This is a genomic window from Lederbergia sp. B243.17, assembly GCF_057657925.1.
This window is the reverse complement of the sequence record NZ_JBWBKF010000097.1, coordinates 114,058-171,136: the sequence shown is the minus strand read 5'-3', so window position 1 is coordinate 171,136 and position 57,079 is coordinate 114,058. Positions and strand designations below refer to the sequence as shown.

At 47.4% G+C, this 57,079-nt stretch carries 59 protein-coding genes, 1 tRNA gene, 1 pseudogene, 1 riboswitch and 1 other annotated feature (1 of these 63 cut by a window edge); of the genes and pseudogenes, 51 read left to right on the top strand and 10 right to left on the bottom strand.

Annotated elements, in window-relative coordinates; genetic code table 11:
* Nucleotides 1-81: 81 nt before the first annotated feature.
* On the bottom strand, nucleotides 82-474 hold the full coding sequence (locus AC0TWI_RS21030) for a sigma-w pathway protein ysdB (RefSeq protein WP_488128298.1): 393 nt from the start codon (nucleotides 472-474) through the stop codon (nucleotides 82-84).
* 95 nt (nucleotides 475-569) lie between these two features.
* On the opposite strand from AC0TWI_RS21030, the gene AC0TWI_RS21025 reads away from it, so the two are divergent.
* The 6 genes from AC0TWI_RS21025 to AC0TWI_RS21000 all read left to right on the top strand — a co-directional run bounded on the left by AC0TWI_RS21025 (nucleotide 570) and on the right by AC0TWI_RS21000 (nucleotide 4,964).
* A complete protein-coding gene (locus tag AC0TWI_RS21025; protein ID WP_488128297.1) occupies nucleotides 570-1,061 on the top strand; it encodes a dUTP diphosphatase in 492 nt (163 codons plus the stop codon).
* 131 nt (nucleotides 1,062-1,192) lie between these two features.
* The gene (locus tag AC0TWI_RS21020; RefSeq protein WP_488128296.1) at nucleotides 1,193-1,576 is read left to right on the top strand and encodes a hypothetical protein; all 384 of its coding nucleotides are present in this window, start codon (nucleotides 1,193-1,195) and stop codon (nucleotides 1,574-1,576) included.
* 14 nt (nucleotides 1,577-1,590) lie between these two features.
* A complete protein-coding gene (locus tag AC0TWI_RS21015) occupies nucleotides 1,591-2,250 on the top strand; it encodes a PspA/IM30 family protein (RefSeq protein ID WP_488128295.1) in 660 nt (219 codons plus the stop codon).
* A 59-nt stretch (nucleotides 2,251-2,309) separates the two neighbouring features.
* Nucleotides 2,310-2,918, top strand: a complete 609-nt coding sequence (locus AC0TWI_RS21010; protein ID WP_488128294.1) for a hypothetical protein — start codon at nucleotides 2,310-2,312, stop codon at nucleotides 2,916-2,918.
* 253 nt (nucleotides 2,919-3,171) lie between these two features.
* Nucleotides 3,172-4,257, top strand: coding sequence for a M42 family metallopeptidase (locus AC0TWI_RS21005; RefSeq protein ID WP_488128293.1), 1,086 nt, complete (start codon nucleotides 3,172-3,174; stop codon nucleotides 4,255-4,257).
* A 254-nt stretch (nucleotides 4,258-4,511) separates the two neighbouring features.
* Complete coding sequence (locus AC0TWI_RS21000) at nucleotides 4,512-4,964, top strand: small multi-drug export protein (RefSeq protein WP_488128292.1); 453 nt, start codon at nucleotides 4,512-4,514, stop codon at nucleotides 4,962-4,964.
* 185 nt (nucleotides 4,965-5,149) lie between these two features.
* On the opposite strand, the gene sspI is transcribed toward AC0TWI_RS21000, so the two are convergent.
* Complete coding sequence (gene sspI, locus AC0TWI_RS20995; RefSeq protein WP_488128291.1) at nucleotides 5,150-5,356, bottom strand: small acid-soluble spore protein SspI; 207 nt, start codon at nucleotides 5,354-5,356, stop codon at nucleotides 5,150-5,152.
* A 140-nt stretch (nucleotides 5,357-5,496) separates the two neighbouring features.
* On the opposite strand from sspI, the gene AC0TWI_RS20990 reads away from it, so the two are divergent.
* The 6 genes from AC0TWI_RS20990 to pheT all read left to right on the top strand — a co-directional run bounded on the left by AC0TWI_RS20990 (nucleotide 5,497) and on the right by pheT (nucleotide 11,769).
* Nucleotides 5,497-5,826: a PadR family transcriptional regulator gene (locus AC0TWI_RS20990; RefSeq protein ID WP_488128290.1), complete on the top strand. Its 330-nt coding sequence runs from the start codon at nucleotides 5,497-5,499 to the stop codon at nucleotides 5,824-5,826.
* Nucleotides 5,823-6,452, top strand: a complete 630-nt coding sequence (locus tag AC0TWI_RS20985; protein ID WP_488128289.1) for an HAAS signaling domain-containing protein — start codon at nucleotides 5,823-5,825, stop codon at nucleotides 6,450-6,452. The genes AC0TWI_RS20990 and AC0TWI_RS20985 overlap by 4 nt, the downstream gene beginning before the upstream one ends.
* Before the next feature lie 57 nt (nucleotides 6,453-6,509).
* Complete coding sequence (locus AC0TWI_RS20980) at nucleotides 6,510-7,034, top strand: hypothetical protein (RefSeq protein ID WP_488128288.1); 525 nt, start codon at nucleotides 6,510-6,512, stop codon at nucleotides 7,032-7,034.
* A gap of 125 nt (nucleotides 7,035-7,159) precedes the next feature.
* Nucleotides 7,160-7,915, top strand: a complete 756-nt coding sequence (locus AC0TWI_RS20975) for a TrmH family RNA methyltransferase (protein WP_488128287.1) — start codon at nucleotides 7,160-7,162, stop codon at nucleotides 7,913-7,915.
* A gap of 49 nt (nucleotides 7,916-7,964) precedes the next feature.
* Nucleotides 7,965-8,201 (top strand) — a binding site (T-box leader).
* 101 nt (nucleotides 8,202-8,302) lie between these two features.
* Nucleotides 8,303-9,340, top strand: a complete 1,038-nt coding sequence (gene pheS, locus AC0TWI_RS20970; RefSeq protein WP_488128429.1) for a phenylalanine--tRNA ligase subunit alpha — start codon at nucleotides 8,303-8,305, stop codon at nucleotides 9,338-9,340.
* A 14-nt stretch (nucleotides 9,341-9,354) separates the two neighbouring features.
* Entirely contained in the window at nucleotides 9,355-11,769 is a 2,415-nt protein-coding gene (gene pheT, locus AC0TWI_RS20965) for a phenylalanine--tRNA ligase subunit beta (protein ID WP_488128286.1), read from the top strand.
* 51 nt (nucleotides 11,770-11,820) lie between these two features.
* Here the strand turns inward: pheT and AC0TWI_RS20960 are convergent, their stop codons facing one another.
* Together AC0TWI_RS20960 and AC0TWI_RS20955 are read right to left on the bottom strand one after the other, a co-directional pair.
* Nucleotides 11,821-12,111 carry a DUF5316 family protein gene (locus AC0TWI_RS20960; RefSeq protein WP_488128285.1) on the bottom strand — a complete coding sequence of 97 codons (291 nt, stop codon included), beginning with the start codon at nucleotides 12,109-12,111 and terminating at the stop codon, nucleotides 11,821-11,823.
* A gap of 49 nt (nucleotides 12,112-12,160) precedes the next feature.
* Nucleotides 12,161-12,685, bottom strand: coding sequence for a GrpB family protein (locus tag AC0TWI_RS20955; protein WP_488128284.1), 525 nt, complete (start codon nucleotides 12,683-12,685; stop codon nucleotides 12,161-12,163).
* A gap of 131 nt (nucleotides 12,686-12,816) precedes the next feature.
* On the opposite strand from AC0TWI_RS20955, the gene AC0TWI_RS20950 reads away from it, so the two are divergent.
* On the top strand, nucleotides 12,817-13,356 hold the full coding sequence (locus AC0TWI_RS20950) for a hypothetical protein (protein ID WP_488128283.1): 540 nt from the start codon (nucleotides 12,817-12,819) through the stop codon (nucleotides 13,354-13,356).
* A 16-nt stretch (nucleotides 13,357-13,372) separates the two neighbouring features.
* Here AC0TWI_RS20950 and rnhC read toward each other — a convergent pair whose 3' ends face one another.
* Nucleotides 13,373-14,299, bottom strand: a complete 927-nt coding sequence (gene rnhC, locus AC0TWI_RS20945; protein ID WP_488128282.1) for a ribonuclease HIII — start codon at nucleotides 14,297-14,299, stop codon at nucleotides 13,373-13,375.
* 134 nt (nucleotides 14,300-14,433) lie between these two features.
* Between rnhC and zapA the strand changes: the two genes are divergently transcribed.
* The 13 genes from zapA (at nucleotide 14,434) to AC0TWI_RS20880 (ending at nucleotide 29,275) form a co-directional block, all read left to right on the top strand.
* Entirely contained in the window at nucleotides 14,434-14,694 is a 261-nt protein-coding gene (gene zapA / locus AC0TWI_RS20940; protein ID WP_488128281.1) for a cell division protein ZapA, read from the top strand.
* Nucleotides 14,695-14,700: 6 nt separating this feature from the next.
* Nucleotides 14,701-15,240 carry a CvpA family protein gene (locus AC0TWI_RS20935; protein WP_488128280.1) on the top strand — a complete coding sequence of 180 codons (540 nt, stop codon included), beginning with the start codon at nucleotides 14,701-14,703 and terminating at the stop codon, nucleotides 15,238-15,240.
* Between the two features lie 102 nt (nucleotides 15,241-15,342).
* Nucleotides 15,343-17,067 carry a DNA polymerase/3'-5' exonuclease PolX gene (gene polX, locus AC0TWI_RS20930; protein ID WP_488128428.1) on the top strand — a complete coding sequence of 575 codons (1,725 nt, stop codon included), beginning with the start codon at nucleotides 15,343-15,345 and terminating at the stop codon, nucleotides 17,065-17,067.
* 23 nt (nucleotides 17,068-17,090) lie between these two features.
* A complete protein-coding gene (locus AC0TWI_RS20925; RefSeq protein ID WP_488128279.1) occupies nucleotides 17,091-19,448 on the top strand; it encodes an endonuclease MutS2 in 2,358 nt (785 codons plus the stop codon).
* 36 nt (nucleotides 19,449-19,484) lie between these two features.
* On the top strand, nucleotides 19,485-19,892 hold the full coding sequence (locus AC0TWI_RS20920) for a DUF350 domain-containing protein (RefSeq protein WP_488128278.1): 408 nt from the start codon (nucleotides 19,485-19,487) through the stop codon (nucleotides 19,890-19,892).
* Between the two features lie 299 nt (nucleotides 19,893-20,191).
* Nucleotides 20,192-21,886, top strand: a complete 1,695-nt coding sequence (locus tag AC0TWI_RS20915) for a long-chain-fatty-acid--CoA ligase (RefSeq protein ID WP_488128277.1) — start codon at nucleotides 20,192-20,194, stop codon at nucleotides 21,884-21,886.
* Between the two features lie 139 nt (nucleotides 21,887-22,025).
* The gene (gene fadR / locus AC0TWI_RS20910; protein WP_488128276.1) at nucleotides 22,026-22,616 is read left to right on the top strand and encodes a fatty acid metabolism transcriptional regulator FadR; all 591 of its coding nucleotides are present in this window, start codon (nucleotides 22,026-22,028) and stop codon (nucleotides 22,614-22,616) included.
* A gap of 19 nt (nucleotides 22,617-22,635) precedes the next feature.
* Entirely contained in the window at nucleotides 22,636-23,409 is a 774-nt protein-coding gene (locus AC0TWI_RS20905; RefSeq protein ID WP_488128275.1) for an enoyl-CoA hydratase, read from the top strand.
* A 31-nt stretch (nucleotides 23,410-23,440) separates the two neighbouring features.
* Nucleotides 23,441-24,205: an electron transfer flavoprotein subunit beta/FixA family protein gene (locus AC0TWI_RS20900; protein WP_488128274.1), complete on the top strand. Its 765-nt coding sequence runs from the start codon at nucleotides 23,441-23,443 to the stop codon at nucleotides 24,203-24,205.
* A 37-nt stretch (nucleotides 24,206-24,242) separates the two neighbouring features.
* On the top strand, nucleotides 24,243-25,220 hold the full coding sequence (locus tag AC0TWI_RS20895) for an electron transfer flavoprotein subunit alpha/FixB family protein (protein WP_488128273.1): 978 nt from the start codon (nucleotides 24,243-24,245) through the stop codon (nucleotides 25,218-25,220).
* A gap of 151 nt (nucleotides 25,221-25,371) precedes the next feature.
* A complete protein-coding gene (trxA, locus tag AC0TWI_RS20890) occupies nucleotides 25,372-25,686 on the top strand; it encodes a thioredoxin (protein WP_488128272.1) in 315 nt (104 codons plus the stop codon).
* A gap of 146 nt (nucleotides 25,687-25,832) precedes the next feature.
* Nucleotides 25,833-27,605 carry an excinuclease ABC subunit UvrC gene (uvrC, locus tag AC0TWI_RS20885; RefSeq protein WP_488128271.1) on the top strand — a complete coding sequence of 591 codons (1,773 nt, stop codon included), beginning with the start codon at nucleotides 25,833-25,835 and terminating at the stop codon, nucleotides 27,603-27,605.
* 44 nt (nucleotides 27,606-27,649) lie between these two features.
* Nucleotides 27,650-27,835: riboswitch (Lysine riboswitch) on the top strand.
* Nucleotides 27,836-28,036: 201 nt separating this feature from the next.
* Nucleotides 28,037-29,275 carry an aspartate kinase gene (locus AC0TWI_RS20880; protein ID WP_488128427.1) on the top strand — a complete coding sequence of 413 codons (1,239 nt, stop codon included), beginning with the start codon at nucleotides 28,037-28,039 and terminating at the stop codon, nucleotides 29,273-29,275.
* Between the two features lie 62 nt (nucleotides 29,276-29,337).
* On the opposite strand, the gene AC0TWI_RS20875 is transcribed toward AC0TWI_RS20880, so the two are convergent.
* Entirely contained in the window at nucleotides 29,338-29,793 is a 456-nt protein-coding gene (locus AC0TWI_RS20875) for a YslB family protein (RefSeq protein WP_488128270.1), read from the bottom strand.
* Nucleotides 29,794-30,078: 285 nt separating this feature from the next.
* Between AC0TWI_RS20875 and AC0TWI_RS20870 the strand changes: the two genes are divergently transcribed.
* From AC0TWI_RS20870 to AC0TWI_RS20815, 12 genes are all read left to right on the top strand, one after another.
* Complete coding sequence (locus tag AC0TWI_RS20870; RefSeq protein ID WP_488128269.1) at nucleotides 30,079-30,711, top strand: succinate dehydrogenase cytochrome b558 subunit; 633 nt, start codon at nucleotides 30,079-30,081, stop codon at nucleotides 30,709-30,711.
* 61 nt (nucleotides 30,712-30,772) lie between these two features.
* Nucleotides 30,773-32,530: a succinate dehydrogenase flavoprotein subunit gene (sdhA, locus tag AC0TWI_RS20865; protein ID WP_488128268.1), complete on the top strand. Its 1,758-nt coding sequence runs from the start codon at nucleotides 30,773-30,775 to the stop codon at nucleotides 32,528-32,530.
* Between the two features lie 5 nt (nucleotides 32,531-32,535).
* Nucleotides 32,536-33,306 carry a succinate dehydrogenase iron-sulfur subunit gene (sdhB, locus tag AC0TWI_RS20860; RefSeq protein ID WP_488128267.1) on the top strand — a complete coding sequence of 257 codons (771 nt, stop codon included), beginning with the start codon at nucleotides 32,536-32,538 and terminating at the stop codon, nucleotides 33,304-33,306.
* Nucleotides 33,307-33,419: 113 nt separating this feature from the next.
* Nucleotides 33,420-33,914, top strand: a complete 495-nt coding sequence (locus AC0TWI_RS20855) for an acyl-CoA thioesterase (protein ID WP_488128266.1) — start codon at nucleotides 33,420-33,422, stop codon at nucleotides 33,912-33,914.
* 137 nt (nucleotides 33,915-34,051) lie between these two features.
* Entirely contained in the window at nucleotides 34,052-34,276 is a 225-nt protein-coding gene (locus tag AC0TWI_RS20850; protein ID WP_488128265.1) for a helix-turn-helix domain-containing protein, read from the top strand.
* Nucleotides 34,277-34,417: 141 nt separating this feature from the next.
* A complete protein-coding gene (locus tag AC0TWI_RS20845; protein WP_488128264.1) occupies nucleotides 34,418-34,822 on the top strand; it encodes a hypothetical protein in 405 nt (134 codons plus the stop codon).
* Between the two features lie 359 nt (nucleotides 34,823-35,181).
* Nucleotides 35,182-36,438: a CYP152 family fatty-acid peroxygenase CypC gene (cypC, locus tag AC0TWI_RS20840; RefSeq protein ID WP_488128263.1), complete on the top strand. Its 1,257-nt coding sequence runs from the start codon at nucleotides 35,182-35,184 to the stop codon at nucleotides 36,436-36,438.
* A gap of 359 nt (nucleotides 36,439-36,797) precedes the next feature.
* On the top strand, nucleotides 36,798-36,974 hold the full coding sequence (locus AC0TWI_RS20835) for a hypothetical protein (RefSeq protein ID WP_488128262.1): 177 nt from the start codon (nucleotides 36,798-36,800) through the stop codon (nucleotides 36,972-36,974).
* A gap of 498 nt (nucleotides 36,975-37,472) precedes the next feature.
* The gene (gene ltaS, locus AC0TWI_RS20830; protein WP_488128261.1) at nucleotides 37,473-39,410 is read left to right on the top strand and encodes a lipoteichoic acid synthase; all 1,938 of its coding nucleotides are present in this window, start codon (nucleotides 37,473-37,475) and stop codon (nucleotides 39,408-39,410) included.
* Nucleotides 39,411-39,564: 154 nt separating this feature from the next.
* Nucleotides 39,565-40,143 (top strand): RNA polymerase sigma factor, encoded by a 579-nt coding sequence (locus AC0TWI_RS20825; protein ID WP_488128260.1) that lies wholly within the window; start codon nucleotides 39,565-39,567, stop codon nucleotides 40,141-40,143.
* On the top strand, nucleotides 40,133-40,924 hold the full coding sequence (locus AC0TWI_RS20820; RefSeq protein WP_488128259.1) for a DUF4367 domain-containing protein: 792 nt from the start codon (nucleotides 40,133-40,135) through the stop codon (nucleotides 40,922-40,924). Before AC0TWI_RS20825 ends, AC0TWI_RS20820 begins: the two co-directional genes overlap by 11 nt.
* A 209-nt stretch (nucleotides 40,925-41,133) precedes the next feature.
* Entirely contained in the window at nucleotides 41,134-41,583 is a 450-nt protein-coding gene (locus tag AC0TWI_RS20815) for an NUDIX hydrolase (protein WP_488128258.1), read from the top strand.
* 190 nt (nucleotides 41,584-41,773) lie between these two features.
* Here AC0TWI_RS20815 and AC0TWI_RS20810 read toward each other — a convergent pair whose 3' ends face one another.
* Nucleotides 41,774-42,283, bottom strand: a complete 510-nt coding sequence (locus tag AC0TWI_RS20810) for a DUF6147 family protein (protein ID WP_488128257.1) — start codon at nucleotides 42,281-42,283, stop codon at nucleotides 41,774-41,776.
* A gap of 295 nt (nucleotides 42,284-42,578) precedes the next feature.
* On the opposite strand from AC0TWI_RS20810, the gene AC0TWI_RS20805 reads away from it, so the two are divergent.
* The 6 genes from AC0TWI_RS20805 (at nucleotide 42,579) to AC0TWI_RS20780 (ending at nucleotide 47,070) form a co-directional block, all read left to right on the top strand.
* Nucleotides 42,579-43,034 carry a MarR family winged helix-turn-helix transcriptional regulator gene (locus AC0TWI_RS20805; RefSeq protein WP_488128256.1) on the top strand — a complete coding sequence of 152 codons (456 nt, stop codon included), beginning with the start codon at nucleotides 42,579-42,581 and terminating at the stop codon, nucleotides 43,032-43,034.
* Between the two features lie 13 nt (nucleotides 43,035-43,047).
* The gene (gene racE / locus AC0TWI_RS20800) at nucleotides 43,048-43,866 is read left to right on the top strand and encodes a glutamate racemase (RefSeq protein WP_488128255.1); all 819 of its coding nucleotides are present in this window, start codon (nucleotides 43,048-43,050) and stop codon (nucleotides 43,864-43,866) included.
* A 104-nt stretch (nucleotides 43,867-43,970) separates the two neighbouring features.
* Complete coding sequence (locus AC0TWI_RS20795; RefSeq protein ID WP_488128254.1) at nucleotides 43,971-45,035, top strand: GerMN domain-containing protein; 1,065 nt, start codon at nucleotides 43,971-43,973, stop codon at nucleotides 45,033-45,035.
* A 162-nt stretch (nucleotides 45,036-45,197) separates the two neighbouring features.
* The gene (gene rph / locus AC0TWI_RS20790) at nucleotides 45,198-45,956 is read left to right on the top strand and encodes a ribonuclease PH (RefSeq protein WP_488128253.1); all 759 of its coding nucleotides are present in this window, start codon (nucleotides 45,198-45,200) and stop codon (nucleotides 45,954-45,956) included.
* Nucleotides 45,953-46,558: an XTP/dITP diphosphatase gene (locus AC0TWI_RS20785; protein WP_488128252.1), complete on the top strand. Its 606-nt coding sequence runs from the start codon at nucleotides 45,953-45,955 to the stop codon at nucleotides 46,556-46,558. The genes rph and AC0TWI_RS20785 overlap by 4 nt, the downstream gene beginning before the upstream one ends.
* A 5-nt stretch (nucleotides 46,559-46,563) precedes the next feature.
* On the top strand, nucleotides 46,564-47,070 hold the full coding sequence (locus tag AC0TWI_RS20780) for a metallophosphoesterase (RefSeq protein ID WP_488128251.1): 507 nt from the start codon (nucleotides 46,564-46,566) through the stop codon (nucleotides 47,068-47,070).
* Nucleotides 47,071-47,244: 174 nt separating this feature from the next.
* Here the strand turns inward: AC0TWI_RS20780 and AC0TWI_RS20775 are convergent.
* The 3 genes and pseudogenes from AC0TWI_RS20775 to AC0TWI_RS20765 form a co-directional block, all read right to left on the bottom strand.
* Nucleotides 47,245-47,318, bottom strand: a tRNA-Arg gene (locus AC0TWI_RS20775).
* A gap of 115 nt (nucleotides 47,319-47,433) precedes the next feature.
* Complete coding sequence (locus AC0TWI_RS20770) at nucleotides 47,434-47,769, bottom strand: L,D-transpeptidase (RefSeq protein ID WP_488128250.1); 336 nt, start codon at nucleotides 47,767-47,769, stop codon at nucleotides 47,434-47,436.
* A gap of 192 nt (nucleotides 47,770-47,961) precedes the next feature.
* Nucleotides 47,962-48,051, bottom strand: a pseudogene (locus AC0TWI_RS20765) (YjcZ family sporulation protein); the annotation flags it as partial.
* Nucleotides 48,052-48,234: 183 nt separating this feature from the next.
* On the opposite strand from AC0TWI_RS20765, the gene AC0TWI_RS20760 reads away from it, so the two are divergent.
* The 7 genes from AC0TWI_RS20760 to lon all read left to right on the top strand — a co-directional run.
* Nucleotides 48,235-48,450, top strand: coding sequence for a hypothetical protein (locus AC0TWI_RS20760; protein WP_488128249.1), 216 nt, complete (start codon nucleotides 48,235-48,237; stop codon nucleotides 48,448-48,450).
* Nucleotides 48,451-48,521: 71 nt separating this feature from the next.
* Entirely contained in the window at nucleotides 48,522-49,403 is an 882-nt protein-coding gene (locus AC0TWI_RS20755) for a thermonuclease family protein (RefSeq protein WP_488128248.1), read from the top strand.
* A gap of 149 nt (nucleotides 49,404-49,552) precedes the next feature.
* The gene (locus tag AC0TWI_RS20750) at nucleotides 49,553-50,554 is read left to right on the top strand and encodes a tetratricopeptide repeat protein (protein ID WP_488128247.1); all 1,002 of its coding nucleotides are present in this window, start codon (nucleotides 49,553-49,555) and stop codon (nucleotides 50,552-50,554) included.
* A gap of 155 nt (nucleotides 50,555-50,709) precedes the next feature.
* A complete protein-coding gene (gene tig / locus AC0TWI_RS20745) occupies nucleotides 50,710-51,999 on the top strand; it encodes a trigger factor (protein ID WP_488128246.1) in 1,290 nt (429 codons plus the stop codon).
* 344 nt (nucleotides 52,000-52,343) lie between these two features.
* Complete coding sequence (gene clpX / locus AC0TWI_RS20740; RefSeq protein ID WP_488128245.1) at nucleotides 52,344-53,597, top strand: ATP-dependent protease ATP-binding subunit ClpX; 1,254 nt, start codon at nucleotides 52,344-52,346, stop codon at nucleotides 53,595-53,597.
* A 189-nt stretch (nucleotides 53,598-53,786) separates the two neighbouring features.
* A complete protein-coding gene (gene lonB, locus AC0TWI_RS20735) occupies nucleotides 53,787-55,436 on the top strand; it encodes an ATP-dependent protease LonB (protein ID WP_488128244.1) in 1,650 nt (549 codons plus the stop codon).
* Between the two features lie 176 nt (nucleotides 55,437-55,612).
* On the top strand, nucleotides 55,613-57,079 hold the 5' portion of the coding sequence (gene lon, locus AC0TWI_RS20730) for an endopeptidase La (protein ID WP_488128426.1). 819 nt of this gene lie beyond the right edge of the window; only the first 1,467 of its 2,286 coding nucleotides appear in the window; its start codon is at nucleotides 55,613-55,615; its stop codon lies off the right edge, out of view.

Below are 57,079 nucleotides of genomic sequence, written 5' to 3'. Positions count from 1 at the left end.
TCGGTATTTATTATCGTAACAGCGTAATGACAGGCCGATAGGAAAGAAATGAGGGCAGCCGGCTTCCGCATTATATTTTAATCAGTTTTTTCGGTTTTTCTCCACCAATTCCTTGATCGGGCTTTTCCAGTCGATCGCTGCATTCGGATAGCGGAGTTTCACTTCGTTTTCGATAAAAAGGAAGTCGTCATAGGAAAGACCCTGCAGCAAATCATTGTTATGCGGCCAGATGAAGATGGAAACCACTTCAAAGGAACGATCGGTCGTCCCGAGATATTTTTCTCCTTCGAACATCACACCATTTAATGTCACCAAGAAATTTTTGCGGATGTTATCGCTTGCATCATAAAAGAAATATCTTTTTTGTTCATGTGCGGTCTCCAGCTTCCGCTTAGGATCCATAATGAATTTGACGATTTTATAGATAATGTAGATGATCAATGCCAAAATAAGAACTCTCAATAGTAAAATCACGGCTCATGCCTCCAAACCGAGTAATTTAACCTGCTATACGTTTAAAGGAGAAGAAAGGTTTCATTATTTGTTATAATTTTTTTGGAGGGATGAATATGACTTTGGCTGAATGGTTTGAAATGCAGAGAAAGCTTGATCAATATATTGAAGCGGAACACAATTTGGAAAACGAAAACCTTGTGGAAAGAAAGATTTTGGCACTGCTTGTGGAAGTAGGAGAGCTTGCGAACGAGACAAGATGTTTTAAGTTTTGGAGCGTTAAGCCTGCCTCTGACAGAGAGACCATACTTGAGGAGTTTGTCGATGGGGTTCATTTTATCCTGTCGATCGGTTGGGAGCTTGGTTTTGAAGACAGTGATGTTTCTTTGATTGCACATGAAGATAATGCTGACCTTGTCCAAGCGTTTTTAACCGTCTTTCATTTCATTGATGAATTGAGGCGGACTCTCGGGAAAGCGGAGTTTGAGCAGCTGCTGCGCCAATATTTCATTCTAGGACAGGCGCTCGGGTTCTCGGTCGCTGAAGTGCAGGAGGCCTATTTACAGAAGAATGAAGTGAATTACAAGCGGCAGCAGGAAGGCTACTGAGTGGCCAGCAGCTTGAATGAAGCGAAAAGAAGCGGAGAATTTTTTCTCCGCTTCTTTTTTTCTGCGTTTCACCAAGTTTTCACCATCCAGGTCTAAACTGCAATTATCAAGAACGAAAGGAGGGGTTCCGGATGAATGGAGGAAGGAAAAAATGGTTCGTTTGGGGAGGAGCAGCAGTTTTGGTGCTGCTTGCAGCCAATGTTCTCAATGGGATGTTCAGAGCAGCAGGAATGCATGGACATGGTCCAAGAGGGATGGAGATGCATGGCAGGTATATGCCGCATCATGGAATGCAAATGGCCCATCACTCAGGCGGAGTTTCCTTGTTCTGGCTAGTACTGTTCCTGATTTTGGGAGTCGCCATTCTCATTTTCGTGGTGAAGAAGCTTCGGCAGAAAAATGACGAATCAGCCATGCAGGAGTTTATCAGCACATCTATGCAAAGTCCAAATCGATCGTTTACGACCCGAAATGCGGATCTGCTGGATCAGTGGGAAAAAAATAACAAAGAGTAAAAGGAGAGATTCAAATGGGGATTTTTAAGAGAATGAAAACAATCGCAAAGGCCGATATGAATGGATGGCTAGACCGCGCTGAGAATCCAATCGCAATGCTGAATGAATATTCAAGAGAAATGGAGCAGGAAATCGGAAAAGCACAAAGCGCTTTGGCGAGGCAGCTGTTTGTCGAAAATAAGCAATCCGCATTGATTGTCGAAACGAAGGCAAATGTGGAAAAAAGGTCTCGCCAGGCGAAGCTTGCGATCGAAAAAGGAGAGGAAACGATTGCTGTGCTGGCTGTTCAGGAAAAGCTGGCCCAGGAAAAGCAGCTTCGTCTTTATGAGGAGCAATCCGCTGCTATTCAGGAACAGACGGAACACTTTCGAGAAAAATTACAGGAGTTTCAGCAAACGTATACTGAGCTCCAGCAGAAGAAAACCCTGCTCGCTTCAAGGGCAAATGTCGCCTTATCGATTAAAAGAATTCAAACGTCCGCTGGTGCCTATAGGATAGACAATATCCATGCGGGTGTCGCCCGGGCTGAAGACCGGATTTTATTAATGGAAGCTGAAGTCCAGGCGGGAAATCACCTTTCCGCTCCTTTGCGGATGCAGGAGACGGCCTATATCGGCACAGAAGAAGTGGACGCAGAAATTGAAAAGTTGAAAAATGAAAAAGCGCTTGTCTGACAGGAGGAAGCACTGGTGCTTGGCTGGTGCTTCTTTCTTTTTTAAAAAGGAGGGGGAAAATGAGTATATCTATGTCCGCGCTGCTCTGCCTGGCCATTGCCTTCATCCTGGAGAAGCTGCCATTTATCGGAACCGGCCTTTCCATTGCCTATGACATTCTTCTCGGCTTCGCAATGAGGCTTCTTTCCGGAAATGGAGACTCGGAAGGCGGCGAAGCAATCACATTAAAGCAGGAGCTGATTGCCTATCTTTGCCATACAATCGTATTGGCGATGTCCATTGGGCTTTACTCCCTTGTCCGTTCGGGCTTTGGCCATTTGGCTATGCTGATATTTATCGGAGCCGCTACCTTCTCGCTATTATTTTGGATTCGCGGTTTGATCAAGATGGTGCAAACGGTGTTCTTACTCCTGATCTTGTTCCTGCCTTTGCTGCTCGGGACTGCGTCGATAGTAGGGCAGCTTGCCCTGCTTCTCACTTCGCTTCTTCTCGTTCAGTCGGTCTCCCGAGCATGGGGATTTTTCCGCGCGAATTCCAGAAGCGGACGAATAGAGGGACAGGCATTATGGCTGCGACGAATTCCGCGGTTTTTTCTCGGAGCCGCCTTGCTTTCCCAGACATTGGCTGCTGTCTGTTTTACCCTCGTCGATTCCTCCATTGTTTTGTAAACTACGTTAAATAATGAACCGGCAGCATCCTCGTATACTCATAGCGGATGCTGCCGTTTTTGCGTTTTATGGCGTTTCCGGATATTTGCTGGTTTTTGTCCGCCTGCTCAACGTTTGTTTTTCATGAAAAAGATAATTATAATGAGGAGTAAGATTTGCCGCAGTTTTATTGCAATTTTGCAAGTGGGCGAAAGGTCCATGACAGCGCTTGCCTGACCCATTTGCGTTTACATGAATACTAGGGAGGCTAACCATGACAAAGCTTGATGAAACATTAACAATGCTAAAAGAACTGACAGATGCAAAAGGCATCCCGGGAAATGAGCGGGAGCCGCGCGAAGTAATGAAGAAATACATAACGCCGTATGCGGATGAAATCGAACAGGACGGCCTTGGCGGTCTTATCGCCAAAAAGACGGGGGATCAAAATGGCCCGAAAGTGATGATTGCCGGCCATCTTGACGAAGTTGGCTTCATGATTACTCAAATTGACGATAAGGGTTTCCTCAGGTTTCAGACAGTAGGAGGCTGGTGGTCACAAGTGATGCTGGCACAGCGGGTGACCATCGTTACTGAAAAAGGAGACGTTACGGGCGTGATTGGGTCTAAGCCGCCGCATGTATTGACAGCAGAGGCAAGAAAAAAGCCGGTCGATATCAAAGACATGTTCATTGACATCGGTGCTTCCAGCAAGGAGGAAGCGCAGGAATGGGGAGTCCGTCCGGGAGATATGGTGGTCCCTTACTTTGAATTCACGGTGATGAACAACGAAAAGCATTTGCTTGCGAAAGCATGGGATAACCGGATCGGCTGTGCGATTGCGATTGATGTGCTGAAAAACCTGAAAGGCGAAAATCATCCGAACACAGTCTATGGCGTCGGCAACGTCATGGAAGAGGTTGGCCTTCGAGGCGCAAAGACAGCTGCAAATAAAATCAATCCTGATATTTCCATCGCCGTCGATGTAGGGATTGCGGGTGATACACCAGGGACTTCGGATAAGGAAGCACAGGGCAAGATGGGTGACGGCCCGCAAATCATTCTTTATGATGCTTCCATGGTCTCGCATAAAGGGTTGCGCGATCTTGTGACGGGTGTGGCAGATGAATTGGGCATCCCCTATCAGTTTGATGCGATTCCAGGCGGAGGCACGGATGCCGGGTCGATTCATTTGACCGGTGAAGGGGTTCCTTCACTTGCCATTACGATTGCAACACGCTATATTCATACACATGCCGGAATTTTGCATCGTGATGATTATGAAAATGCCGTCAAGCTGATAACGGAAGTCGTTAAACGTTTGAACAGGGAGACGGTTGATAAGATAACTTTTGAATAAGGTGGTTTCTGCCGATTTTATCTCGGCTGATTCATCTTGTTGCTCATCCATGTTTGTAAGGCAAAGCCGAGGTTTGGGGTTTCCGGATCTCGGCTGTTTTTTTCTGCGCTGCGGCCAGAAAAGGACACCAGCAGCATATGGGCGGTTTGTGCGAAACCCTGATGTACGAGTGCCGGGATAATTTCGGGCTCGAAGCTGATATCATCCGGTTTGGCGCAAGCTGACCTTTTGTCCGCAAAAAAAGGAGGGGAAATATGGGTACGATTTGGGAATATGCTCTTGTTTTTTTGCTGGCGGCTACTCCCTGGTTCGAAATCGCCGCGGTGATTCCGCTTGGTATTTTGCGTGGTTTGCAGCCAGTGCTTGTCGTGATTTTGGCGTTTCTCGGCAATTTATCCACAATTGTTTTGCTCATCTACCTGTTTGATAAAGTCAAAGATTTTCTGAAAAAGAGAAAGGGCAAAGAAGGAAAAGGAGCCAAACGGGAAGAGCGGGCCCGCAGGATCTGGAACAAGTACGGGTTGCCGGGCCTTGTGCTGCTCGGACCGATACTGATCGGCATCCATATTGCTGTGTTTCTCGGCTTGACGCTTGGCGCGACAAAAAGATGGGCTTTGCTTTGGTCGATTGTAAGCCTGATCCTTTGGTCCGCCGTTTTCGGAATTGGTGCGTTTTACGGTATTGGAGTGTTTAAAACATATCTTTAGATTGAAAATGAAGCATCTTTTCTTCCGTCCCGTGTGGCGGTGCTCTTCCATTCATACTAAAAAGAATGGATTTTGACGGAGAAAGTTCGGTGAACAAAACAGCCCGGAAAGCGAGTTCAGCTTTCCGGGCTGTTTTTCTGAGAACACGGCTGCATGTATTATGTAACCGAAAATAGGGATCAGGCTTATTTCAGCCCGCTTTCCAGTGTTTCCAGCATCATGCTTTTTTCTTGTTCGTCTGCATGCTGCCAAATGACTTCAAATAACACACCGAGACCCGGCAGCATTTTTTCTTCTCCACGTTGGATAGCGTCAACAATCGTATCACGAAGCTGGGATTGATCATTTCCAGATACGTTGTGAATAATGGCATTACGCAAATTCAAATCCATTTGTCCTGTCCCCTTTCAGAGTGGTTTATAGTAGTTTGGCAAAAGGTTATTGGAATTATGCATTTGGCAGGATGGACATTGACAAAGGAAGAAGATGGAATCATAATGGATATACATAGAATTACTAGGTAGGTGAGAAGATGTTTGACCGTGAGCTGTTAAAAGGAAGTACGGCCTTGCTGATCATGCAGCTTTTGCAGGAACGGCCGATGTATGGGTATGAACTCGTTGACATTATGGAAAAAAGGAGCGGGAACACCCTGTCCGTAAAAGAAGGGACTCTGTATCCCGCACTGCATAAACTCGAACATCAAGGATTTATCGATTCCTACTGGGAACCACAGGAGAACGGGAAGCGAAGGAAATATTACCGTCTTACTGAAGAAGGGATCGAGAAGCTTCAAGATAAGACGAAGGAATGGACCTTGTTTTCTTCAATGATGAACCGGATGCTGGGGCATGGAAAATGAGGGATTGCAAAGGAAGATTTTTATACGAACTTAGCATTCACTTGGGCAGGCATCCGGATCGGGAAGAGATCCTGTGCGAATTCGAGGATCATTTAGCGCATATTGAAATAGAAGCAGAAGACGAAGCCCGAGGGATGGAACTGCTTTTAGAGAGGCTTGGCCCCCCGAAGCAAATTGCAAAAGAGTTTATGAATGCTTCAGGGGAGACGTCGTCGGCGGCAAAGTGGGTGTTTATCGGGTTGAACCATTTTTTCTTCCTCATCGGTTTCTGCCTCACGATTGGCGCACACTTTTTGGAAATCCCTACATTCCAAGAAATTTGGTCTTCTTTGGCGGATCAGCGTTGGCTATTGCTGTATGGCTATTTTGGATTATGGGTATGGTTCGGTTATTCCGTCGGCAAGGAATGGGGACATGGAGGAAAAGGATTGCTGCACAACACTTTGCTGCTCTCTCTAATTCCCAATCTCATGCTGATGTTGGCAGTGCTTTTCAGGATACTGCCATCGCAGTGGTTTGCGATGATTCTTACTCCGTCTTTTTTAGTCGGCTGTATGGTGGCGACAGGCCTGTTTTTGCCAGTGGGCAGCCTTTCCTACAAATGGGGCGTGCGCAGGGCAGTTTAGAGCGCACGCAGCTTTTTTCATTCATACATAGAATAACTAGGTAAGGAGAAATGCAAAATGTCCCTATTTTTACTCGCAGGAACCGCCTTGATGATTATGGTGCTAATGAATAAGAAACGAATCGCCGAATGGATTGGCGAACCGATTTTTCTCGCATTTTTAACGAAGAAGGAGTGGTATCAAAATAAATGGCTTAGCGGGCTTTGCTTGTTTTTGACGAATGCAATCCTTTTTGGTCTTGCTGCAGCCGTTCTGTATTTCACAAGCTTCTTGCTCATCCCCTATATTCATTTGGCGATCATGCTGGCGGCAGTCATTGCAAGCATTGTGCTCTGGTCGGCACTTGCGAATGGGTACCATCAAGGTGCTAAGAGCCGCTTGATCAGCGGGCTGCTAGGCAGCAGCTTCTATTTACTTCTTCTTGTTGTCTTCGGATACATGATAGCGAATCTTCCTCCGGACACACCGGAGAATGATCAATTTATGGCATTTATCGGCCTGGTTTTTGCAAGTTTCGTCTGTATCGTTGCGTTTTTATCTTGTCTGTGGATTACAGGTTTCAGGAAGGAAGCCTCCAATTAACCAACTTTTGATCAATTGCTGCCCTCATTTCCCGAGCTTGGCAGGAAACACGTATCGTTCATTGTGCCGCCCCGCCCCTTCCATGTATAATGAAAAGCAGAATGGCAGGGAAGGGATTGCATGGAATGGAATGGATTAAATCGACGAAGAACCCGCGGGTGAAAGAGTGGAAGAAGCTGTTGGCGAAAAAAGGCCGGGAGCAGTCAGGGATGTATCTGATCGAAGGTGAACATCTTGTCGAAGAGGCGATCAGGGAAGAAGGGACCGTTCTTGAGCTAATTGCGGTGGAAGGACTGGATCTGCCCCGGATTGCACAGGACCTGGATCTTCCGATGACTTGGGTGTCTGCCGAAGTGGCCGCCGTCATTTCTTCTACAGAAACGCCGCAGGGTTTTTTCGCAGTCTGCAAAAAAGAAGCCCGGATGGTTGACCCAGCCAAGCATCGAAAACTTTTATTTTTGGATGGTGTGCAGGACCCGGGGAATTTGGGGACGCTTATCCGCACGGCGGATGCAGCGGGAATCGACGGTATTGTACTCGGTGAGGGAACAGTCGATCTGTACAATCCGAAAGTGATCCGCTCTGCACAGGGAAGCCACTTCCATCTTCCGGTTGTCAGCGGCAATTTGTCCCTTTGGGTGGATCAGTGCAAGGAGTATGAAATCCCTGTGTACGGCACTGCGTTAAAAAATGCCGTTTCATATAAGGATGTAGAGGCATCGGATGCTTTTGCTTTGATTGTTGGAAATGAGGGAGCGGGCATGCAGCCGGAATTGCTTTCACGGACAGATCGGAATCTGTATATCCCGATTTACGGGAAGAGTGAATCGCTGAACGTCGCGATTGCAGCCGGGATTCTTCTATACCATTTGCGAAAATAGGTTTGAAATCCTGCCGGCAAACGACTATAATGTGAGTATCTTAATAAAGTTAATGATGATGACGGAGAAGAGTAGCCGGAACAAAGCTTTCAGAGAGAATATGCCTAGGCTGTGAGCATATTCAGCGGAAACCGATGAAGTTCACCTCCCGAGTCGGCATCAGGACCGTACTGTACGTAAAGATGCCCCGGCCCATGCCGTTATATCAATGAAGTGAACATGAACTGCAATTTTGCAATGCGCATGTTTATAAGGGTGGTACCGCGACCAAAGCCTCGTCCCTTTCTTGGGGGCAAGGCTTTTTTTATTGCCCAAAACAGGGGGAGACCCCGCAGTATGAATGCACGAACGAGATGGGGGCAGACCCCCGATAAGGAGGAATGTGAAGTGGAAGAGACGTTGAAAGGGCTGGAGAAGGAAGCGCTCGATAAGGTACAGGCGGCTTCCGATTTAAAGGCGTTGAATGAGGTGCGGGTTGCCTATCTTGGAAAGAAGGGCCCGATTACTGAAGTGCTGCGCGGGATGGGCAAGCTGTCCGCTGAGGAACGCCCGAAGATGGGTGCGCTTGTCAATGTGGTGCGAGAAACGATCACAGACGCAATCACAGGCAAACAGGAAGAACTGGAGAAAGAAGCGGTGAACAGGCAGCTTGCATCTGAAAAAATTGACATTACATTGCCAGGACGCCCGGTGAAAATTGGCAGCCATCATCCGCTGACAAAGATCGTCGAAGAAATCGAAGATCTGTTCATTGGAATGGGGTACAAAATCGCCGAAGGTCCGGAAGTAGAGCAGGATTACTATAATTTTGAGGCGCTCAACTTGCCGAAGGGACACCCTGCCCGCGATATGCAGGATTCCTTCTATATTACCGAGGAAATATTGCTGAGAACCCATACCTCTCCTGTTCAGGCGCGGACAATGGAAAAGCATGAGGGCAAAGGCCCGGTGAAAATTATTTGTCCGGGGAAAGTATACCGCCGGGACAACGACGACGCGACACATTCCCATCAATTCACACAAATTGAAGGGCTTGTTGTTGATGAAGGAATTACGATGGGTGACTTGAAAGGCACGCTCCAAGTATTCGCGAAGAAAATGTTCGGCGAAGACCGGGAAATCCGCCTGCGCCCAAGCTTTTTCCCATTCACAGAACCGTCGGTGGAAATGGACATTTCCTGCAAAATCTGCAGCGGTGAAGGTTGCCGGGTGTGCAAGCAAACAGGCTGGATCGAAATTCTTGGCGCCGGCATGGTCCATCCGAATGTTTTGGAGATGGCTGGATTCGATTCGAAGAAGTACACCGGATTCGCTTTCGGCATGGGACCAGAGCGGATTGCGATGCTGAAATACGGAATCGATGACATCCGTCATTTTTATACAAACGATCTGCGTTTCCTACAACAATTTGCGGTGCAAGAATAAGGAGGTAAAATACCATGCTCGTTTCCTATAAATGGCTTGCCGATTACGTTTCCCTGGACGGTGTTCCGGCAGATGAATTGGCAGAGAAAATCACAAGAAGCGGTATTGAAGTTGACGGGATTGAACAGAAAAGCAAAGAAGTGAAAGGTGTCGTCGTCGGCCATGTGCTTGAATGCGAAAAGCACCCGGAAGCCGATAAACTGAACATTTGCCAGGTCGACATCGGAGAAGAAGAACCCGTGCAGATCATTTGCGGTGCTCCAAATGTGGGGAAAGGGCAAAAGGTGGCCGTCGCTAAAGTCGGTGCTGTTCTTCCCGGCAATTTCAAAATCAAAAAAGCGAAGCTCCGAGGCGAAACGTCAAACGGCATGATCTGTTCACTCCAAGAGCTTGGCATTGAAGGCAAGCTCGTCGCAAAAGAATTCGCAGACGGCATTTACAACTTCCCTCAGGATACGGAAGTCGGCCAGGATGCGGTCAGCCTGCTTAACCTTGACGATGAAGTGCTGGAGCTCGGCTTGACGCCAAACCGTGCAGATGCCATGAGTATGCTCGGCGTTGCGTATGAAACAGCTGCCATCCTCGACCGTGAAATCAAGCTGCCCCAAACTGAAACGGCACAATCGGCCGAGAAAGCGGCGGATGCCATTTCTGTAAAAGTGGAAGCGCCTGAGGACAATCCGCTCTACACAGCGAAAATTATCAAAAATGTAAAGATCGGCCCTTCTCCGTTATGGCTGCAGACAAGGCTGATGGCATCCGGCATCCGTCCGCATAATAATGTCGTCGACATCACGAACTTTATTTTGCTTGAATACGGACAGCCGCTCCATGCTTTCGATTATGACCGTTTCGGTTCAAAAGAAGTTGTCGTCCGTCATGCCCGTGAAGGCGAGAAGCTGACAACATTGGATGACGTCGAGCGCACTCTTCAGGAAGGTGAGCTGGTCATCACAAATGGCGAGGTTCCGGTCGCACTTGCCGGTGTCATGGGAGGCGCCGATTCGGAAGTGAGCGCGGATACGACAACGATCCTGCTGGAGTCTGCTTATTTTGCAGGTCCTTCGATTCGCTCGACATCCAAGCGTCATGGATTAAGAAGCGAGGCAAGCAGCCGCTATGAAAAAGGCGTCGATCCGGAAAGAGTCCGTCCGGCTGCGGAACGTGCTGCCCAATTGATGGCAGAACTGGCCGGCGGAGACGTGTTCGAAGGCCGGGTAGAGGCGGATCATTTGCAAGTGGAGCCGGCTGTTGTCTCCATCTCTCTTGAAAAGATCAACCGTGTACTTGGAACAGATATTTCTGCAGAGCAAGTGCTGGATATCTTCCGCCGCCTCCGTTTTACAGCGACAGAGGAAGACCGCGTATTCACCGTTACGGTGCCAACACGCCGCGGCGACATTACCATTGAAGAAGACTTGGTAGAAGAAGTTGCCCGTCTCTATGGATATGATCATCTGCCGACCACACCGCCAAAAGGCGCACAAACGGCCGGCGGGTTGAGTCCTAACCAGGAACGCCGCCGGAATGCAAGACGATTCCTTGAAGGCGCAGGATTCTATCAAGCATTGACCTATTCCCTCACTTCCGAGGAAAAAGCGGCAAGCTATGCAATTGAACAGCGTGAGCCTGTCCAATTGGCGATGCCGATGAGCGAAGAACGCAGCAGGCTTAGGCTGAGCATCGTTCCGCAGCTGCTGGAAGCAGTCGCATACAACGTTGCCCGTCAAATCAGCTCAGTTGCGCTTTATGAAATCGGGTCTGTCTTCTTGAAGAACGACGGAGAACAACTGCCGGAAGAGCGCGAACATATCGCAGGTGCTGTCACCGGCCTCTGGGTCGACAATGCATGGCAGGGCGAGAAGAAGCCGGTTGACTTCTTTGTCGTCAAAGGCGTGCTTGAAGGGCTTTTCGATAAATGGGGAGTATCCGAGAAGGTTGAATGGAGAGCCGCCGAGCGTGATGGCATGCATCCGGGCCGAACAGCTGACATTTATCTTGACGGCGAATTTATTGGCTATGCCGGACAGGTTCATCCATCCATTCAAAAGGATCTCGACATCAAAAATACGTATGTATTTGAAATCAAAGGAAATCCGCTATTTGGAATGGATCTTCCTGCTCTGCATTATACAGCGATTCCGCGTTATCCTTCCATTTCACGGGATATTGCGCTCGTGGTGGATCACGCGGCGACAGCCGGCAAGATCGAAGGCATTATCCGCACTGCTGGCGGCAAATTGCTGAAATCTGTTCACGTGTTTGATCTGTATGAAGGAGACAAAATGGAAGAAGGCAAAAAATCAATCGCCTTCTCATTGATTTATTCTGATCCGGAACGCACACTGACCGACGAAGAGGTCGTCAAGGCGCATGATAAAGTGCTTGCTGCTGTAAAAGAGCAAGCAGGAGCAGAGTTAAGAGGATAAGTATCATTGAAAAACCGCCGTCCCGGCAAGGGGCGGCGGTTATTTTATTGATCAAAATTTGACCAGATACAAAAGAGGTGACAAAAGAAGGCACGGCAACCCGACAAGCAGCAAGCGGAATGCGGTCCGGTTCCTTGTCATTCGTTCTTCTGGCGGTTCAGAGGCAAAAGCGGATCTCGTTCGGTCTCCGCTAGCTGCTGCCCCCGAAGAGAAAGCCGCAGCTAGAGCAAGCAAGAGGCCGGCCGATCCAGTGATGAACGGAGCCGTATCTGCTCCTCCCAGAATACGTGACAACACTGCAATGACCAGGGACAGGAGAACACCGAAAAGAACATACTTCATGGCAGAAGCTCCTTTTCATATTTGATAGTTTCCGATGACAAGACAGTTTTCAGGCATTTCTCTTGGCTAAAATGGACCGGACGAAGTCTTCCTTGTGATTCGTGTATTCGTTGATCCCTTGCTTAGCACCGAACGACAATTTCACTTGTTCATAACGTGTTCTTTCTATTTGATTACCATTTAAATAATCCCTGAAAAAAAGCAGGTCATTCCATTTTTGGCTATTCCGGTTCACAAGATGGATAAAATGGGTCTTCACTTCAAATGTTTCATCCGTAAACTTTGCGAGGACAATTTCATCTGGCCGCTCGACTCGCAGTCTATAAAAACCGGCTTGCCGAAGCTGTTTATACCATTCAGCCGGGAGGCTTTCGATATTCCCGACGCCGATCATGATATCAATGAGAGGCTTTGCTTGAATTCCTTCAATCGCTGTGCTGCCGATATGCTGAACTTGGTCAGGGGATAGGCCGGTATAGAACATGATGTCAGCCTGTATCTGGGAAAACTCATCCTTCCAGCATGGATTATATGGGACAATCCGAACCTCGTTTCTGCGTAACCCCAACATCATGGACATTCCTCCTTTTCACAAGCGTATCGAAAGAGGAGAATTTTTAATAGTCTTATTATCGAATCATTTTTGTAGTAAAATAGATACATAAGATTAATACTCTGGCAGTCAATCGGTATGGAGGTATTGTGTTGCGAAAAAACAGGTTAAAGTTATATGTCATCTTGTTCGTCATTGCCGTCGCAGCGATGGCTATCTATGCGAAAAAAGGTTCTGAGCAATTTTCAGAGGAAAAGGTGACATCCCATGTGAATAATATGCGGCTTGGCATCCAGGACATCTACAACAAGTTTCCGATTGATGATCTTGAGAAAACGAAGGAAATGCATGGACGCCAGCTTGAAAAAACAGCGGTGGCGACCGAACGGGTCTTTGGCAGCTATGTTGAATTGAAGGAAATGGGCAATATGTTCGGATATTATGAAGAGAAGGATACAGAGACGGAACGGATTCTCGTGCATGCGAACGAGCAAATCAGCGAACTATGGAGCGCTGGAAGTGACCAAAAGCTCACCGCGGAACAGCTTGAGGCATTCAAGGAATATTATCAATACCTATATGATCTTTACCAAGTGGATGTTTATGAAATGGATCTCACTGAAATCTTGGAGGGATTTGAGAAGGTCAGCGATAATCACAAGGGATTAAAGGATCTATCCTTTTTAAAGTAAAGCAAAGGGCGCGAAATCAGACTTTCGCGATGCCCTTTGCTTTATTTGTATTGGCGAAGTGGACTTTTGTGAATTCATTTAGTGCACCGATCCCTTTTTCCCTGATCAGGCGGGCAGCGGCATGGTCTACTTTGGCACCGGCGCCCTTCGGGATCGTGAATCCCGCTTTTTTGCCTAGTTCATCAAATGCTTTGATAAAGGCATACCGGGCGATAATCGATGCGGCCGCAACCGACAAGTGGATGCTTTCGGCTTTCGTGCTAAAAAACACATTCTCGCGGAGAATTGTTTTCTGGCCTTGCAGATGCCGGAAGTAGACAGGGGCTTCGGCAAACTGGTCGACAAGGACCGCATCCGGCTTCTCGGGGGCGATTTTTTCAAGCAGCTTGTTCAATGCCTGGTTATGCAGGATCGCGGTGATTTTTCCTTGTGTCATGCCGGATGACTGAAGCTGATTGTACTTCTCATTTGAGCAGCGGAGCAGGCTGTATGGCATGAACGTCAGCAGGTCCTTTGCGATTTTGACAATCTGCGGATCTTTCAGATCCTTAGAATCCTTCACGCCCAGCTCCCTTAAAAGCGGGAGGTCGCTCTTTCGTGCGTAGGCTGCAACGACGATCAGCGGGCCGAAATAATCACCCTTGCCGACTTCATCCGAGCCGGCCACCGACATTTCGGCGATTGTGTCCGGCATCGGACTCCCTGACGTTTTCTTCGCTTTAGACGGTGCTGAAGGGACGGCATTGCCCCAACGGCTGGCCTCCTGTTCATTGCCAGCTCCTTGGAACAATACTTTCCCTGAACGGTATGCCGTGATCGTGCAGCCGTTCGCTTTGGCGGTAAAAACAGCTCCGGGCGGCGTTTTTGCCGCGATGAAGGAGTGATAGTGCTCCTTCATTTTTTCGATTTCAGCGGCCGTCATTTTCAATACCGTATTTGCCATCTTGGTCATCCTCTCACATGTAACTGCGTCTTGCATCTCTCCCGGTCCGCATTTGGGTCCCACTTATGATTCCCATCCCATTTTTTTCGTGATATGATAGACTGTAGGATTTTAGTGAAACGGGGGCAAACGGTTTGACTGACGGAAAAAAGACTCGGGCGCAAGTCACCATTTATGGACAACAGTATACCATTTCCGGAACGGAGACGATAGAACATATGCGTCAGGTTGCGGCGATCGTTGATCAGAAAATGCGCGGCATCCGCTCTGTGAACCCGAATCTGAACGCTGAAAAACTCGCTGTGCTGACCGCTGTCAACACAGTTCACGAATACATGAAACTGCAGGAGCAGTGTGAGATGCTGAAACGTGAAATCGAACGGTTAAAGGACTGAAACGATATGTTGAGCCTGGTTTTAATGTTTTTATTGATCATGGGGTTTCTGATCGGACTGAGAAGGGGATTCATCCTTCAGCTGATCCATATGATCGGCTTTGTGATCTCATTCATCGTCGCTTATGTATATTATGATGATTTGGCGCCTAAATTGCGTCTATGGGTGCCGTATCCTTCAATGGAAGAAGGAAGTACGCTGAAGATGGTGCTGGACGGCATTTCGTTTGATGACGCTTTTTACCGCATCATCGCTTTCGCCATCATCTTTTTTGCCGTGCGGATCGTGCTAGGCATAATCGGCTCCGCATTGGATGTCGTCGCTTCTCTGCCTATTTTGAAGACAATCAATGTATGGGCGGGCGGACTGCTCGGGTTGATTGAAATCTACTTGTTTATTTTTATCTTACTCTATATTGCTGCCCTGCTGCCGATCGCACAGGTGCAGGACTCGATCGGCGGTTCGGCCCTTGCCAAGGCTATACTGGAAAACACGCCGGTGCTTTCCCGGCAAGTGCAAAGCTGGTGGTTAACGGCTATCCAATAACGTTTTTCTAATGAAGACTTCTCTTGATAGAGAAGTTTTTCTTTTCGCCGGCATGTTTGGTAAAATGGGGAGAGAATGCAGAAGGAACGGGCGGTGGGGAATTTGGTAGTCAATAAAAAAGAAGTAATTCGTTTATTGGAGCAAATTGCCATTTATATGGAGCTGAAGGGGGAAAATCCATTTAAGGTGGCAGCTTTCCGCAAGGCGGCGGGCGGACTCGAGGGGGACGACCGTAGTCTTGCGGAGATTAACAGCTTTACAGATATACCCGGCATCGGGAAAGGAACGGCATCTGTGATTGAAGAATTCATCCGGGAAGGCCATTCCTCGGCACTCGCCGAATTGCAGGAAGAGGTTCCGAAAGGGCTGATTCCGCTCCTCCAGCTCCCGGGGCTCGGCGGGAAGAAAATTGCCAGGCTCTATAAAGAACTTGGAATTGAAGATATAGAGTCCCTTCAGGATGCGTGCGAGTCAGGCCGTGTTTCTGCCTTGAAGGGTTTTGGCAAGAAGTCAGAAGAGAAGATACTTGAGGCGATCAGCCAGGTTGGAAAACAGCCAGAGCGCTTGCCAATTGCATATATGCTGCCGATTGCTGCACAAATTGAGCAGCAGCTTGATGCGATAGAAGAAATAAGGGCATATTCCCGGGCTGGCAGTCTGCGCCGGGTTCGTGAAACGATGAAGGATCTCGATTTCATCATTGCGGCTGAAGATCTGTCAACAGTCAAAGCGAAGCTGCTCTGCTTGGAAGGGTTCTCTGAAGCAACGAATAGCGGGGATACAAAAGTGACCCTCGTCATGGAAGGAAGATACCGGGTCTCTGTTGATTTCCGGATCGTGAAAGAAGCGGAATACGCAACGGCGCTCCATCATTTCACCGGATCAAAGGAACATAACGTACGGATGCGTCAGCTCGCGAAAGAGCGTGGCGAGAAAATTAGTGAATACGGCGTTGAAAATCAGGAAACCGGAGAGGTTAAGACGTTTAAGACGGAAACGGACTTTTTCCGCCATTTCGGCCTGCCTTTCATTCCTCCCGAAATCCGTGAAGATGGAAAAGAGGTCGAGGAGTATACAGGAGAGGAAGGACTTATTCTCCTTAAAGACATTAAAGGCGACATCCACATGCATACAACTTGGTCTGACGGCGCCTACTCGATCGAAGAGATGGTTGAGGCATGCAGGCGGAAAGGCTATCAATATATGGCGATCACCGACCACTCGCAATATTTGCGCGTGGCGGATGGACTGACTCCGGATCGCTTGAGAAAACAGGCAGACGAAATACGCGAGCTGAATGAGAAATATGATGATATTCTGATCCTCGCCGGCACGGAGATGGATATTCTACCGGATGGAAGCCTGGATTTCAGCGATGACGTACTGTCCGAGTTGGATATCGTCATTGCCTCCATCCACTCCAGCTTCCAGCAGCCGCGTGAGAAAATCATGGCACGCCTCCGCAATGCGGCTGAAAATCCACATGTCGACATTATTGCCCATCCTACGGGAAGACTGATTGGCAGACGGGACGGGTATGATGTTGATGTTGCAGCGCTCATCAAAATGGCGAAGGAGACGGATACCGCTCTCGAGCTGAATGCGAGTCCGGAGCGGCTCGACCTGTCGGCATTCTGGCTGAGAAAGGCGCAGGACGCTGGGGTCATGACGGTAATCAATACGGACGCGCATAATTATCAAAACCTCGAATATATGAAGTTGGGCGTTTCTGCTGCCCGCAAAGGATGGATTAAAAGGACATCGGTGCTGAATGCCATGGAACCGGATGGATTGCTGGCATTCTTGAACAGGAATAGACAGCCCTAGGAAAGGGGACGGAGGAAAACTCCATGAATAAAAAAATACTACGCACACTTGAATTTGACAAAATCATTGACGGACTCGAAGCGCATGCTTCATCTGCTCTCGGTCTTGAGAAAATCAGAAATCTCCAGCCTTCAGGTTCGTATGAAGAAGTGCTCCGCTGGCAAGAAGAGACGGATGAAGCGTCACATGTTCTCAGGCTGAAAGGCCATGCTCCTTTGAGCGGAATTCACAACATTAAGCAGCATGCACGCCGGGCACAAATCGGCGGAGTGCTGAATGCGCTGGAGCTTGTCCAGACCGCAAGCACAATTCACGCGGCAAGGATGATGAAGCGTTTTATCGAAGAGTTGCTTGAAAACGGCCTGGAGATCCCGGTTTTGGAGGAGAAGGCTGGAGAGATCGTCGTCCTCACTCCACTTGAGCATCAGATCAAAAACGCGGTCGATGAAGGCGGAGAGGTCCTCGATTCTGCCAGTGACGCTCTTAGAAGCATCCGCCAGCAGAAAAGACGGAATGAATCGCGAATCCGCGAGAAGCTTGAAGGGCTCACAAGAGGGAAAAACGCACAAAAAATGCTGTCCGATGCGATTATTACGATCCGGAATGACCGCTATGTTATTCCTGTAAAACAGGAATACCGCTCCCATTATGGAGGTATTGTGCATGACCAGTCAGCTTCCGGCCAGACGCTGTTTATCGAGCCGCAGTCTGTCGTTGACCTGAACAACGACCTGCGTGAATTGCAAATGCGCGAAAAGCAGGAAATCGACCGGATTTTAGCAGAGCTTTCCGCAGCCGTTGCGGAATATGCGCCGGAACTCCATCAGCTTGTCGACATTTTGGCCGAATTGGACTTTATGTTCGCAAAGGCCCGCTACGGCAAGGAAATGAAGGCGACAAAGCCTGAAATCAACAACGATGGGATCATCCGCTTGTATAAAGCGCGGCATCCGCTTCTGCCTGCCGATGAAGTGGTGGCGAATGACATTTTGCTTGGCGATGATTATACGACCATTGTTATCACCGGACCGAATACCGGAGGAAAGACGATTACGCTGAAAACAGCCGGTATCTGCACGTTGATGGCGCAGGCCGGGCTTCATATCCCTGCACTTGAAGGATCAGATGTAGCCGTATTTTCGCAAGTATTTGCGGACATTGGTGACGAACAGTCGATTGAGCAGTCGTTAAGTACTTTTTCTTCCCATATGGTCAACATCGTCGACATTTTGAAGAAGGTCGATCATGAAAGCCTCGTCCTTTTCGATGAGCTCGGCTCTGGAACTGATCCGCAGGAAGGCTCCGCATTGGCGATTTCGATTTTGGACGATGTTTATCAGCGGGGTGCCCGCGTCATTGCGACGACCCATTATCCCGAGCTGAAGGCCTATGGGTATAACCGCCCCGGCGTCATCAATGCGAGCGTGGAATTCAATGTCGAAACGCTGCGCCCGACATACAAGCTGCTTCTCGGCGTACCTGGCCGAAGCAACGCCTTTGAAATATCCCGCCGCCTCGGCTTGTCGGATTCAATCATCGGCCATGCCAAAGGGCTGATAGATACGGAAAGCAATGAAGTGGAGAACATGATCGCCTCGCTTGAACAAAGCCGGCGTGAAGCGGAAAAGAATTATGAAGAAGCGCGCCAGTACTTAAAGGACGCAGAAGACTTGCACCGCGATCTGCAAAAGAGAATGGCAGAGTTTTATACAAAGAAAGACGAGCTTTACGAGAAAGCCGAAGAAAAGGCTGCTGCCGTCATAGAAAAGGCAAAGGAAGAAGCCGAAGCGGTAATGACCGATCTTCGCCAGATGCGGCTTGAAAGCGGCGCCCATGTGAAGGAACATGAATTGATTGAAGCCCGACGCAGGCTGGATGAAGCGGCGCCGAAGCTTGAGAAAGGCAAAGCACAGAAGACCGCCGGAAAAGAAAAGCGGGTCTTCAAGCCAGGCGATGAAGTAAAAGTGACAACCTTTGGCCAAAAAGGCCACCTGATTGAAAAAACAGGGGACCATGAGTGGCAGGTCCAAATGGGCATTTTAAAAATGAAGGTTGACGAAAAGGATATGGAATTCATCAAGTCCGAGCAGAAAAAGGAGACAAAGCCGCTGGCTACTGTTAAGGGCCGTGACTACCATGTTGGGCTGGAGCTGGATTTGCGGGGAGAACGATACGAGGATGCACTCCACAAAGTGGAAAAATACATCGATGACGCTTTGCTGGCCAGCTATCCGCGTGTCTCCATTATTCACGGAAAAGGGACCGGCGCCCTTCGGACAGGTGTTACCGACTATTTGAAACATCATCGCTCTGTGAAACGTATAAGATTGGGAGAAGCCGGAGAAGGCGGCAGCGGCGTAACAATCGTCGAGTTCAAATGATGCCTTCCAACTTGGCAAACAGGGAGGATGATGAAAGTGAACGCATTTTGGGATAATACGCTTGTTCAGACTGCAGGCTATTACAGCGTGACGATTCTTTGCCTTGTCCTTTTTTTGTTCATCTTTGAACTGGTGACCAAATACAACAACTGGGAAGAAATCAAAAAGGGCAATATTGCCGTAGCGATGGCAACCGGCGGAAAAATCTTTGGTATCGCCAACGTTTTCCGTCATTCCATCCAGCATCATGACTCACTTCTTGTCATGATCGGCTGGGGAGTGTTCGGGTTTTTCCTGCTGCTGACGGGCTATTTCATTTTCGAATTTATGACGCCGAAATTCAAAATCGACGAGGAAATTGCTCAGAACAACCGGGCTGTCGGCTTTTTATCGATGGTTATTTCCATCGGCCTGTCCTATGTAATTGGCGCGAGCATTCATTAAGGAGAGCTAACAATGGAGAAACTTGCAAAAGTGCTGATGGTCGTTTGCGCGATTTTTTTCCTGCTGGGGATCATCTACCTTGTCAGAACATGACGCGCACGGCTGAGTTTAGTCAGCGGAAATTCCATCAAAGGGTGATGCGGGCAGGTGAAAAACTTGCTCTCCGCATCACCCTTTTTCTATGATTCCCTTACAGGGACTTTTCTCGTATGTATTCGTTGTAGAGACAAGAGAGTTATAATATAATAGGCAATAGTAGTTGAAATTTTCTAATTGCTTATTATATGAGGGGGGATTGTATGGAAAAGCGACCGTGGCTCAAGCTGTATCCGGAAGAAATTCCGACAACGCTTGAATACGAAAGGAAACCGGTCCAGTCTTACCTGACCGAAGCAGCTGAGAACTATCCCGACAAAAAGGCGATTCATTTTATGGGCAAGGAAATGACCTTTTCAGAGCTGTACGAAAGTTCGCTCAAGATGGCACAATACTTGAAGCGGATCGGAATCCAGAAAGGGGACCGGGTGGCGATCATGCTGCCAAACTGTCCGCAGTCGGTTATCAGCTATTACGGGGCACTTTATGCTGGTGCGATCGTTGTGCAGACAAATCCGCTCTACACAGAAAGGGAACTGGAGTACCAGATGAAGGATTCCGGGGCCAAGGTGATCATTTCACTGGATATCCTTTATCCGCGTGTCACGAAAGCGATTAAGGAGACGGATGTCGAACATGTAATTGTAACCGCTATCAAAGACTATCTGCCATTCCCGAAAAACGTCATCTATCCTTTCATTCAAAAGAGGGACACAGGCATTGTGGTCAATGTCAGACATGAGGGCAGCCAGCACTTGTTCATGACCATCATGAAGACGGAACATCCTGAACCGCTTGAAGTTCCCTTCGATTTCGACGAAGACATTGCCCTATTGCAATACACAGGCGGGACGACTGGTTACCCGAAGGGAGTTATGCTCACCCATAAAAATCTGATCGCCAATGCGACTGCATGCGATGCTTGGCTGTACAAAGCCAAAAAAGGAGAAGAGAAGATCCTCGCATTGCTGCCGTTTTTCCATGTGTATGGGATGACAACCGTTTTGATTCTCTCCATCATGCAGGGATATAAAATGATCCTGCTCCCTAAATTTGATGCGGAAACGACACTCAAAACGATCCATAAAGAGCGCCCGACTATATTTCCAGGAGCACCTACAATTTATATCGGCCTGCTGAACCATCCGAACCGGGAGAAATACGACCTTTCTTCAATCCAATCATGTATTAGCGGCTCAGCACCGCTTCCAGTGGAAGTCCAGCAGAACTTTGAAAAAGTGACCGGCGGCAAGCTCGTTGAAGGATATGGCCTCACGGAATCGTCACCTGTCACGCACTCCAATTTTGTCTGGGAAGAAAGACGGACGAAAGGAAGCATCGGTGTACCGTGGCCGGATACGGACAGCGCCATTCTATCGGAAATTGGAGAACCGCTTCCGCCTGGTGAAATCGGTGAAATCGCAGTGAAGGGCCCGCAAGTAATGCGCGGTTATTGGAACAGGCCGGAAGATACGGCTGCCACATTGGTGGACGGCTGGCTGAGGACCGGGGATATGGGCTATATGGATGAAGACGGGTATTTCTACGTAGTAGACCGGAAGAAGGACATGATCATTGCAGGAGGCTATAACATATACCCGCGTGAAATTGAGGAAGTCCTTTATGAGCACCCGGCTGTCCAAGAGCTTGTCGTTGCCGGAGTTCCGGATCCGTACCGAGGGGAGACAGTGAAAGCGTATATCGTCCTCAAGGAAGGGAAAGATGCAACGGAGAAGGAACTGAATGAGTATGCTAGAAAATACTTGGCAGCCTATAAAGTGCCGAGAATATATGAATTTCGTGATGAACTTCCGAAAACGGCCGTCGGAAAAATCCTCCGCCGCGCTCTTGTGGAAGAGGAAAGGGCAAAGCTGCAAGAAGATGAGAAGCTTGGATAAAAGGAAGCCTCTTAAGAGCCGTTTGCGGGCTCTATCTTTTTTGCTAAGTTTCACTCTTGACAAAAGTCAACCACTTATTTTAATATTGAATTATGAATGAATCATCATTCATTTTCAAAAGCATAGTAGGTGGAAAATAATGAAAAGAAACAAACCGAAATATAAACAGATCGTTGATGCCGCTGTGATTGTCATTGCAGAAAATGGCTATCACCAGGCGCAGGTGTCAAAGATCGCAAAACAAGCAGGCGTGGCCGACGGAACGATATACCTTTATTTCAAGAACAAAGAGGACATCCTCATTTCGGTATTCCGGGAAAAGATGGCTATCTTCGTTTCCAAAATAGAAGAGGTAATCGAAGGCAAGCAGTCTGCCGCCGAGAAACTGTTCATAATGGTGGAAAATCATTTTAAAATCCTGTCAGATGACCACCATCTGGCAATCGTTACCCAGCTGGAGCTGAGACAATCGAACGTCGACCTCCGCCATAAGATCAATGAGGTGCTGAAAGAGTATCTCCAGCTGATGGATAAGATTCTTCGCTATGGCATGGAGACGGGAGAGTTTGCCCAAGATTTGGACGTTCGTCTTGCCAGGCAGATGATTTTCGGCACGATGGATGAAACGGCTACATCTTGGGTAATAAATGAGCAGAAATACGATTTAGTCAAGCTTGCAAAGCCTGTCCACCAGATGCTTTTGTACGGCTGTGCCAAGAAGGAAGATTGATGAAGGAGGGGTTGGCTTCATGAACCATTTGAAGTTGGAAAGAGAGGGCCGTGTGGCGTTGATTCAAATCAACAGGCCGCCTGCAAATGCCCTTTCTTCCGGTCTCATCCGGGAGATGGATGAGATGCTGGACCAAATTGAGAATGATGCTGAAATCCGGGTGGCGCTTATTTACGGGGAAGGAAGATTTTTTTCCGCCGGTGCTGACATCAAGGAATTTACAACGGTTGAAAGTGAAAGCGATTTCTCTGAGCTTTCGTTCAATGGGCAGGATGTATTTGAAAGAATGGAAAACTTTCCGAAGCCGCTGATTGCTGCCATCCATGGCGCTGCATTGGGCGGAGGCCTGGAAATGGCAATGGGATGCCATATCCGGCTTGTAGCCGAGAATGCCAAACTCGGGCTGCCGGAACTGCAGCTCGGGCTGATTCCGGGATTTGCAGGGACACAGCGCCTGCCGCGGCTCGTCGGCACGGCGAAAGCTGCAGAAATGATGCTGACAAGTGATCCGATTACCGGCAGGGATGCAGTTCTTTGGGGGCTCGCCAATCAGGCCTATCCTGAAGAGGAGTTGTTTGACCGGGCGAAGGAGATGGCTGCGAAAATAGCCAAGAAAAGCCCTCTTACGACAAAGGCGGCAATCGAACTGCTCCGTTATTCAAAATCGGACAAATTTTATGAAGGTATGAAAGAAGAGGCAAGACTATTCGGGCAAGTATTCAATTCCGAAGACGGCAAAGAAGGCATCAGTGCTTTCATTGAAAAGCGCGAACCCGATTTTAAAGGCAACTAATGCAAGTTTCATATTTTAGGAGGTACGGATAATGAACATCTTCGTAATTATGAAAAGAACTTTCGATACGGAAGAGAAAATTTCAATCTCAGGCGGCCAAATACAAGAGGACGGCGCTGAATTCATCATCAATCCTTATGATGAGTACGCAATCGAGGAAGCGATCCGTGTCCGGGATGATCATGAAGGGGAAGTGACCGTCGTCACAGTGGGCGGCGAAGATGCGGAGAAACAACTGCGGACAGCTCTAGCAATGGGCGCGGATAAAGCTGTTTTGATCAACACGGAAGATGATCTGGATGATGCGGATGAATTTTCCGTTGCTGCGATTCTGGCAGAATATCTGAAAGACAAAGACGCAGACCTGATTCTTGGCGGTAATGTCGCAATTGATGGCGGATCCGGACAGGTTGGCCCCCGTGTCGCCTCCATCTTGGACATTCCATACGTGACAACGATTACCAAACTTGAAATCGACGGCAAAAATGTGACGTTGACAAGGGATGTTGAGGGCGATTCGGAAGTGATCGAGACAACCTTGCCGTTGCTCGTCACTGCTCAGCAAGGGTTGAACGACCCGCGCTATCCTTCATTGCCAGGGATTATGAAGGCGAAAAAGAAGCCTTTGGAAGAACTGGAGCTTGACGATCTGGATCTCGATGAGGACGATGTCGAAGCGAAAACAGAAACAGTAGAAATCTACCTGCCGCCGGCAAAAGAAGCTGGCAGAATTCTTGAAGGCGAATTACAGGATCAGGTTAAAGAATTGGCAAGCTTGCTGAATAAAGTTATATAAACACTTCGTGAGGATATAGAAACAGGAGGGTATCGCAATGGCAAAAAAAGTATTGGTACTTGGTGAAGCCAGAGACGGAGCGCTTAGAAATGTATCTTTCGAGGCGATTGCCGCAGGAAAAAAAATCGCGGACGGCGGCGAAGTGGCTGCTGTACTGATCGGCGAGGATGTTAAAGGTTTCGGAGAAGACATGATCAAGTACGGCGCAGACCGTGTAATCGTCGTTGAAGATGAGAAATTAAAGCATTATACGTCTGACGGCTTTTCTCAGGCATTCATGGCAGTCGTCGGTGAAGAAAATCCTGAGGGCATCGTTTTTGGTCATACCGCCCTTGGCAAGGACCTTTCCCCGAAAATCGCGAGCAAGCTCAATACTGGACTTGTTTCGGATGTGACAGCGATAGAAGAAGACGGAGCAGACCCGGTTTTCATCCGTCCAATTTACTCCGGAAAAGCATTTGAAAAGAAAATTATCAAGGATGGCATCACGTTTATTACCATTAGGCCGAACAATATTGATCCTTTGGAAAAAGACGATGCGAGAAGCGGCGACATCACCTCAGTATCATGCGAGATCACAGACCTGCGCTCGATCATCAAAGATGTCGTCCGCAAGGCGAGCGAAGGAGTCGACTTATCCGAAGCGAAAGTCATCATCGCTGGAGGCCGTGGAGTTAAAAGCGAAGAAGGCTTCGAGCCGCTGAAAGAGCTGGCTGACGTTCTCGGCGGAGCTGTCGGCGCATCCCGCGGGGCTTGTGACGCGGATTATTGCGACTACTCTCTCCAAATCGGGCAGACAGGAAAAGTCGTAACACCAGATCTATACATTGCGTGCGGCATCTCAGGAGCAATCCAGCATCTTGCCGGAATGTCCAACTCCAAAGTGATCGTTGCCATTAATAAGGATCCGGAAGCGAACATCTTCAACATCGCCGACTACGGCATCGTCGGAGACCTGTTTGATGTCGTTCCGCTTCTGACGGAAGAGTTCCGCAAAGTGAAAGCGGGAAGCTGACCAACATAAACTCCAACCGCCCGCCTGATGAGTGTAAAATCTCCGCAGGCGGGTATATTATCGTAGAGATAAGCAAATCATTAGGACTTAAAATATCCTGGTGATATACTTGCATTAGCGTTGAATTGTACTTTTAGGAGGTTAGATAAAAATGGCAATTTCACATGTAACAGACCAGAACTTCGCTTCTGAAACAAAAGAGGGCCTCGTATTGGCCGACTTCTGGGCAACATGGTGCGGACCTTGTAAAATGATCGCTCCTGTATTGGAAGAATTGGATTCAGAACTTGGAGATAAAGTAAAAATCGTCAAACTCGATGTAGACGAAAACCAAGAAACAGCAAGCCAATTCGGCGTAATGAGCATCCCGACACTCATCGTCTTCAAAAACGGCGAAGTCGTAGACAAAGCCATCGGCTTCCAACCAAAAGAAGCACTAGCAGAACTCCTGCACAAACATATGTAAGAATAAAAGCGGAGGGCGCCTGCTCATCGGCGCCATCAGCAAAACCATGACATGTAAAACACTTTAGGCGACAGCGCCTAGTTGAATTCCGGGCATTTGCCCGGAATTTTTCAATTTCGCCAAAAGGCAAAACAGGAGGTGAGAACATGAACGACATCATCAAAAACAAATTGGCGATCCTTCCCGATCAGCCGGGCTGCTATTTAATGAAGGACCGGCAGGGGACGATCATTTACGTAGGGAAAGCGAAGGTGCTGAAAAATCGGGTCCGCTCGTATTTCACCGGCTCCCATGACGCGAAAACCCAGAGGCTAGTCGGTGAAATCGAGGACTTTGAATACATTGTCACCCGTTCGGACATCGAAGCGCTGATTCTTGAGATGAATCTGATTAAGAAGCATGACCCGAAATACAACATCATGCTCAAGGACGACAAAAGCTACCCTTATATCAAACTGACAAACGAACGGCATCCGCGCCTGATCACAACCCGCAAAGTGAAGAAGGACAAGGGGAAATATTTTGGGCCATACCCGAATGCGCAAGCAGCGAATGAAACGAAGAAATTGCTGGACCGGCTCTATCCATTGCGGAAGTGCCAGACCCTGCCGGACCGTGTCTGCCTCTATTACCATCTTGGCCAATGCCTCGCACCTTGCGTCAACGAGGTGAAACAGGAGACTTATAAAAAATTGACCGATGAAATCACCCGTTTCTTGAATGGCGGTTTCCAGGACATCAAGAAGGACCTCACCAAAAAGATGGAAGAAGCGGCAGAATCGCTCGAGTTTGAAAGAGCGAAAGAATACCGGGACCAAATCAGCCATATCGAGGCGATCATGGAAAAGCAGACGATGATGTCTTCTGATTTCACGGACCGCGATGTGTTCGGCTATGCGATTGATAAAGGATGGATGTGTGTCCAAGTATTTTTCATTCGCCAAGGCAAATTAATCGAAAGAGATGTTTCGCTCTTTCCGGTCTATGGGGATCAGGATGAGGAATTTTTGACGTATCTCGGGCAATTTTACTCTCAGCCGAATCATTTCAAGCCGAAAGAGATTCTTATTCCGGACAGCGCGGACGCTGAACTTGCCGAACAGCTGCTTGAAGCAAAGGTGCTCGTGCCAAAACGGGGAGAGAAGAAGGAACTTGTCCAGCTGGCTGTGAAAAACGCCACAATCGCACTCGAGGAGAAATTCTCCCTCATTGAAAGAGATGAGGAGCGGACAATCGGTGCGATCGACAAACTGGGCGAAGCGATGAATATTTACACTCCGCACAGGATCGAAGCGTTCGATAACTCCAATATTCAAGGGACCGATCCGGTTTCAGCCATGGTCGTGTTCATCGACGGCAAGCCTGATAAGAAAGAATACCGGAAATACAAAATTAAGACCGTCAAAGGGCCGGATGACTATGAATCCATGCGCGAGGTCGTCAGAAGGCGCTACTCCCGGGCGTTGCGCGACGGACTGCCACTTCCTGATCTGGTCGTCATCGATGGTGGAAAAGGGCAAATTGAAGCAGCGAAGGATATATTGCAGAATGAACTGGGGCTGGAAATTCCTGTAGCCGGTCTGGCAAAGGACGAGAAGCATAAAACGTCCCAGCTCTTATATGGAGACCCGCTGGAGTTCATCCCGCTGGAACGCAATAGCCAGGAGTTCTACTTGCTGCAGCGGATCCAGGACGAGGTGCACCGATTTGCGATCACGTTCCACCGGCAGCTTCGCGGAAAATCGGCTTTTCAATCGGCACTCGACGAGGTGGAAGGAATCGGGCCGGTCCGCAAGAAAAAATTGCTGAAGCACTTTGGCTCCTTAAAAAAGATGAAGGAAGCAACAGTGGAAGAATTGATAGAAGCCGGCCTGCCAAAAAATACAGCTATTACGCTGAAAGAAAATTTGGATAAATAAACTTGTACATTATAGCAAGGCGTGCTATAATAGACAAAATTCAAAAAGCTGATAGAGGTGCAAACCTTCAATAGTAAAAGTCCGGAGAAGTTTAAGGCTTCTGTGAAGGGTTTTGAAAGGGAAGGATTGCCGAAGCGGAAAACTGTCCTTAACGATTTTTCGCTGGTCCTGGGTTTAAGAAATGCAGGATTGTCAAAATGATTGATTCATTTTGGAGAGCTATCTCATGCTGGTATGTTTACGACGCGATATTACGCAGACGACAAGCAATGGGATCAGATTCTCATTGCTTTTTTGTTTGCAAAAAAAGACTTGTTCAACTGAACGGCGCTATTCATCAATGCCGATTTGAAAAAACGGAAAGTTTGGACAGGGATTACCTACGAAGGAAGGCGAGTTCATTGGATTACCTACGAAGGAAGGCGAGTTCATTGGGATTGATTGTCATCAAGTTCGGAGGCTCTTCATTGAGCACAGCAGAGAAAATCAAAAATGCGGCAAGCCGGATTGCCAAAGAAAAAGAACGGGGAAATGATGTCGTTGCAGTCGTGTCAGCAATGGGCAAAACGACTGACCAACTTTTGGGGCTCGCAGGTGAAATCACCGATCACCCAGAAAAGCGGGAAATGGACATGCTTTTGGCAACTGGGGAGCAGGTCTCGATTTCGCTTCTGTCGATGGCATTGGCAGAGAGCGGCTTATCCGCTGTTTCTTTTACCGGCTGGCAAGCGGGTATCAAGACGGAAAAAGTCCATAGCAACGCAAGAATCATTGATGTCGATACAAAGCCTTTGGAAACAAAGCTGGCGGAGGGCCACACGCTCGTCGTTGCCGGGTTCCAAGGAGTGACGGAGGATGGACAGATTACGACGCTTGGGCGCGGGGGATCCGACACGACAGCCGTTGCACTTGCAGCAGCCCTTAAAGCAGAACGCTGCTTAATCTGTACAGATGTACCGGGTGTGTTCACGTCAGATCCTCGCTATGTGCAGGACGCAAGAAAGCTGTCATCGCTGTCTTATGATGAAATGCTGGAACTGGCACATTTGGGCGCAGGTGTCCTGCATCCACGTGCTGTCGAATTCGCTAAAAATCACCAAGTCCGGCTTGAAGTCAGATCAAGCACTGAAGATATAGAGGGAACAGTTATTGAGGAGGAAGTTACAATGGAAAACAATTTGGTCGTCCGCGGGATTGCTTTTGAAAAGGATATGACTAGGCTAACGATTTTCGGTTTGAACAATGAATTGACCGGCCTGTCCGGCATCTTCTCCGTACTCGCTGAAAATCGGATTGATGTAGATATTATCATTCAAAGCAAGACGGATGGAAATAAAACGAACCTGTCTTTCTCCATTAAAAGTGAAGACCGCCAGGATGCGGTAAAGGTGCTGGAAAATCAGAAAGAAGAAATCGGTTTTGAAAGCATTGAATATGAGGCTGGGCTTGCAAAAGTATCAGCAGTCGGTTCAGGAATGGTCTCCAACCCGGGCGTTGCGGCAAATATTTTTGCGGTGCTGGCTGAACAGGGCATACCGGTTAAGATGGTCAGTACCTCTGAAATCAAAGTATCTGCTGTTGTGGATGAGAGCAATATGACAAAGGCGGCAAGGGCGCTGCATGAAGCCTTCAGCCTCGATAAAGTACAAGACAAAGTAGGCCATTCCTAAAAAACGAAAAGCTGCCCTGAGCCATTGGATCAGGGCAGCTTTTAATGGATTGTGGAACGGACTCAGTCTGCTGCGTCTTTTGTGTCCCATTGTACCGTTATAGTAACGATCCGCTGTTTTTTATTTGTTTCCTCAAATGCTTCGGAGATGACTTGTTTCTGGGCCTGTATTTGTTCGGCGAGGAACCCGGCTTCGAGGCGGAAGCAAGGATGCGGAGCCATCTGCATCCTTCTATCTATAATGGGACCGGATAATTCCAGTTTCATGCCTTTTCTAGTCTGTTCAATCAGCTGGAGTGTTCCCCAGTTGGCCTCAAAGAAAAAGGAGCGGATCTCTTCAAAGGAAAGAAGCGGAAACTTTCTCGCCATCTGCTTTCCTGCCCAGTATGTAATATCGGCTGAATCTTTCCCGAGCAGATCGGGGATGAGATGGTCCCGAAGAAGCTCATATCCGAAAATCGGCACCGTGAGCGTCTCAGCCTGGGTTTCTGTCCTCTCTTCCATAACTTTGGTTTTCACATGATTCCCCTCTTTCTGTATAACGCTATTATATACAAAAAGAGGCGTCTTTTGAAAAAAAATATGAGAATAGGAAAAGAAAATCCTCCTCGCTAGAATGATTGCCGAACAATGCCGATTTATCGGGTAATTTGTGTAACCGTTGCCTTGACGCTTTATAAAGTGGGGAGTAGAATGGATATGTCACATAATCAAACAGTTGTCTTGGTATGCGCCTTCATTTGGATGATTGCGTGCATGCCTGATTGCTAGACACATTGTTTCACTATTTAAGGGGGGTAAACTGTGGCGGGAAAAAACGAATTTTATTGGCGCAGGCTGCACTCACTGCTGGGTGTAATTCCGGTGGGCCTTTTTGTAGTGCAGCATTTGGTTATTAACCATTTCGCTACAAAAGGAGAAGAGGCATTTAATAATGCAGCAGGAGTTGTCGAAAGTCTTCCTTTCCTCATTTTCCTGGAATTCGGATTAATCTATATTCCGATCCTTTTTCACGCAATTCTAGGAATTTACATTGCATTCCAGGCAAATAACAATCCTGGAAGACTGAGCTATTTTAGGAACTGGATGTTCACAATCCAACGTGTAACAGGTATTATTCTATTGGCATTCATTGCATGGCACGTTTACGAAACCCGTGTTCAAGCGGCGCTCGGCAACGCGGAAGTCAACTTCCAGATGATGGAGAACATCTTGTCGAATCCGATCATGCTCATTCTTTACATAGTCGGTATTTTGTCAGCTACATTCCATTTATCTAATGGATTGTGGTCGTTCTGCGTAAGATGGGGAATTACGCAATCACCGCGTTCTCAAAGGATTTCTACTTGGGTATTCGGTATTTTCTTCATTGCCATTTCGGTTGTAGGCGTTCGTGCGGCACTTGCGTTTGTATACCCTGACCTTTTCGTCGGATAAACATGGAAATAAACGCAAGTGTGATTGAACAACGGTGAAAAGAAAAGGAGTGAGCAACACGATGAGTAATGGTAAAATCATCGTGGTCGGCGGCGGTTTGGCCGGCTTGATGGCAACAATAAAAATTGCGGAAGAAGGCAAACAAGTTGACCTTTTCTCGCTCGTTCCGGTAAAGCGTTCCCACTCTGTTTGTGCACAGGGCGGAATCAACGGGGCGGTTAATACGAAAGGTGAAGGGGATTCTCCGTTAATCCACTTTGACGATACAGTTTACGGAGGGGACTTCCTAGCGAATCAGCCTCCGGTTAAAGCGATGTGTGAAGCGGCACCAGGCATTATCAATCTACTGGACCGCATGGGTGTTATGTTCAACCGTACACCTGAAGGCTTGCTGGACTTCCGTCGTTTCGGCGGCACGCAGCACCATCGGACAGCTTATGCAGGCGCAACAACTGGCCAGCAATTGTTGTATGCATTGGACGAGCAGGTGCGCAGGCATGAAGTCGCAGGCCTTGTAAACAAATACGAAGGCTGGGATTTCCTCGGTATTATCCAAGATGAAAAAGGTGTCTGCTGGGGAATTGTAGCCCAGAACATGACAACGATGGAAATCAAATCTTTCCCTGCTGATGCAGTTATCCTTGCGACAGGCGGACCTGGAATCATCTTTGGCAAGTCCACGAACTCTGTCATCAATACAGGATCTGCAGCATCAATCGTTTACCAGCAGGGCGCAAAATACGCAAACGGCGAATTCATCCAGATCCATCCAACTGCCATTCCGGGCGATGACAAACTCCGCCTGATGAGTGAATCTGCACGCGGAGAAGGCGGACGGGTATGGACGTATAAAGACGGAAAGCCTTGGTACTTCCTTGAAGAGAAATACCCTGCTTATGGAAATCTCGTGCCGCGTGATATCGCTACACGGGAAATTTTCCACGTCTGCGTTGACCAAAAGCTCGGCATCAACGGCGAGAACATGGTTTACCTCGACCTCTCCCATAAAGATCCGCATGAGCTGGATGTTAAATTGGGCGGTATTATCGAAATCTATGAGAAGTTCACAGGAGAAGATCCGCGCAAAGTGCCGATGAAAATCTTCCCGGCTGTCCACTACTCGATGGGCGGACTTTGGGTCGACTATCAGCAGCATACAAATATCGAAGGTCTGTTTGCCGCAGGTGAGTGCGATTACTCCCAGCACGGAGCAAACCGCCTCGGCGCCAACTCCCTTCTTTCCGCTATTTACGGCGGTATGCTGGCTGGCCCTGAGGCAGTCAAATATATCAATGGACTGGAAAAAGGCTCTGACGGGCTTCCATCCTCTCTATTTGACAGCGCAGCGAAAAAAGAAGAAGAGAAGTGGAACAACATCATGTCGATGGACGGCAATGAAAATGCCTATGTGATCCATAAGGAACTTGGTGAATGGATGACAAACAACGTAACGGTTGTCCGCTTTAACGATAAATTGAAAGATACAGATAATAAAATCGTTGAATTGCTTGAGCGCTGGAAGCACATCAACATCAACGATACGAAAATGTGGAGCAACCAAGGCGCAATGTTTACCCGCCAGCTCTACAATATGCTTCAGCTTGCCCGCGTCATCACAATCGGTGCATTGAACCGGAATGAGAGCCGCGGCGCCCATTACAAGCCGGACTTCCCGGAACGTAATGACGAAGAATGGCTGAAAACGACGATTGCTGAATACAACCCAAGCACAAACAGCCCTGAATTCAGCTACGAAGAAGTCGATGTATCTTTAATCAAGCCTCGTAAACGTGACTACTCCAAGAAGAAAGAGGTGTGATGAAGATGAGTGAAAATAATAAGCAAGTAACTTTTATTATAACTCGTCAAGATAACCCGGAGTCTGCACCATACGAAGAGACATTTATCCTGCCATATCGCCCGAACATGAACGTCATTTCTGCTTTGATGGAGATCCGCCGGAATCCGGTCAATTCCAAGGGCGAAAAGACAACACCAGTTGCCTGGGACATGAACTGCCTTGAGGAAGTTTGCGGCGCTTGTTCTATGAGCATCAACGGAAAACCGCGCCAGTCCTGTACAGCGCTCGTTGATCAGCTGGAGCAGCCGATCCGCCTTGCACCGATGAACACATTCCCTGTTGTCCGTGACCTTGTCATCGACCGCAGCAGAATGTTCGATTCGATGAAACGGATCAAAGCTTGGATTCCGATCGATGGTACGTATGACCTCGGACCAGGACCACGGATGCCTGAAAGACGGCGTCAATGGGCTTATGAATTGTCGAAATGCATGACATGCGGCGTTTGCCTCGAAGCTTGCCCGAATGTAAACAGCAAATCCGACTTCATCGGTCCGGCATTCCTGTCGCTCGTCCGCCTGTTCAACGCCCATCCAACTGGAGCCATGAACAAGGACGAACGTCTGGAAGCTCTAATGGGAGACGGCGGAATTTCCAACTGTGGAAACTCGCAAAACTGCGTGGAAGTTTGTCCAAAAGGAATTCCTTTGACAACATCCATTGCTGCGATGAACCGTGCAACAAACATCCAAATGTTCAAGAACTTCTTCGGAAGCGACCATATGGTAGATTGATTGGAAAAGCCCGCCGCACCCGGCGGGCTTTTTTCGTCTTTTTAATAGGGAAGCAATATGGTATTATAGAGATTAACGAATGAATGTTCATTCACTTTATGGGGGTGTTCGCTTTGAACAGAATTACATACATAGATGATATACAAACTTGGAAAGAAGAATTTACTTTTTCTCATGAGGTGCAGGTCCGTTTTCGTGAGACAGATATGTTTGGCCATATGAACAATACAGTGACATTCGCATATTTTGAACTGGCACGGATTGAGTACTTTAAAGCTATCGGCTTCATGCAGGACTGGGTGGAACCGGGGAATGAAACCATTCCGGTCGTCGCAGACCTCCAGTGCGACTATATCAAACAGGTCTTTTTTGATCAGAAGTTAAACATTCACGTCAAACCGGCGAAGCTGGGCAACAGCTCTGTCGACCTTCACTACATGGCAGTGGACGAAGAAGGGGAAATCTGTTTTACTGGCCGGGGCACAATCGTCCAGTATTCAAAAAGAACCGCAAAAGGAGCTCCATGGTCTTCAGGACAAAAAGACCTCTTTTATAAAGAGCCCGCCCTTTCAAAACGAAGGGACCGGCACGAACATCATGCACGATGACGATTCGGGCCGCCTATTTCTGGAATTCTCCTTCAAATAATGTCACTCTGTATATTTCTGTTACATAAGATAACGTGACAATCAAAATACCCATCCCCACGGTTTAAAGCTGGCGAAGGCAAGGAGGGTTACAATAGTTGAAGGAGAATGAATTTACACATAAACCACTGCTTACAAAGAGAGAAAAAGAAGTATTCGAGCTATTGGTCCAAGATAAGACCACGAAAGACATCGCAAAAGAACTGTTCATCAGCGAAAAAACAGTTCGGAACCATATTTCCAATGCCATGCAAAAGCTTGGAGTCAAGGGGCGTTCTCAAGCTGTCGTTGAACTTTTGCGCATGGGAGAGTTAAAGCTGTAGGGACAAAACCGGCTATCCTAGGAGGCCGGTTTTGCTTTTTAATCGGCGGCTTCTTTGAAACAGGCAATGACAGTGAATGAACACTTTTCGCAAAAATTGTTTCCTGCTATAGTGGATAAGGGACAAAAAGGAGGAGAACCTGTGCAGAAAAAGCTATTGGTGCTATTTGTTTTTATGTCGGCACTTATTCTATTGAGTGGTTGTAAACCTTCGGATACATATGTTGGAGATTGGTATGCGGTATCAAATGATGGCGAGAAAGCCAAAATCGTATTTTCAAAAGAAAAAACATTAACGATCGACGCAGAAAACGGTAAAACGGAAAAATATGATATCAATCAAAATGCGATGGGATTTAAAAATAATGTCGGCTATTATCAAATTGATATCGATCATAAAAGTTATTATATTCTCTTGGAAAATAGAAAAGATAAATCCAACGCCCTTCTCGTAAGGCAGACCAATGTAGCGAGCGACTTTGAAGATATGGTTGGAGAAGTTGTGTATACGATGAACCGCGATGACTACCCGGATAAGCCGAGATGACCGCAAGCCACAGTTACAGAAGTTTGATCAGCGTCACCTTTAAAAGCATTAATTAACGCCAGGCGGGGTTGTGTTGCTGAGGGGTGCAAAATGTGTATTCTTAATTTCTTTTGGTGAGGACTTTAATATGTAGAAACAGCTGTTCAACCGGAAATACAGCCTTTGTAAAAGGATTAGTATTTCCGGTTTTTTAGTTTGCTGAAAAGTAAAACAAGCTATTTTCAGATTGCAAGATAAGAAGAAATATAGTGCTTTATGGGGTCTTCTTTTAACTGGGATACCTTATTAGTTTGTCAGGCGTTTGAATTGCTCCCTGCGGGGAAAAGCTCATTATAGCTGCAAAATAGGAGAGGATACATATGTCAAATGAGCAAATGCCGAAAGAAGAAGGACTTGATCATAGTGTGAGTGTAGCCCGGGAAGGATATTTGTACATTCTCAACCGCAGGAAAAGCTTTCAGGAGGATGTATTTGAAACAAGGGTCCTCGGCCAAAAGGCGGTTTGCATGGGCGGAGAGGAAGCGGCTCGGCTTTTTTATGACGAGGAGAAATTCCTGCGCCATGGTGCCGCTCCAAAACGTGTAATTGAAACGCTGTTCGGGAAAGGCGGAGTCCAGACGCTGGATGATGTGCCTCGCAGGCACCGCAAGGAAGCATTCATGTCGTTGATGACACGGGAGAATATCGCACACCTATCGGAACTGTTTGCAAAGGAATGGGATGAGACGGTGGATCGATGGGTAAAAGAGGATGAAATCGTTTTTTATGAGGAAGCTAAAAAAATGCTCGCACGGACTGCATGTCAATGGGCCGGCGTACCGCTTGAGGAGAAAGATGGCGAAGAGCGGATTGATGACATAGCTTCCATGTTCGAATCTCCGGCAAAGCTTGGGCCAAGCCACTGGAAAGGGAGAAGGGGACGGAACCAGATTGAGAAATGGGTAGAGGGTCTTGTCGAGCAAGTTCGCGACCGGAAGCTTGCGGTCCCGGAAACATCCGCATTGCATGTGTTTTCGTGGCATCAGGATCTGGAGGAGAATCTTTTGGATCCGCAAACGGCCGCTGTTGAAGTCATCAACATCATTAGACCGATTACCGCTGTTGCCATCTATTTGAATTTCACTGTTCTTGCCCTCCATCAGTTCCCGAAGAAGGCAGAGAAGGTGAAAGGCGATGAAAAGTACAAGGAGATGTTTGTCCAGGAAGTCCGCCGGTTTTATCCGTTCTTCCCTTTTGCAGGAGCAAAGGTACGGAAGGATTTTACTTGGAATGGCTATGAATTCAAAGAGGGCATGCTTGCCTTGCTCGACTTGTACGGCACTAATCATGACCCGGAAATTTGGGAAAACCCTGATCGCTTTGAACCGGAACGATTCACTGATTGGAAAGAAAGCCCGTTCAGCTTCATCCCCCAAGGCGGAGGCGAATTTCTGGATGGACACCGCTGTGCAGGGGAGTGGGCAACGATTGCCCTGATGAAAGAGAGCCTTGGCTATTTGACCGAGAAAATAACGTATGACTTCCCCGAGCAGGATGCCAGTTACAGCCTCGTCAGCATGCCGAGTATCCCTCAAAGTGAAATCAATTTAAAGAATATCCACTGGGCGGAAAAGTAAAAAGTGTCCGGAGGCAACAGGCTTTCCCGGGCTTTGTACATTCGGTGGTGGGTAAAAGTACCTAGAAAAACACCAAACGGAAAAATCCAGATTCCCACGCATACCCAAATTGTCATTCGGAAGAAGGGTGTTTAAATGAAGCTGTCATGAAGATTTGTTCGCCATTATCTGGTTTTTCGACTGTTTTTTTTGCACCCAGAAAAATTCATCGTTCTGACATAATTCTTCTATATAAGCTTTCCCGTCCTCCCTTTTCTCATTCCGGGTGTCCGGATGGCAAAACATGCTTGATTCAAATCGCTTGAATTGCAGAAGCTATAGTTGCTCAGGTGAGCAAAAGAATGGAATGGGGGATCACGATGAAAAACAATATCCAAGTCCTGCCTGTAGTTGCGTCGATCGGAATTGGAGCAGCTGCCTACAGTCTGATGACAGGCCGAGGCGGCCAGCTGCAGAAAATGGTTCCACAGCTTGCGAACATGGGGAAACAGCGAAAACAGGATGGCGGAAGCTCATCGGGATCTGATTTATTATAATGGACATGCAGGAGGCCGAAAAAACGGCCTCCTCTTTATATTCGCCGATTGGCGAATAATTCCGACTGTGGTATGCTTATACGTATTTCATCCGGTGCCGGAATGAAGAAGATTGAAAAACAACGGAAATGGACCAACAATGGATGATCATTAAGATGGCTTTTTCGACACTCATCGACATGGTTTGCCCGATTGTCAGGCTGCACTTTTAACATTTTTTATTGCCGGCACAAACAGTCTGTCCAAAACAGTTGCTTTTTCCTTTGTTCGCCACAACACGGCAAATCGGGCTAGAAAGAGTCTCCTTTGGAAGCCGGTAGCAGCAGTACTCGTGCAAAAAAACTAGGAAGGATGTCTAAAAGCCCATAGTAATGGGTATAGTTAACAAGTTAAAGGGCAAGAGGTATGATGCTTTGTGCCTTCTTTACAATTTTGCATAGTGCGAGTATAATACAATCTTGTTAAATAATTTTAACTAGAAACATAGAGGTGAAAGCAATGAAGAAATTTGTATCTGCGAAGATGGGGTTCTTCTTGATCACTGTCATTCTTTTTTGGATAAAAACGTATGCAATTTATAGAACAGAATTCAATTTGGATATCAAAAACGGAATCCAGCAGTTCCTGCTGTTTTTTAATCCGCTAAGTTCAGCGCTCATTTTCTTGGGATTTGCATTGTTTGCGAAGGGCCGCAAAGCAGGAATTTGGATGATTGTGATTGACGCGGTTTTGAGTCTGATCCTTTACGCAAATGTCGTCTACTACCGATTCAACAACGACTTCATCACGCTTCCTACTTTGATGCAAACGAGCAACTTTGGAAGCTTGGGCGGCAGCATTGCCGATCTTGTAAAGGCACATGACTTATTGTATCTATTGGATTTAGTCGTGCTGATTGTTCTGTATGCAAGAACCAAAAAGAATTGGTCATTGGAACGGGTCCCATTCCGCAAAGCGGGTGTTGTCTTGCTGACAGGGGTTGCCGCTTTTGCGCTCAATCTTGGATTGGCAGAAGCTGACCGTCCGCAATTGCTGAAAAGAACATTTGACCGCAACTATATCGTTAAGTATCTTGGTGCTTACAACTATACGATTTACGATGCGATCCAAAGCATGAAAACGTCGACGCAGCGTGTTATGGCCGACAGCAGTGATATCGTAAAAGTGGAAAACTATACGAAGAGCAAATTTGCAAAGCCGGATGAGAAATATTTCGGTGTTGCAAAAGGCAAGAACATTATTAAAATCCATCTGGAGTCTTTCCAGTCATTTTTGATCGATTACCGCTTGAATGGGGAAGAGGTAACACCTTTCCTGAATTCTCTCGTGCATGAGCAGGACCAGAACTTTACCTACTTTGATAACTTCTTCCATCAGACAGAACAAGGGAAGACAGCTGATGCCGAGCTGATCATGGACAATTCGCTTTATGGTCTGCCGCAAGGATCGGCATTCGTGACGAAGGGTAAAAACACGTACCAGTCACTGCCTGCAATCCTTGGGCAGCGGGCAGGTTACGAATCCGCTGTTCTGCATGGAGACTATAAAACATTCTGGAATCGCGATGAAATTTACAAGCAAATGGGCATCGATAAATTCTTTGATGCAACCTACTATGACATGTCCGATGAACAAATCATTAACTACGGATTGAAGGATAAACCGTTCTTTAAAGAGTCGATTCCAATGCTGCAATCAATGAAAAAGCCATTTTATGCGCATTTGATGACGCTGACGAACCACCACCCGTACTTGATGGATCCGGAAGATGCTACGATCGATCCAGCTACGACAGGGGACGGCTCAGTTGACCGCTATTTCCAAACTGCCCGTTATCTTGATGAGTCGCTTGAACAATTTTTCAACGACTTGAAAGAGGCCGGTCTGTATGATGACTCTGTCATTTTGATTTATGGGGATCATTACGGTATCTCCAACAACCACAACGCAGCTATGGAAAAAATCACCGGAGAAAAAATTACACCGCTGAAGAGCGCAAATCTGCAGCGCGTGCCATTGCTCATCCGTGTACCAGGCGTTGAAGGCCAGGGTGTGAACCATGAATACGCAGGTCAGACCGACGTTATGCCGACATTACTCCATCTGGTTGGGGTAAATGCTCAGGATTATATCCAATTCGGTACAGACTTGTTCTCACCGGAGCACAGAAACTTTGTTCCATTCCGGAATGGCAACTTTATGACGGAGAAGTACAGCTATATCAATGGTGTTTACTATGACAATGCCACATCTGAAAAAATTGCTGAGCCGACGGAAGAAATGGAAAACATGAAGGAAACTGTGACAAATGAACTTGAATTGTCCGATGAATTGATGTATGGAGACCTGCTCCGCTTCTATAAGCCAAATGAAGATTGGAAGCCAGTCGATTCGAAACAATATTTCTATGGAAATCCTGAAAAAGAAGGAAAATAAATATTTGCCTTTGGCAGAACAAGCTCCCGGATTGCTGCAGCACGCTGCGTCCGGGAGTTTTTTTGTATCTCCTCTTCTTGGAATCCCAAAAGCCCCTACTTGCCGAACGCGGGATGCGCTATACTGGGAAGAGGGGGGAAGGGAGGGCTTGTGCTTGTTTAAAGGACTATTGCAGAAATTAAAAAAACAGGACCAGGATGCGGAACGTGCCATCTTTGATATGTTCTATCAGCGAGTGTACCAAGCTGCCTATTATATTGTTCAGGACGCTGATTTGGCGCAAGATATCGTCCAGGACACTTTTATCAAGGCGTTTAACAATATAGATACGGTGAAGGACAGCGACAAGATCGGTGCCTGGCTTGCTGCGATTGCTTCAAGAACGGCAATTGATTATATGAGAAAGAAAAATAGGTGGAACAAAATTGTAACTGATGACGTCTTAATAGATGACGGGACATATAAGGATGAAAACGAGCCGCTAATCGAGACGATTGTTGAGGAAAAATTTTTGAAAAAGCTGATCATGCAGGAGTTGGATGAGCTGAAGGTTGAGTACAAGCAAGTGTTGCTGCTTAAATATGTCCATGATCTGTCGTATGAGGAAATTGCCGAGACGCTGGGATTGAATGTTAGCACAGTGAAGTCAAGGACACACCGGGCGAAAGCGAAGCTAAGAGAAGCGATTGAAAGCAAACCTGGCTTGAAGGAGATGATATTCAGTGCCGAATAGCAAAAAAGTCGATATTGACCACCTCATTCAAGAAGCTTTCATACAAAAGACAGAAGAAGAAATGAAAGCTGCGTTGCCGCCGGAGGAAGCATGGGAACGGCTGCAGAGAGAAAGAAGAAAAAAGCAAAAACAGCACCGTCCGCGCCGGTTTATTGGAAGAGCTGCAATCGGCCTTGTGGCAGCTGTCTTACTGCTTCTCCTAGTAAAGCCGACGACAAATGGGATTGCCACTTATCAGTTTACTGACCTTTTTCATAATATCCAAGGATCGGTGACCCAGCTGCTCGGCAAAATTGGCGGGGACGGGACTGAGATGCCTGAAGGGGATCCCCGAAAGAGCCAAGAGTTTGAGGAAGGCGCATATACAGTGATCGAAGGATCAGAAAGCAAATCCGAATTGATGAGTCTAGAAGAAGCAAGAACAGTCGTCACCTTCCCGCTCGGAGTGCCGAGCGAGTTGCCTGAAGAGTTTTCACTTAAACAGGTGACTGTAGTCCGTAAGGTCGGGGAGCAAAGCAATGAAGCGATCCTGAATTATGTCGGCGATGGACGCGGGTTCCTGCTTACGGAAATTGCGGTCGACAATCAGTTCGGGTTCAGTGAAGTGATGGACTCGGACGATGCGGCAGTGACGGATTTTGAAATGAAGGGTCAGAAGGCAAGCTTAATTGAATACAAAAACGGCACCCGCAAGCTTGTCTGGGTAACCCAGGGCCGGTTTTTCTCATTGGAAGGTCAGTTGACAAAAGAGGAAATCATTTCAATCGCCAAGTCGATCTGAAAAAAACTGGCTCTGCTGAGCTCTCTCTGAGTGTAGACAAAAGGATTGGAAATCGGTTTGATTTCCAATCCTTTTGGTCATTTAGAAGCGATTTATTTAAAAATGAATTGGTGACTTTTCCTGTAGTACTCAGCAAACGGACCATTTTGCTCCACTCATTCAAAATATGCTCATGAAGAATGTTATGATTTGGCCAAAAGGAGATCAAGATGAATTACATTCAATCGCTAAGAAGTCATATTGGAACAAGTCCGATTATTGCACCCGGTTCGGCAATAATTGTAATGAATAAAGAACTTGATATATTATTGCAACTGCGTTCAGATACACATGATTGGGGAATTCCTGGTGGAGGTATGGAATTAGGCGATAGCTTTGAAGAGACGGCAAGAAAAGAATTATATGAGGAAACGGGCCTGATTGCTAACCAGTTGGAGGTAATTGGTATAGCCTCTGGTAAGGAGTTCTATTACAAATTCCCGAATGGAGATGAGATTTATAATGCTACCGTTATATTCAAAGCTAAGAATATAACTGGTGAATTAAAAAAGGATGAAGAGAGCCTTGAATTGGCTTATTACTCGTTGGAGTCTTTACCTAAATTGAATGACACGACTCGAAAAATCTTTGAAAAGATTGGGTTCTTAAAGCAAATTTAAGCTTAATTTAATCGACACTAACCGGCCAACATTCTGTTGGTCCAAGCTTCTATAGTGTGCCTGCGGAAAGCATCCATCCCATCCACAGCCGAAATCAACTTTCTATTGTAAAATAAAAAAGGCTGTAGACAAACTCCGAAATGTCGGGAATTTGACTACAGCCAGAGCAGGCATAACAGAGCCTGTTTTTTTACTTTGTTTCTACATAAGAGCTGATGCTTGTTTTTTCTTCAACAACGCCTGCGTTAAGCACTCTGTGAACAACGCGGAGCCTGTAAATTTCACCCTTTACTACGCTCAGGTCCTTAGAAGTGGAGACATAGGAAGAAAGATATTGCGTAGTCGTACCTGTATTAAGGACAGTGACCCACTGACCTTTTGGGGAATCCCATTTTTCCAGGTACGGGGTTACGGAGATGCTGTCAACGGGCTGATAGGCCCTTGTATTCGCCGTAATATGTAGCTTAGTGCTGCCGGCTACCTGAATCGTACTTGAACCGCTCATCAAGTATTTCAAGGCTTGAATGTCGATGTTTCCTGTCGATCCATAGCCGATCTTGCCCGCTGCTTGTTGGCTGCTTTCCAGGGACTTCACTTGCTCAAGGTCTCCCTCAGCAAATGCTTGCGTACTGATACATGAAGTGCTAAGCGCCAACGCCAATGCGAGCATTCCACCGGCTTTCTTCCATTTTCCCATCATTCTCCCACACTCCTTTTCATCTTTTCATAGTCTTTGACGATTAATAGGATAAAAATGTTTCGATTATTCTGCGTAATGGTTGAAAACCATACTTTTTACCTATTGAGTGGTGAAGAAAATGGTATTTTTTTCAAATTGTTAGTTGAAAAGCGAAAACTTCTTGTGTTTTTGGAGGAAAAGGGCGACAATGCTTATAATATGACTCTTCGGGAGCCGAAAGGGATTAATTTATGATTTTATCCCGACCAATGTACTTCCGAGAGGAATGGGAAATTTTTTAGGGGGTTGTGAGAACATGATCGAAAACGGATCGCAGCTGCACAACGCTGAAATAGTAGCAGAATTAGAGAAAGATTTACGATATATTTCCGCCATCATCAAGCAGAAAGGGCGGGAGCTTCTAAGTGATTATTCCATTACGCCGCCCCAGTTTGTCGCACTCCAGTTGCTGTTCGAAGAGGGCGATATGACGATCGGCGAGCTGTCCAATAAAATGTATCTTGCCTGCAGCACAACAACGGACTTGATTGACCGGATGGAGAAAAAAGAACTTGTTGTCAGAGTGCGGAGCCCGAAAGACCGCCGTGTTGTTCATATCCATCTTTTGGACAAGGGCAAGGAAATGATTGATGAAGTGATTGGGAAAAGGCAGGACTATTTGCAGGAAGTGTTGATTGACTTCACCGAAGATGAAGTTTTAAAATTAAGGAATAATTTAGCGAAGCTGCATCAAGACATGCGCAAAGAGTAAGGCGGGAATCAATTTGGAAAGGCCAATCGGAGTAATTGATTCCGGAGTCGGCGGGCTGACCGTGGCGAGGGAAATCATGCGGCAGATGCCGAACGAAATTATATATTATTTAGGGGACACAGCCAGATGTCCGTATGGCCCCCGGACAGAGGAAGAGGTCCGGACCTTCACTTGGCAAATGGCGGAGTACCTGTTGCAGAAAAACATTAAGATGCTTGTCATCGCCTGCAATACGGCGACAGCAGTTGTATTGGATGAAATGAGGAAGACGCTTCCGATCCCGGTGCTCGGTGTCATCGCTCCTGGTTCGAGAGCGGCACTTAAGGTGACCCAAAGCGGAAATATCGGCGTGCTGGGGACAATCGGAACGATCAACAGTCTGGCCTATGTCCGCGAGCTGAAATCGATCAACCATTTGGTACAGGTGACGCAGCTTGCCTGTCCAAAGTTTGTTCCGATTGTGGAGAGCATCGAGTATGAAAGCGATGTGGCCAAGAGAGTTGTAGATGAAACACTCGAGCCGCTGAAGGAGACGGGGATTGACACCCTTATATTAGGGTGTACGCATTACCCGCTTCTTCAGCCGTTGATTGAAAGCTCAATGGGTTCGGCTGTAAAGGTGATCAGTTCAGGAGATGAAACCGCCCAGGAGGCGGGCGCAATACTTGATTATCGGCAATTGCTGAATCTTTCCCCTGAACCACCGCAGCATAAGTTTTATACGACAGGTTCGAAGGCGATCTTTAATCGGATTGCCTCCAATTGGCTCGGCAGCAGTAAACTTTGTGTCAATACGATCAAATTGGGAAAACATCAGAAGATTGAAGGCTGAAGCAGGGGGATTCCCTGCTTCTTTTTATTTATCACCAAACAAGGTCTATCCTGCAGAGAGGGCTCGTATACATGGAGTACAAACTGTTTCAGGAGGGGTGCGAAATGTCAAAACGGGCAAAAGTGGCCGCAGGTTCGGCGATCGTGCTGGCAGCAAGTGTCGTCTTGTCGGGCTGCGGGCTTTTTGAAAAAGGAAAAGAAAGCATTGACCCGCCAAAGGAAGTATCAATTTTAAAGGAAAATGAGAAATTGGATGTTTCTGATATAGAAACAACTGGTGAGGCAACGGCAAATACGGTAATGAGGGATTTGTACCTTGTCGACAAGCACGGCTATGTCGTCTCTCAGTCCGTACCGCTGCCTCAGACAGAAAGTGTGGCGAAACAAGCCCTCCAATACCTTGTATCTGACGGGCCGGTTACCGAACTTCTGCCGAATGGCTTCAGAACGGTGATTCCTGCCGGAACGGAAGTCGATGTAGCGGTCCAGAAAGATGGCAAGGCCGTTGTTGATTTTTCCGAGGAATTCGCTGCCTATAATCCGGCGGACGAGCTGAAAATCCTTCAGTCGATCACATGGACGTTGACCCAGTTTGACTCGATTGACCGTGTTGAGCTTCAGGTTAACGGATATCCGCTGACAGAAATGCCGGTAGATGGTACCCCGATCAGTGAGCAGGGGCTGTCAAGAGCGGATGGTATTAATGCAGAGGCTGCTGCTGTTGCAGATATTACCAATACAAGACCGATGACGGTCTATTACTTAGCGCAGGCGGATGATGAGCCATATTATGTTCCTGTGACGACACGTGTCGCCAATACGGAACGGGATGATGCAACTGCAGTTGTCCAGCAGCTCGCTTCCGGTCCGGACCTTGACTATGCTCTTGTGAGCGGATTTATCGGTGATGTAAAATTGGTCGACAAGCCGAGCATTGACGAAAATGGCACGATTACACTGAATTTCAATGAGGATTTCATGGAAAACAGCGCCAGCAAAATGATCTCCGATGAGGCGCTGCAGTCGCTCGTCCTCTCACTTACGGAGCTGCCGGGCATAAAAGGTGTTTCAATCCTTGTAAATGGCAGTCAAGAGATTGTCAATGAACAGGGAGAGCCTTTAACAGCACCGGTTATGCGCCCGGAAAAGGTGAACAAGGGAAGCTTATAGGGAAATTAACAGAAACTTGGCGGACTAAAGCGCCTCTGCCTGTTTAGCCTGGGGAAAATTTGATATACTAAGTAAAAATAGAAGGGGTGGGCCATTGCCGCCTCTTTTTCATTTTTAATGAACCCTGGCAGCAGGTTTCTAGACTAAAGGAGGAAGCTGACATTGCGTATTGATGAACGAGAAGCGGCTGAGCTGAGGCCGGTACATATAGAAACGGACTATTTAAAACACCCGGAAGGATCTGTTCTGATCACGGTCGGTGACACGAAGGTCATTTGCACTGCAAGCATTGAAGAGCGCGTACCGCCTTTCATGCGGGGCGAGGGGAAAGGGTGGATTACCGCCGAATATTCAATGTTGCCGCGGGCGACGGGCACACGAAATATCCGTGAATCTTCAAAGGGGAAAGTGTCGGGACGGACGATGGAAATTCAGCGGCTGATCGGCCGGGCGCTTCGGGCCGTCGTTGATCTGGAATCGATCGGTGAGCGTACCGTCTGGATCGACTGTGATGTTATCCAAGCGGATGGAGGAACGAGAACCGCATCAATTACCGGTGCATTCGTTGCCATGACTATGGCTCTTCATAGGTTATATGTTGAAAAGCGCCTTACCGCTTTTCCTGTAACGGACATGCTTGCTGCAGCGAGCGTTGGCATCAGCGGCGAAATGGGCATCATTCTTGATTTGAACTATGTGGAAGACAGTTCAGCGGAAGTGGATATGAATGTCGTCATGACGGGAAGAGGCGAGTTTGTTGAACTGCAGGGAACTGGCGAGGAATCAACGTTTACCGCTTCACAGCTTGCAGAAATGCTAAAAGCGGCGGAAAGCGGAATTCAGGAATTGATGAGCCGTCAGCGCGAGGCACTTGGTGAAATAGCAGATTTGATTCAAAGCGAGAAGGGTGAGGCTGAATGAGGGGCAAAGTGATCATTGCCACAAAAAACAAGGGGAAAGCAGCAGAGTTTTCAGCCCTGCTCTCTAAATATGGCCTCGAAGCAGTTACATTGTTGGATATGGAGGATGCTCCTGATATTGAAGAAACAGGATCGACATTCGAAGAAAATGCCATCTTGAAAGCAGAAGGGATTGCCGCGGTTACCGGTGAAATGGCGATTGCCGATGATTCCGGGCTTGTCATTGATGCACTCGGAGGCAGGCCAGGCATCTATTCGGCCCGTTATTCCGGTGAGGCAAAGGATGATGATCAAAATATTGATAAGGTGCTGGATGAGCTGAAGGATGTCCCGGATTCTCAGCGGACTGCCCGCTTCTACTGTGCCTTGGCCGTCGCTGCACCCGGCAAAAAGACTGTGACGGTCAGCGGACAATGTGAAGGGAGGATTCTTCACGCGCGAAAAGGCACAAACGGCTTCGGCTACGATCCGATTTTCTTTTTGCCTGACCGAAATTTATCAATGGCCGAACTGGCGGCTGAAGAAAAAAATAAAATCAGCCACCGGGCAGCCGCAATGAATAAATTGGCTCAAATCGGGGAAAGCGTGTTTGGAAAGGAGTGAGAGGAATGAAACTGCTTGTCGTCAGTGATAATCATGGGGATGAAGTGATTTTGCAGAAATTGGCGGATGAATATAGGGGCAAAGTGGATGCTATGATCCATTGCGGAGATTCTGAACTTCCAGCAAATCATGTCACCTTGTCTGTTTTCCATGGAGTGAAGGGAAACTGTGACATGGACGATCGGCTTCCAGGGGAAAAAGTGATCGAAATAGCAGGGAATATGATCCTTGTTGTGCATGGACATTTGCACGGAATTAAATCATCCTTGCAAAATGTCGCATACAGGGCCAGGGAGGCAGGGGCCGAATTCGTCTTTTTCGGCCATTCTCATCTGCTCGGCGCAGAAAAAATTGGAGAAACGGTATTCGTCAATCCAGGCAGCATTTCGCTGCCGCGCGGAGGCAATCCAAAAACTTACGCTCTAGTTGAAGAGGCTGAAGGTAGGGTCTCTGTCCGCTTTTATAATGAGAGGCATGAATTGGTAGACGAAGCGATTTTCCAAAAGGTATAAACATGAATGGGCCGCCCAGAAAGTCATGGAAAGTTGAACTCCTGTGGCAGGCCCATTTCTTGTATTGGTATTTTTCAATAACAACATTTATAGTATCCTAAAAACGATTCGCCAGTTTTCTACTATCAAAACAAAGAGACCTCGTCATCTTGCATGACGAGGTCTCTTATGTAGCGTCCCAGGCAGGATTCGAACCTGCGACCCACAGCTTAGAAGGCTGTTGCTCTATCCTGCTGAGCTACTGGGACATATATGTAATTGTTCAAGGACATTTTTTATTATATGACGGAGGATCGCGAAAGTCAACACCTTTTAGTAAAAAATATGAGAGACAGCCTCCGTACGGGCAGGAGGCCGATTGTTTTATCGGTGTATGACCACTGACGTCCCGACCGAAACCCTAGACGACAAATCAAGCACGTCCCGGTTGTGCATCCGGATGCATCCCTTCGAAACTTTTTTCCCGATTGACGCTGGGTTGTTTGTTCCATGGATGCCGTAGTGCGGGGCAGACAGTCCCATCCAGAGGACACCGAACGGTCCGCCGGGATTCTTTTGTTTATTGATGATTTTATACGTACCGGAAGGGGTGGGCGTTAACATTTTCCCGATTCCGATCGGATATGCTTTAATCAGCCGGTTTCCATCAAACAGTTTCAGCTGGTGCCGGGAAGTCGATATATCAATCCATTTTGCCATTGTTCCATCTCCGCTTTTTCAATAGTGTATGAACCTATTCGAAAAATCGTTCATCCCCAGACTGTAATGAGAAAAAGAAACAAGGCCGCCCTTAGAAGGAACGGTCCTTGAAAAACAGCTGTCTTCTATTCGTTATTAATAAACTCCTCCATATCCTCCGTATCCGTATCCGCCATACCCGCCATAGCCGTCAACATAAGCGGCACCGACGATGATCAGCAAAATAAAGAGGACAACCAGCAAAGCAAAGCCTGAGCCGCAACCAAATCCGCCTGCACTCATGCAAATTCCCTCCTTCCAACTAGGGTCATTTCATCATATGTAGCCCCCTCCAAATGGTTTGCCCAAAATAAAGGATGAGAGAATTTTTCCTGATCATCCAATCATTATATAAGAACATTAGTTTGTATATAGAACGTATATTCGCGTATAATAAAGAGAGAAATGAAGCGGAGGAGAGACGAAATGAAGAATCTTCTAAGCCGGGGAGAACAGTCGGGTGAAGCGATCGAAATCATCTATTTAGCAGAGTCGGGCGAGATCACACAACGCTGCATTAAAGTGCTGAAGATGACGGAGTCCTTCGTAAAAGCATACTGCTTTACGAAAAGGCAGTATCGGGTCTTTAAGCTGGGCAATATTCTTTCTGCGGCACCGGCCAGGGTTCAAAAAGGAGCCTAAAGACCCTAAAGACAAGATTTGCTTTCTTTGGTATGATACGGACAGTCATACAACAGGAAGGAACATTCAACATGAAAAAAATGAATACGTGGATACACTTGAGAAAGCTTACGGTCAAAAATGCCCCAAAGAGCACTTTCTTGGGAGTGGCAGTTGCCATACTTTTGACGTCGTCGCTGCTGGCTGCCTGTACAGCAAGTGAGCCGCAAGAAAAAACTGCATCAGCGCCGGCCGTAAACCAGGAGCAGAAGCCGAGAGAAATGAAGCCTGAAGCTGGAAGCGGATCTCAAAAGGAGATACGAAACACATCCTCATCTGTCAACACATCTGGTACAACGAGCAAAATATCGGTTCCGCTTATCAAGGTAATTGACGGTGATACGATTAAAATAATGTATGAAGGCAAAGAAAAGAATTTGCGCTACCTGCTGATTGATACTCCCGAGACGAATCATCCCCGCCTTGGGAAGCAGCCGTTTGGGGAAGAAGCGAAAGAACGGAACCGGCAGCTGCTTGAAAGCGGGGAACTGACGATCGAGTTTGACATCGGGCAGAGAATCGATAAATACGACAGGCTCCTTGCCTATGTATATGTGGATGGAGAAAGTGTCCAGGAGACATTGCTTAAGGAAGGACTCGCCCGCGTTGCCTACGTTTATCCGCCAAACACCCGTTATTTGACTTCATTTGAGAAGGCGCAGACCGTCGCCAAAAGCCAGGGGATCGGCATTTGGTCCGTTGAAAATTATGCAACGGATTCCGGTTTCGATACAGATGTAATTGAACAGCCAGAGCAGAAAACCCCTGTCCAGCAGAAAGAAACGACCAAAAACGAGTATTATCAAAATTGTACGGAACTGAGGAAGGTTTATCCGAACGGAGTCCCGGAAGGACATCCTGCCTACCAGTCGAAAATGGATCGGGATAAAGACGGATATGCATGTGAACGGTAAGAAAAAGGCGGGGGAAAACGGTTCTGTTTCCCCTGCCTTTTCTCTGCTCGGAGCAAGAGGAGATTCAATCCATGCTTCTTCTTGCATTCTGTGCTTGAAGCCGTCAAAATGGCAGAAGAGAACGTACTAAAACAAGGCAGGCGGTTAGAATGAAAAAAAACGACAAGCAGAATCAGGATAATATCATTCCATTTCCCGGCCTGGAAAAGCGCCTGTATGAGAAAGGGCTCGAACTGATGGAAGTATCCGAGTTCGGTCAGGCAGCGGACATCCTGCGCCAGGCTGCTGCGCTTTTACCCTCTGACGCTCAGGTTGCCGTCGCTTATCTCGTCGCTCTATATGAATACCGGGACTATGAAGAAGCGAAAAATGTTGCGGAGAACCTCCTTCATGAAGGGATAGGGGATTATTACGACATTATCGATATATATTTGATGATCCTCATCCAATCCGGAGAGCATCAGCAGGTGATCCATACGATAGAAAGCCTGTTTGAAGAACGGGAAGTTCCTCCGGAAAAATATGAGCATCTGTCTTCTTTGCTGCAATTAAGCAAAAAAGTAGCGGAAAATGGCAGCAGGAAAGAGGAGGAGGATGGAGCGCTGCTCGAACTGGAGGGCCGGTCTGTCCACGAACAGGCACTGATCATCGGCAGCTTGACGGATCGGAACATCCGGCCTTATTTGAACGTACTTCTCCGTCTCCTCGCATCTGAGGACAGTCATCCTTTTATTCAGACGATTGCCTTGAATGTTCTGAGGGAGCATGGAATAGACAATAAAATCAGAGTAAAGAAGCTGGCTTACAGTGGTGAAATTGTACCGGCAGAACTTCCCGGCATTCCGGAAATGCCATCCCTGAAAGCTGTCCTGGCACGATTAAACTCGGCGCTGGCCGATGAAAACCCTGTTTTGCTGAACCAGCTTGGAAGCATGGCCGCCCGTCATTTCTTCCTCCTGTATCCTTTTGGGCCGGAAGAGGAGGAGGCACCTCTCTGGGCTGCCGCTTATCTTGCCATTGGGATGGAGCTATACGGAGAAGACTGGGACAAGGAGAAGCTCGCCGAGGAATATTCAGTTGAACCTGGGCAAATCCTTGCCATGATCGACCATTTAAACTCCCTGGAGCAAATTTCTTCGCCAATCGTATAGGTTCCCTTCTTGAAAGGATGGGAACCTATGTTATAATATAATGGTTATGCCGCACTTGGTATGAAACATTGGACGGGAAGTAACTTACATACTAAAATGGCTGAAACGCTAACTAGTAGATAAGGCAATGAATATATTTTTGGAGGTAAACATTTATGTCAGCAAAGTGGGAAAAGTTAGAAGGCAATCAAGGAGTTTTAACTGTAGAAGTAGGAGCGGACAAAGTCAAAGAAGGCCTTGACGCTGCATTCAAAAAAGTATCAAAGCAATTGAACATCCCTGGTTTCCGTAAAGGAAAAATTCCTCGTTCACTATTTGAACAGCGCTTTGGTGCAGAATCCCTATACCAAGACGCGTTGGATGTCATCCTTCCAGATGCATATGCAACTGCAGTGGAAGAAACAGGCATCAAGCCGGTTGACCGTCCGGAAATTGACATCGAGCAAATGGAAAAAGGCAAGGATCTAATTTTCAAGGCAACAGTAACAGTAATGCCTGAAGTAAAATTAGGGGATTACAAAGGCCTTGAAGTGGAAAAGATGGATGCTGAAGTATCCGATGAAGATGTAGAAGAAGAATTGAAGACACTTCAAGAGCGCCATGCTGAACTCGTTGTAAAAGAAGAAGGAGCTGCAGCTGAAGGCGACACAGTTGTCATCGACTTTGAAGGCTTTGTTGACGGAGAAGCATTCGAAGGCGGAAAATCCGAGAACTATTCCCTTGAGCTGGGATCCGGTTCATTCATCCCTGGGTTTGAAGAGCAAGTGGTTGGAATGGAATCAGGAGCAGAGAAAGATATCGAATTGACATTCCCTGAGGAATACCATGCAGCTGAGCTTGCAGGCAAGCCGGCAACTTTCAAAGTGAAATTGCACGAAATCAAAGCAAAAGAACTTCCAGAGCTTGACGATGAATTCGTGAAAGACGTTGATGAGGAAGCAGAAACTCTAGATCAACTAAAAGCTTCCATCAAAGAGCGCTTGACGACTGGAAGACAAAACGAATCCGAGCAGAAATACCGCGATGCGCTTGTTGAGAAAGCGACAGAAAATGCGGAAATCGATCTTCCTGAAGTGATGGTTGATGCAGAGGTTGACCGCATGCTTCAAGAATTCGAACAACGCCTGCAAATGCAAGGAATGAATCTTGAACTTTACTTCCAATTCTCCGGTCAGGATGAAGCAGCACTTCGCGGCCAAATGAAAGAGGATGCTGAGAAGCGTGTTCGCATGAACCTCACACTTGAAGCGATCGCTGATGCGGAAAATCTTGAGGCGTCTGAAGAAGATGTTGAAAAAGAACTGAATAACATGGCGGAAATGTACAACATGCCATTGGATGAAATCAAAAAAATCCTTGGCACAAACATGGATAACCTGAAGTCCGATTTGAGAGTGCAAAAAGCTGTTGAGTTCCTCGTGGAAAACAGCAAAGCCGGCAAATAATCCGGATCCATCTTTGACTGGGAATTGGGCGGCACACCAGCCGCCCGGCCCTTAAGTACAGACATATAAAATAGAACAAGGCACGGTTCAGCTCGTGCCTTGTTTTATAACATCCAAAACATACATACGATTCTGCAGAAAACATATCATAAAAGAAGAGTAAATTTGCTTTTTTCGGGAAACTCTGAAGTAATCCATAATTAAAACCGTTTTTATGGTTGAGAGGAATAAATTATGGTACAATGCAATACATAACTATTCCTCATCGGCAAAATAATGGTGGAAACCTGTTGTTTTGCAAGTCATCCAATCCTATGGATAGTTATTTTTAAGGGGTGAGAATATTGTTTAAGTTCAATGATGAAAAAGGACAGCTTAAATGTTCTTTTTGCGGCAAGACACAAGATCAGGTCCGTAAACTGGTCGCTGGTCCTGGTGTATATATATGTGACGAATGTATCGAACTCTGCACGGAAATCGTGGAGGAAGAGCTTGGTACAGAAGAAGAAGTCGAGTTCAAGGATATTCCGAAGCCACGGGAAATCCGCGAAATTCTTGGCGAATATGTAATTGGTCAGGAAAAGGCAAAGAAGTCGCTCGCTGTTGCTGTTTATAATCACTATAAGCGGATTAACTCGAACAGCAAAATTGACGATGTCGAACTGGCGAAAAGTAATATTTGCCTGATCGGGCCGACAGGAAGCGGGAAAACCCTCCTTGCCCAGACGCTCGCGCGTATTTTGAATGTGCCATTCGCAATTGCGGATGCTACTTCCCTGACAGAAGCCGGCTATGTCGGCGAGGACGTTGAAAATATTCTGCTCAAGCTGATCCAGGCAGCAGACTATGACGTCGAAAAAGCGGAGCGCGGCATTATCTATATCGATGAAATCGATAAAGTGGCCCGCAAATCTGAAAATCCGTCAATTACCCGCGATGTATCCGGAGAAGGTGTCCAGCAAGCATTGCTGAAAATTCTTGAAGGAACGGTTGCTAGCGTGCCGCCTCAAGGTGGGCGCAAGCATCCTCATCAGGAATTCATCCAAATCGATACAACGAACATTCTGTTCATCTGTGGCGGAGCGTTCGACGGCATCGATCAGATTATCAAGCGCCGTCTTGGCCAGAAAGTGATCGGTTTCGGCGGAGAGGTCAAGCAGGAGGAAGTCGATGAAAAAGGATTGCTGACGAAGGTAGTTCCTGAAGACTTGCTTAAATTCGGCTTGATTCCTGAATTCATCGGCCGTCTTCCGGTTATTGCCAGCCTTGAGCAGCTTGACGAAGATGCGCTGATCCAAATTCTGACACAGCCGAAAAACGCATTGGTCAAGCAGTACCAGAAGATGCTTGAACTTGACAGCGTCGAGCTTGAATTTGATGATGAAGCACTCCACGAGATCGCCAAAAAAGCGATTGAGCGAAAAACGGGTGCCCGCGGACTGCGTTCGATCATCGAATTGATCATGCTTGATGTGATGTATGATCTTCCATCCCGTGAAGATATCAAGAAATGCATCATCACGAAAGAGGCCGTTCTCGATGAACAGCCGCCAAAACTTATCCTTGAAGATGGCACGGTACTGAAAGGCACTGCCTGATTCCCATATGTATGACAGGGCTGTCCTGGAGCGGCAACAATCGCTCTTTCGGGACAGCCCTGTTTTTCGGTTCGGCCATTTGGTGATTCAAAGGCAAGGACGTTCGTTCAGCCGTAAAAGAACGGTTTATTCCGAATCGGTCCCGGAGATACTAATGCATATCTTGACAGGCGACGAGGAGGATTTTTCATGAACTGGACAGTGCTAGTCTTATTTGTTCAATTGTTCTTTGGAATCGTAATTGGCATGTATTTTTTCAATCTGCTGAAGAGCCAGCGGACACAGAAAGTGACAATTGATAGAGAGTCGAAGAAAGAGATGGAAGCACTGAGGAAAATGCGGGCAATCCGCCTGACCGAGCCTCTTGCGGAGAAGGTCCGGCCAGCCTCATTTTCTGATATTGCCGGCCAGGAAGACGGCATCAAGGCACTGAGGGCAGCGTTATGCGGCCCGAATCCGCAGCACGTGATCATATACGGCCCGCCTGGTGTCGGAAAGACCGCTGCCGCCCGTCTAGTCTTAGAGGAAGCGAAAAGAAACGCCAAATCTCCCTTCCGCAAAGATGCGATTTTCGTTGAGCTTGATGCGACCACCGCTCGTTTTGATGAAAGAGGGATTGCCGATCCGCTAATTGGATCTGTTCATGACCCAATTTATCAAGGGGCAGGTGCAATGGGCCAGGCAGGAATTCCCCAGCCGAAGCAAGGAGCGGTTTCCAATGCGCATGGTGGGGTATTGTTTATTGATGAAATTGGGGAATTGCATCCAATCCAGATGAATAAGTTATTGAAAGTGCTTGAAGACCGTAAAGTTTTTTTGGAAAGTGCGTATTATAGTGAGGAAAATACGCAAATCCCCGTCCATATCCATGAGATTTTCCAAAGAGGACTGCCGGCCGATTTCAGATTGGTAGGCGCTACAACGAGAACGCCGAATGAAATCCCCCCGGCCATTCGTTCCCGTTGTATGGAGGTGTTTTTCCGGGAGCTTGAACGGCATGAAATTGAGGCGGTTGCTAAAAATGCGGCGGATAAGGTGAAGCTTTCCATTGATGAAAGCGGGCTTGGCATCATCTCATCCTTTGCGCGGAATGGAAGGGAGGCGGTCAATATCGTACAAATTGCCGCTGGCCTTGCTATTACAGAAGACCGTCCGTTTATTCGCGATGAAGATCTAAATTGGATCATTGAATCAAGCCAGCTGACGCCAAGATGGGATCCGAAAATCTCTGCCAAGCCTGCAGTCGGCATTGTCAACGGTCTTGCCGTGACAGGTCCGAACACAGGCATGCTGCTTGAGCTGGAAGTGACCGTGATGCCTGCCCAAGAAAGAGGGAGCGTCATCATTACCGGCATAATAGAAGAAGAAAATATTAGCGGGCAGGGGAAATCGGTCAGGCGGAAGAGCATGGCGAAAGGGTCGATAGAAAATGTGATCACCGTCCTGCGCACGATGGGAGTTCCTGCCCACCAATATGATATCCATGTCAACTTCCCGGGAGGTGTGCCGATCGACGGGCCTTCTGCCGGAGTGACGATGGCAGCTGGCATTTACTCTGCCATCTATAAAATTCCCGTCAGTGCGAATATTGCCATGACAGGCGAAATCGGCATCCACGGGGACATTAAGCCTGTAGGGGGTGTCGCCGCCAAAGTAAGGGCGGCTGGTCTTGCAGGAGTAAAGACCGTTTTCATTCCGGCGGAAAACTGGCAGCCGGCTTTTGGCCAATGCCAGGATCTTGTCGTCGTTCCGGTTAAAAAACTGGAGGATGTCTTGTCCGCCGCCCTGGTAATGAACCATTCTTCGCAAGAAGGGGAAGCAGGAAAGAAGAGCGTATAGACCCCGCGTTTCCTGCCAGAAGGTTCGAAAAGCCTGTTTCTCGACATGCAGATGTACTTTAAGATAAAATTGTACAAAGACTCATGAAGGCCAGAATTTGCATGGGTAGTAATGTGGAGGTGTACGAATTGACGAAACAAACAGAGCCGTTGGTGCCTCTGCTGCCGCTAAGGGGAATGCTCGTATTCCCGACAATGGTTTTGCACCTGGATGTCGGAAGGGACCATTCGGTTCAGGCGCTTGAGCAGGCAATGCTTGCAGATCAGCTGATTTTTCTTACTTCCCAAAAGGATGTAGCGATAGATGAACCGGGCAAGGAAGATGTTTATCAAATGGGCACGCTGACAAAGGTCAAGCAGATGCTCAAATTGCCGAATGGCACGATCCGTGTGCTTGTAGAAGGACTGACCCGGGCGAAAATGCTCGAGTGGATCGATAATGAAACGTATATTTCGGCAAGCCTGGAACTTTATGAGGATGAAACGAAGAAGGACATCGAAGTGCAGGCGCTGATGCGGACAATGCTGGAGTACTTTGAACAATATATCAAGCTCTCTAAGAAAATATCCGCTGAAACATTTGCAACCGTTGCCGATATCGAAGAGCCCGGCAGGATGGCGGACATTATCGCATCCCATCTTCCGCTCAAGCTGCATGATAAGCAGGATATTCTGGAAACGATTGATGTTAAAGAACGCCTCGGTAAAGTGATCGAGACGATCCATAATGAAAAAGAAGTACTCAACCTGGAACGGAAAATCGGCCAGCGAGTAAAACAGTCAATGGAGCGAACACAAAAGGAATATTATTTGCGTGAGCAGATGAAAGCGATCCAGAAAGAACTGGGCGATAAAGAAGGCAAGACCGGCGAAGTGAGCGAGTTTGCAGAAAAAATCGAAAAGGCGGGCATGCCTGAGCATGTACAAAAATCCGCCCTTAAGGAATTGGACAGGTATGAAAAGATCCCTTCCACTTCTGCAGAAAGTGCCGTAATCCGTAATTATCTAGATTGGCTCGTGGCCTTGCCGTGGACAAAGGAAACGAAGGATGATCTGAACATCCACAAGGCGGAGAAGATTTTGGAACGCGATCATTACGGCTTGGAAAAAGTAAAGGAACGGGTTCTTGAATATTTGGCAGTCCAGCAGCTGACCAAATCGCTGCGCAGCCCGATTCTTTGCCTCGTCGGTCCTCCTGGTGTCGGTAAAACAAGCCTTGCCCGTTCAATCGCTGAATCGATGGGCCGGAATTTTGTCCGCATCTCGCTAGGCGGAGTCCGGGACGAATCGGAAATCCGTGGGCATCGCAGGACATACGTCGGCGCCATGCCTGGCCGGATCATCCAGGGGATGAAGCGGGCCGGCACGACCAATCCTGTATTCTTGCTTGATGAAATCGATAAAATGTCGAATGACTTCCGCGGAGATCCATCATCCGCAATGCTCGAAGTGCTGGATCCTGCACAGAACAGCACGTTCAGCGACCACTATATCGAAGAAACGTATGATCTGTCGAAAGTGATGTTTTTGGCGACGGCGAACGATCTCGCTTCCATTCCCGGCCCATTGCGGGACAGGATGGAAATCATCACCATACCGGGCTACACGGAACTGGAGAAGGTGAATATCGCCAAAAACCACCTG

Excerpts from the sequence above, each read along its gene's own strand:
- AC0TWI_RS20835 (WP_488128262.1), top strand. The coding sequence starts at position 36,798 with ATGAAAAACAATATCCAAGTCCTGCCTGTAGTTGCGTCGATCGGAATT.
- lonB (WP_488128244.1), top strand. The coding sequence starts at position 53,787 with ATGAACTGGACAGTGCTAGTCTTATTTGTTCAATTGTTCTTTGGAATC.
- AC0TWI_RS20785 (WP_488128252.1), top strand. The coding sequence starts at position 45,953 with ATGAGGGGCAAAGTGATCATTGCCACAAAAAACAAGGGGAAAGCAGCA.
- AC0TWI_RS20980 (WP_488128288.1), top strand. The coding sequence starts at position 6,510 with ATGTCCCTATTTTTACTCGCAGGAACCGCCTTGATGATTATGGTGCTA.
- AC0TWI_RS20895 (WP_488128273.1), top strand. The coding sequence starts at position 24,243 with ATGGCAAAAAAAGTATTGGTACTTGGTGAAGCCAGAGACGGAGCGCTT.
- AC0TWI_RS20810 (WP_488128257.1), bottom strand. The coding sequence starts at position 42,283 with ATGATGGGAAAATGGAAGAAAGCCGGTGGAATGCTCGCATTGGCGTTG.
- AC0TWI_RS20990 (WP_488128290.1), top strand. The coding sequence starts at position 5,497 with ATGTTTGACCGTGAGCTGTTAAAAGGAAGTACGGCCTTGCTGATCATG.
- AC0TWI_RS20900 (WP_488128274.1), top strand. The coding sequence starts at position 23,441 with ATGAACATCTTCGTAATTATGAAAAGAACTTTCGATACGGAAGAGAAA.
- sdhB (WP_488128267.1), top strand. The coding sequence starts at position 32,536 with ATGAGTGAAAATAATAAGCAAGTAACTTTTATTATAACTCGTCAAGAT.
- AC0TWI_RS20750 (WP_488128247.1), top strand. The coding sequence starts at position 49,553 with ATGAAAAAAAACGACAAGCAGAATCAGGATAATATCATTCCATTTCCC.
- AC0TWI_RS20815 (WP_488128258.1), top strand. The coding sequence starts at position 41,134 with ATGAATTACATTCAATCGCTAAGAAGTCATATTGGAACAAGTCCGATT.
- AC0TWI_RS20985 (WP_488128289.1), top strand. The coding sequence starts at position 5,823 with ATGAGGGATTGCAAAGGAAGATTTTTATACGAACTTAGCATTCACTTG.
- AC0TWI_RS20935 (WP_488128280.1), top strand. The coding sequence starts at position 14,701 with ATGTTGAGCCTGGTTTTAATGTTTTTATTGATCATGGGGTTTCTGATC.
- tig (WP_488128246.1), top strand. The coding sequence starts at position 50,710 with ATGTCAGCAAAGTGGGAAAAGTTAGAAGGCAATCAAGGAGTTTTAACT.
- trxA (WP_488128272.1), top strand. The coding sequence starts at position 25,372 with ATGGCAATTTCACATGTAACAGACCAGAACTTCGCTTCTGAAACAAAA.
- sspI (WP_488128291.1), bottom strand. The coding sequence starts at position 5,356 with ATGGATTTGAATTTGCGTAATGCCATTATTCACAACGTATCTGGAAAT.
- uvrC (WP_488128271.1), top strand. The coding sequence starts at position 25,833 with ATGAACGACATCATCAAAAACAAATTGGCGATCCTTCCCGATCAGCCG.
- AC0TWI_RS20805 (WP_488128256.1), top strand. The coding sequence starts at position 42,579 with ATGATCGAAAACGGATCGCAGCTGCACAACGCTGAAATAGTAGCAGAA.
- AC0TWI_RS21020 (WP_488128296.1), top strand. The coding sequence starts at position 1,193 with ATGAATGGAGGAAGGAAAAAATGGTTCGTTTGGGGAGGAGCAGCAGTT.
- AC0TWI_RS20795 (WP_488128254.1), top strand. The coding sequence starts at position 43,971 with ATGTCAAAACGGGCAAAAGTGGCCGCAGGTTCGGCGATCGTGCTGGCA.
- AC0TWI_RS20780 (WP_488128251.1), top strand. The coding sequence starts at position 46,564 with ATGAAACTGCTTGTCGTCAGTGATAATCATGGGGATGAAGTGATTTTG.
- AC0TWI_RS21000 (WP_488128292.1), top strand. The coding sequence starts at position 4,512 with ATGGGTACGATTTGGGAATATGCTCTTGTTTTTTTGCTGGCGGCTACT.
- AC0TWI_RS20760 (WP_488128249.1), top strand. The coding sequence starts at position 48,235 with ATGAAGAATCTTCTAAGCCGGGGAGAACAGTCGGGTGAAGCGATCGAA.
- cypC (WP_488128263.1), top strand. The coding sequence starts at position 35,182 with ATGTCAAATGAGCAAATGCCGAAAGAAGAAGGACTTGATCATAGTGTG.
- AC0TWI_RS21005 (WP_488128293.1), top strand. The coding sequence starts at position 3,172 with ATGACAAAGCTTGATGAAACATTAACAATGCTAAAAGAACTGACAGAT.
- AC0TWI_RS20770 (WP_488128250.1), bottom strand. The coding sequence starts at position 47,769 with ATGGCAAAATGGATTGATATATCGACTTCCCGGCACCAGCTGAAACTG.
- AC0TWI_RS20960 (WP_488128285.1), bottom strand. The coding sequence starts at position 12,111 with ATGAAGTATGTTCTTTTCGGTGTTCTCCTGTCCCTGGTCATTGCAGTG.
- AC0TWI_RS20925 (WP_488128279.1), top strand. The coding sequence starts at position 17,091 with ATGAATAAAAAAATACTACGCACACTTGAATTTGACAAAATCATTGAC.
- AC0TWI_RS21025 (WP_488128297.1), top strand. The coding sequence starts at position 570 with ATGACTTTGGCTGAATGGTTTGAAATGCAGAGAAAGCTTGATCAATAT.
- rnhC (WP_488128282.1), bottom strand. The coding sequence starts at position 14,299 with ATGGCAAATACGGTATTGAAAATGACGGCCGCTGAAATCGAAAAAATG.
- AC0TWI_RS20975 (WP_488128287.1), top strand. The coding sequence starts at position 7,160 with ATGGAATGGATTAAATCGACGAAGAACCCGCGGGTGAAAGAGTGGAAG.
- sdhA (WP_488128268.1), top strand. The coding sequence starts at position 30,773 with ATGAGTAATGGTAAAATCATCGTGGTCGGCGGCGGTTTGGCCGGCTTG.
- AC0TWI_RS21010 (WP_488128294.1), top strand. The coding sequence starts at position 2,310 with ATGAGTATATCTATGTCCGCGCTGCTCTGCCTGGCCATTGCCTTCATC.
- pheT (WP_488128286.1), top strand. The coding sequence starts at position 9,355 with ATGCTCGTTTCCTATAAATGGCTTGCCGATTACGTTTCCCTGGACGGT.
- ltaS (WP_488128261.1), top strand. The coding sequence starts at position 37,473 with ATGAAGAAATTTGTATCTGCGAAGATGGGGTTCTTCTTGATCACTGTC.
- AC0TWI_RS21015 (WP_488128295.1), top strand. The coding sequence starts at position 1,591 with ATGGGGATTTTTAAGAGAATGAAAACAATCGCAAAGGCCGATATGAAT.
- AC0TWI_RS20755 (WP_488128248.1), top strand. The coding sequence starts at position 48,522 with ATGAAAAAAATGAATACGTGGATACACTTGAGAAAGCTTACGGTCAAA.
- AC0TWI_RS20915 (WP_488128277.1), top strand. The coding sequence starts at position 20,192 with ATGGAAAAGCGACCGTGGCTCAAGCTGTATCCGGAAGAAATTCCGACA.
- fadR (WP_488128276.1), top strand. The coding sequence starts at position 22,026 with ATGAAAAGAAACAAACCGAAATATAAACAGATCGTTGATGCCGCTGTG.
- AC0TWI_RS20905 (WP_488128275.1), top strand. The coding sequence starts at position 22,636 with ATGAACCATTTGAAGTTGGAAAGAGAGGGCCGTGTGGCGTTGATTCAA.
- AC0TWI_RS20955 (WP_488128284.1), bottom strand. The coding sequence starts at position 12,685 with ATGATGTTGGGGTTACGCAGAAACGAGGTTCGGATTGTCCCATATAAT.